Here is a 57,671-nt window from a genome sequence, read left to right as displayed (position 1 = left end):
TTGAATATGTAGATTTTGCTGGGACTAATGGTTCTCGTGAAGCCAACAGTTCATTTAGGCCATTTGAACTAGTTTTCGAAATTGATCTGTTTTTCGATGATGAAAACGATAGGGAACTTTTAGAAACAGAATTGCATCAACTATTTTTCCCTGGATATTCATATTATCTCAATCATGATTTGGCCCCAGGTAAAATGTTTCTCGTAAATCCTATTAGTTTCGAATTACAAGATGAAATCATTGCTTCAAATTATGCGAATTACAAAGTAACATTAAATGTATTTCGAGGATATGCCGAATCACTCGCAACTACGCTCACTGATTTTAGTTTGGGTGAGGAATGGCAATTCTCACAAGGTTTAGTTTCTGAGGATCACGAATACACTCATCAGACCAGTCGCTTTACGATTTTCAATGCCGGCGATTTCACGATTGATCCAAGAGAAAATTACCTGAAAATCAAAATTGAAGGAATGTCTGACGGCAATCTCACAGTGTTCAACGCAACCACTGGTGAGCGATTTATCTACCGTGGTTCACTCAATTCCGTTAGCGGCGAGACATTAACGCTTGATGGTGTCTATCCTCTAAAAAATGGTATTCACTGTGGGATTGATACAAATCACGGCTTAATCTCATTGGTTCCTGGCGAAAACAAAATCGAAATCTCCAACGCTTCACGTATCAAAACAGCGTGGGATTTCCGTTTTCTGTATAAGTAGGTGATGGAATGAACGATATCGTAATAGCAAATTTCGAGCAAACCAAAGAAGAGATCCTTGTCGGTGTTGACAGGGACTCTTTTTTTGAAAATTGGCAAGAAAACGAAACGTGGGAAGTCGGCTTTTTGGTGATGAAAACCAAAGACAATGCCCATTCGTTTGACTTAGTGGACTACGAAAGCTCTGTTTTTTGGAACGGGCAGGAATTTATCATCAAGCAAATGAAGGATTATGCAGTCGGCGCACAGCGATTTAAAGAAGTGGTTGCCACACACGTCTATTACACGATCCAAGATGGCTATCAATACGAGCAGATGACAGGGACTTTCTCTATCAATCAATGTCTATCGCATATCTTTGCGGCAGGCGCACGAGGTTTTAGCTATGAAGTTATCAATACAAACGGTGTCTTTAGCCGCATCGAACAGGAGAATTTCGGCGGTGGGAACTACTTGAAGCTGATCGATGAAGTGTTGTCGGATTATGATGCAGTGGTGATCCCTGATAACAAGCACTTAAGGTTTTATCCGCGGAGTTATTACGGAAATGAAACGCAGGAACAGATACGGTACAAGTTTAATACCGATGAAGTCCACTTTGAGATCGATACGTATAGCCTGAAAACGCAGATTCGCGGATTTGGAAAGAAGAAAGAAGACGATAGCTACTATTTTAGTCCAATCACATATACCTCGCCTGAATCTGCTAAATGGGGTGTACGTATCCAAGATCCTGTGAGCGATGATCGATTCACTGTCGCAAGCAGTATGAGTGCACGACTAAGGCGGGATATCCACGATTATCCGGACATTTCGGGAACGGTGAATATCAAATGGGCGATTGATCTAAATCGCGGGGACAAAGTAACGTTTGTCTACGAGCCACTCAATGTTTGTCAGATGATTCAAGTAGTCGGATTGAAAAAATACCCACTGATACCTAACAAACCGCCGGAAGTCACGTTATCGAATAATAAAAAAACAATGACAAATATTCTTGCAGGTCTGAAGAAGAAAGGAGTGTTATAGTTGGGCTTAATGAAATTAGTAAAAAACGCGATCAGCTCGGAGTGGAAGAAGACGTTTAATGACAATGTCGATTATTTAAATGGATTGGAAACACGAGTTGATCAAAAAAACAAAGCGACAAATAGTCGGATTGACAATTTAGTGCTGCAATCTGGGGGAGATAGTCCTAACGAGGTAGTGGATGCGCGGACGAATGCCAGTGGTGAAAAATATGCTACCTTGCGTGCGCGTTTAAATGCCGGTGAGCAGCTGACAGAACAAGAACTAGTTGAAGTTAACCGATTAATAACAGATCAGTCAGAACAAATTGGCCAATTAGAAAAAACGATTCAAGAACTTTATGACGGTAACGGTGGTGTCATTGATATCTACGTCTCTGCAGATCAAGGGAATGACACGACTGCTGACGGTACAGAGTCTAAACCGTTCAAAACGATTCAAGCGGCGATTAATAGTCTGCCATTGCTTTCTACCACAAAATTTTATATTTATGTCGAACCTGGTGTGTATTTAGAAGATGTCGTGATTTCCAATATCACAAGTGGCCAGCTTGAGATCGTAGCAACGAACCTTTCGGTAGTAGATGCTTCAGTCGGAGATACCGGCGTTTTTGTGAGGTCAGTTTTATTCATTGATTGTGGAATGTACTGTGCGGTCAGAGGATTCACGCAAACAGATGTAGCGAATTCACCGAAACGTTTTATTTATTTCCACGGTGCTATGTACGGCGCTGCAGATAGATGCCGCGCGGTTCAAAACACGAAAAATATCTATGGCTATACAGCGTTTGGATGGGAGCGATGTGTTTCTGGAAGTATCATCCGTTGCCACGTTTCAAACCAATATTATGCGCTCAAAGGCGCTTTTGGAACGGGCGTGAGAATTTCAGACGTCGTTTCAGGAACAGAAAACAATATAGTATATCGATCAGAAGGATCAATTATTTATCGTTCCGCCGGTGCTTCGATCAGCGGTACCACGATGGAATCTAAAACTTATGGTGGGCAGGTGTTTGTTTGATGAACGAAGATAACAAGATTTTTAAAACAAACGAATTTTCAATCGAGATCAGTCCAGTCGGGAAAGCTATTCAATCTAAAGACATTCAGTATTTCTCGTATGATGAGAATAGCGGCCTCCAGCTGATCCATATTTTAATGGATGGCAAGCCGCTTGATTTACCCAACGGAACAGAAATCCGACTTTCTGCCGTCAAACTGAATAACCAAAATCAAAAATTGATCTATACTCCTGAAATTGTTGATCCTCTGAAGGGAATCGTCTCTTTCGTTATTCCACGTGAATTTTTAGGATATCAGGGGCAGATTCGATGCGGGCTATATATCAATTTTTTAAACAATCAAACGATGCACGTTGGGTATTTCTACATCAACATGGGGGTATCCGATATTGACACAAACCTAACGGAATTCACCGAGGATTTTTGGCAAGGATGGAGCGAATTTGAAGCTGGTTCGACTGCGAAAATGCAAGAGTTAGAGCGACGAATTGACGAGCAAACCGAAATTTTTAATAACGCTGATGTTTATAATAAGGCTGAAATTGAAGATAAGCTAGAACCGTTTGCACTTCGGACGGATATCGACACATTGGAAACAAAAAAAGCGGATAAGACGGATGTTAATCAACTTGCAACAGATAAAGTGGACAAGACAGCTTTGGCACAGACGAACGCAAATATGGCGACGAATTTAGCTACAAAAGTTGATAAAGGTGGCAACGAACAAATCACTATGCCCATGTTATCTCAAGAAGTTAAGGTCGCGATGACCGGTGGAAGCGTGGCTGTTGTAGGTCCGAGCGGAGTAAATACGACCAATGTTGCCAATGGCGCAATTACCTCACCGAAGTTGTCCAACAGCTTTAACTATCGAACATTTCTCGCCAGTGGGGCGCTGTTAGACGTCTTAGATGTAAATGGATTCTACCTTTACAGCGCCACAAGCATTTCGGATTCTCCATTTTCGTCAGGTGCCGGTATCTTAGAAAATATTAAAACAGATGATTATATCATCCAAAATGTTACAGAATTTGCAACCGGTATTAAATATTTTCGCACGGTTCGGCAATCGGTTAGCCGTGTGACGGAATGGGTGTCTTCCGAGATCAAAAATAGCAGTATATCACGTTCGAAGCTAAGTTCCGATTTTGATTCAAAAGGAAATTTTCAAGATGTGGATCTAAACAGTTTGATTGACAGCGGCACATATCTATTAATTGGCAACACATCAAATGGCCCAGTAGGGTTTAATGGTAGCTTACTTTTGACGGTACAGAAAAACGGACAATGGATCCATCAGACTTTATCATTGCTGCAAAACCCTAGCCAAAAAGCTTATCGCTATCATTTCGACACGGGAAATCTTTGGGGCGAGTGGGAAATTGCAAGTAATAAACCGCTGTCAGGCAAAGTGGTAGTCAATTTCGGAGATTCCCTTTTCGGCAATACTCAAGGAGCTTCGAGTGTTTCAAATGTCATCTCTAATGTGACTGGTGCAGTAGTTTACAACTGCGGATTCGGCGGATGTCGAATGGCTGGAGGACAGGAAATTGAGGCTTGGCAATCGTTTAGCATGTTTAGACTTGCGGATGAGATTATCAAGGAAAATGACGATCCAACGAAATGGAATCTGCAAGATGCAGCGGTTAACAATGAAAAATGGAACAACAAGCCTACTTATTTTGACAACACGCTTAGTGTTTTGAAGGGAATTGATTTTAATTTAGTAGACTTTATCACCATCGCTTATGGCACGAATGACTACACAGGTGGAAACTTAATAGACGATGAATCAAATCCATTAAACACTGACACATTTTCAGGTGCCTTAAGATATTCGCTTGAAAAAATTATGGCTAAATATAAACAGCTTAAAATATTGATCTGTACACCAACCTATCGCCTTTGGTTTAATCCGGACGGATCAGTAGAATCTGACAGCGACACGAAGGATTATGCTGGTACAGGGTCTTTAACCGGATATGTTGAAAAAACAAAAGATATTGCAAAAGAATACAAAGTTCTTTGTATAGATAATTATTATGAACTTGGTATCAATAGATTTAATGCGCTAAATTTCTTTACAGTTCAAGACGGAACTCATCACAATTCTGTAGGAAGAAAAGTATTGGGAGAAAAAATAGGTGCTAACTTACTATCATTTTTTAGTTAGAAAGCAGGGTGGAAATTTAGTGAAAATCGAAAACTTATCTTCTAAAGTGTTTGACGAAAATAGAACAGAGGAAAGAAAGTTAATGAACCAATTTATTGATTTTCTTAAAGATGATATCATTGTCATAAAAACTGAAGGAGACAATGATGGAAATTTTAGGGATGAAAGAACAAAAGATAAAGATACTAGATACTCCGTTAGGAAATAAAATATCTATAAGCGCAGATTTTGAGTTGCCAGAAAAATTAAACATGGAAATACTAATAGCCATTAAACTAGTCGAGTTAGAAATGGAGTTTCAAGGAATCAATATTGAAAAAATAAAGGGAACGAACTTAATCATCCTCTCCTCAGGAATAATTGAATTAAAAATGAGTAGTATAGGGAATTACATTCGTTTCTCTGTCATTGATTACTCTAAACTAATAAACATTAGTAATGAGATCGCTAGAATTGCGGTGATAATCGAAGAGTTAGTCCATAATTTTTTGAATTATAGCGATGAAGAAAAAATTAAACTGATTGATATTAAAATTCTAAAGAGGTTGGATCAGAATGTTGAGATTGAGGATATATTTGATATGAGTACTATTCAGGATTCTGAAAAGATCAGCTATTTAGTACTTACACCCGAAAATTTTGATAAGTAGTGAATTAAGCATACTCAATCGAGTGTGCTTTTTATTTTGGAAAGTTGGTGAGATATGCCAAATGGAAGTGATGAAGAACTATGGCGGGAGGTCTTACAGCGACTGACAGCTATAGAAATGAACACGAAAGGTCTTGATGATGTAGCGAAAAAAGCCAATGAAGCATATGCATTAGCGAATACTAATAAAGACGATATTGCCGAGTTGAAATCAGATCAAAAAACAAATCGAGCGTGGTTAATGGGTATTTTAGCTACGGTAATTGGCTACGTGATCATGAATTACATTTTAAAATAGGAGGAAAGTAGTATGGATTTTAGTCAATATTTAGTGCCAGCTGTTATGGCTGGATGTTTAGTAGTAGGTTACTGTATCAAAAGTATTGAAAGCTTGCAGATCAATGATTACATTCCAACAATTTTAGCAGTCTTAGGGGCTTTAATTGCAGTTAGTCTAAATGGTTTTAGTGTCGAGGTAGCAATTGCTGGCGCTGTCAGTGGATTAGCTTCAACAGGTCTTCATCAAGCCTTCACGCGATTTTTAGAAGGGTTGAGTGGTAGTCAGCAAAAGGATGGTGACTAATATGCAGCTTTTTAACGGTTTTTTAAATGTTGTAATTTTGTCGCTTTTTGCCATAACGTTGATTGCGTTAATTATTGCCATTTACCAATGTCTAAAATCATTTCGTATTGAGCGATTGAAAAATGAGTTAGCTATCAAGCGTAGCTACGCAGAGATTTTTATTAGTTCGTTAAATGGTAAATTTGATCGTGAACTTGTTAAATCACAATTGATTGATGCATTTAAAAAAGAAAAAATTCCTTTTGAATTTGAAGAAATCGACAAATTGATTGAAGCTGCTAAGCAGGATTATTTGGGAGGTAATTAATTATGTCTGTGAATATGGAAACTGCAATTAAACATATGGAATCGCTCAAAGCAAAAGGTATCAGGTACTCCATGAATGGCAGCCGTACAGGTACTGATGGCACAGGAGATTGTTCTGGAACTGTCTATGCTTCACTTAGAAAAGGTGGCGCTACAGATGCAGGCTGGGTATTGAATACTGACAGTATGCACAGTTGGCTGGAAAAGAATGGCTTTAAATGTATTGCAACTAATAAAGAATGGACTGCAAAGCGTGGAGATATTGTAATCTTTGGACTAAAAGGCGCATCTGGCGGAGCAGCAGGCCACGTAGTTATTTTCATTAGCAATACACAGATCATTCATTGTACATGGAAGTCTGCTAGTGCAAACGGGGTTTATGTTGACAATGAAGCCACTACTTGTCCTTACAGCATGGGGTGGTATGTATACCGACAAAATGGTAGCACTTCACCATCAACACCTTCAGCTAAAAAAGTGAAAGTGCTAAATCATGCAACTAACTGGTCTCCTTCAAGTAAGAGTGCAAAAATTGCAAGCTTTGTAAAAGGCGGTACTTTTGAAGTTAAGCAGCAACGCCCTATTTCTTACTCTTACTCTAACCAAGAGTATTTAATTACTAATAAAGGCACAGTTTTAGGCTGGATTTTATCCCAAGATATTGAAGGCGGTTATGGCGCTAACAATGTAGGGTCTAAACCAAGTCTACCTGCTGGCTTCACAAAAGAAGAATTAACCTTTGTGAATGGTAATGCGCCTATCACTACTCGCAAAAATAAACCAAGTCTTTCTTCTCCTACAGCAGCAGCTCTGTTCCCAGGTCAATCAGTTAAATATCTTGGGTGGAAAGTAGCGGAAGGATACACATGGATTTACACAACTGATAAACGCTATATTCCTGTACGACCAGTTGGCAAGGCTGCATGGGGAACATTTAAATAGAATCAAACCCCGACTTCTTAATTGAGGTCGGGCTATTTTTTTGCTCTTTTTTTACATTCATAGTATATTTCGCTTTACTATAATAGTAAACCGTGCTATACTATATATATGTAGATGAGGGAAGCACAAAGAAAGGATTGATTAAAATGACCAAATCAGAAATTTTTAAATTAGCACACACTTGGACGAAGAAAGCTTTTGAAGACAATCGCGCAGAAGGTTCTTATTTAGCTCATTTTTCTAAATTCTTGCAACGTGCTTACCAAGTCGCAAAGCAAGCTGTCCCAGAAGATGCGGTTGCATTCGGATCAAGCAACACACAATTCAAGGGCGTGAAAATTTGGTTTGCTGCAAAAGAATACGGGGTTGGCCGCAAAGCTCAACGTGAAGCACAAGGCAAGTTAGCAGTTAAAATGATGAATGACGTTCAGGTGCGAAAGGAAACTGAAAAAGCTGTTTTATTAACATTTAACACAGCGTACGGCGAAAGCAAAAAATGGTTCCCTAAGAGCGTATTGGTAGCGTGAAAAGGAGGAGTAGAGAAATGATTGCTGTTGATAAAACTATTTATGTCACCCAATATTCAGAAGGTTCGTATGAGATAGTGTTAGTCAGAACGCCTAACGCTAAAAATATTTGGTATGAAATTATTATCGATGACGAAAGTCAAAATGGCATCTACGATTCTTTTAATGAAGCTTTTGAGTACATGATTAACAATTATTAGGTTAGGAGGAAAAATCATGATTTTGAATAAAGAATATGACTATTTAACAGCGTCAGGTAAGCATGAATCAATCAGTGGTAAGGTTAGTCCGTCTAATTTGAAGCGAGCAAACGTCTCAAATGAATTAATAAAAAAATACACTTTGGCTCATGACAGAGTTCAGACAATATCAGGACTAAAAAATTCACCAGGATATGCTACCGATAGTGGGAAGATCAAATTCGAATCTGATACCGTAGAAGCAAAGAAAGAATTGAAAGCTGCGCATAAATCCATTGAAGATTTTTTAGAGACACAGCAGATGTTAAATTTTGGCATTATTGACTTTCAAAAAGTTTTAAAACTACTAAACTCTGACATTTCGGCATATCAAATTGAAAAAAATACTGGTATCAGCCGTATGGCGATTGGAAATTTAAAAAACGGAACGTCAGATGTCTCAAAGATGATTGTTAAGAATGCTTATATGCTAAGTGAATATGCAAAATCGCTTGGAATGTAGGTGAGTTTATGCCGAAAAAATATAATTTAATTGATAAGAGATTTGGAAAGTTAGTCGTTAAGATGAAAGGTAATGTTACGAAGCAAGGGCAGATGTGGGAATGTGTCTGTGATTGTGGCAATGTAGCTATCTACAGGACATCAATGCTAATTTCTGGAGATGCCGTAAGTTGCGGATGCCTACGTCACGATCCAACTATGAAGCGTAACAAAGCAAGAGAAGCTCAAAAAGTAAACGGAGTGGAGTTATTCCGCTTTCAAAACGATAAAGCTATGCCGTTCAACTCAACTGGAGCTAAAGGAGTTTCGAAATATTTACTAAAAAATGGCGGAACTAAGTATGAAGCTAAGATAGTCATTAATGGTACTACATATCGTAAAAAAGGATTTGATACTATTGAAGATGCTAAAAATTATCGCAAACAGCTAGAAGAATTATACTTACCAAAAAAGAGCCAAAAATAAGGCTCTTTTTTAGTGCAACTAACTTTTAGCAATAGTTTCCAAAAACTTTAACTCGTTGACAAAATAGAGATAGTAGTCATTCGCAAATTTTCGAACGGCATCTGGCGGGTTGTCATGATTGATTTTTACAATCTGTTCGCAAGTGTCATATACTACTGAGCGTACATAGTGACCTTCTAATTTAACATAGCCAAATTCATTTTCAAAATACATAAAAATTCCCCCTTCACGATCAAATACGCAAAAGGGGAGGATAATTATTTTCTACTATTATATTTATCGTTTATAGGACTGTTTAATTGAATTCCTCCAATTCTAGCCAACTATTTTGGTTGTCACGCAATTCCCAACGCGCTTTCTTCGATAGTTCATCATTTTGTAGCAGCGTGATTTTGTTCTCAGACATTTTTGCATCTAGCCCGTCTAAGCCGCCAGCACTTCCGCCGCCAGCACTTCCGCCTCCATCATGGCCGCCAACTAATCCTGCACGAGCTACACTTCTGGCACCGTCTAATTTGCTTGTTGCATGAATAATTGCCGTAAAGCCATACTTTGCTCGAATCTTGTCAATAACTAAATCTAATCGTTCGTCTGCTATCTGCTGTTCAGGTTCTTCGAAAAGATTTAACTGCCGCTCTCTTGTGTAGATTAATTTAGAGTAGGTGACACCTATATGGCGAATTACCTGTCCTTTGTAGTATTTGCGGAAAATTGAAAGACAATACTGCACTAATTCCTTTGTGCTATCAGTAGCCGGAACTTTCATTTGATGCGAAAATCCTTTGCTAGATTCTGACATGGACGTTCCAACATATAAGTGCACACATTGTGCTAAACAGCCGTGCCTTCTAATGCGAGCAGCAACCTGTTCTGCCATTTCTTTTACCACAATTTCAATTTCATTTTGACGGATATAATCTTTTGGTAACACTTGACTGTTGCCATACGATTTTTCTTTTGGCTCTGGGGCGGGTTCCGATAGAATGGTGCGATCAATCCCATTCGCATGATAGTACAGTTGCGTCCCCATTACACCAAACTTTTTCTTTAGCTTGTAAACATCAGAGTGAGCGAGCTGGTAAATAGAATCAATTCCCATGTTATAAAGATTCCGCTTCATTCGGCTGCCTATTCCCCAAAAGTCAGTGATATCCTCAATAGTCCACACTTTAGAGGGAACATCTTGATAACGAATTTCCGCTACGAAATTATCATCGTGTTTTGAATAATTGTCGAGAGCCAGTTTAGCAAGAAGAGGATTGTCACCAATTCCGACTGATACGATTAATCCTAGTTTTTCTTTTACTTCTTTTTGAATGTGTCCTGCTAACCGTCTGCGTTTAATATATCGTGATTCCGATTTATCGGGATAAAACAAATTCAAAGAATGGGTAACATCTAAAATGGATTCATCGATCGAGTAAACAAGTAAATCTTCGTCTGCGACATACTCTCTAAAGATATCGTTTAATTTCATGTTCTCTTTAACATACAAATTCATACGCGGCGGAACTTTAATAAGGTCGGGGTGGTCAGGTAGATTATCTGCTCTTGTGACGTTCGATATACCAAGTTCTTTTTTAGCGATAGGAGACGAGGCTAGAATGAGGCCGTTCCCGGTATTATCCGCTTGGCTCATGACTACTAACATCGTAGACAGCGGATCTAATCCTCTTTGGCTGCATTCAACGGTGGCGTAAAATGATTTAACATCGATGAATAAGATATCCCTAGTTGGTTCTAACCGATAATCAAAATTCAATTCCATTTTCACCACACTCCTTCGCTTTAATTATACGAACGTATGTTTGTTTTTGTAAAGCGAACAGATTGTTAAGAATGAATTTTCAAGGGGCAAAAAAGGGGCAATAAAGGGGCAATAAAGGGGCAATAAGTCCGATATAGTCTAAAAATTATCGGACTGCCTACTGTTGTGTACCCCTAAAAATAGCCTGATTTTATCGGTTTTCGTGTTCAGCTGGATATGGTCAAATGGTGTCAATGTGAAAGACGCTGTAAAATAAAAAAAATGCCGTGATGAAAATCACGGCATTTTTTTGCTATTTGCTATTACTTAGTAGAGGCAAAGTAACGTTGTGGCAAGCGACGTAAAATAAAGATACCCAAAAGGCCGCAAGCTATAGCTTTGATGATGCCTGGTATGATAAAAGGAATAAAGCCGGTTTTTAATGCCGCTAAAAATTCCATGCCAGTGCCAAATTTTAGCCAAGCTGTGCCAAAAGCGAGTGTTACCATGGCACCTATGATATTAGCGATAACTGCCCACAAGTAATTTTTTTGAGTAGCTTCCAAAATAGCACCAGTTGCTAAACCATTGAAGATAAACCCGATTAAAAAACCCCCAGTTGGTCCAAAAAGTACACCAAAACCAGCGCTACCGCCAGCAAAGACAGGAATTCCGATTAGACCTAAGAGAAGATAGATAGTGATCGCCCATGTACCTGTTTTTGTTCCTAAAATAGTGACAGTTAATCCAATAATAAAAGTTTGTAAAGTCAATGGGATTAAACCTAAAGGAATTGTAACTTGGGATAAAATAGAGATGATTCCGGCAAAAATTGCTGCTAATAATTGTTCTCGTAAAGAAATACGCATTTTTTTCACTCACTTTCGTTAACTCCATTTACAAATGGTTAACAAAATTATATTTTGTGGTTAACTAAAAGTAAAGTATTTTTTTAAAAGTTAACGAAAAAAATTTGAAATCCTGTATGATAGAAAAGAAATGCAATTTGAAAATGAATTAAAGGAGCAATTATGAAGCAGTTAAAAAAACAAATGCTAATCCTATTTGGGATCGTAGCAGTGGCAATACTCTTAATTTCTTTTTATAAACCAGCGGGAAAATCAGATAGTGTCAAAGAAGATTTTGCCAACTCAAAACGCTACTCTAAAACAGAAATTCGTTTAGCAGCTACAGTGGTAAAAGATGGTTTTTCTCAAGTATTTAAAAATTGTCGCTTGGACACGTTGGCGTATAAAGAGGAATTACAAAAATATGCGCGCTTAAAAACTGAAAAAGAAATTGCGCCTAACACGGAGTATCTATTGCTAACGAGCACTTTATACGTGGGACCAGATGGTTATGAGAATTTGCGTCCCAATACTTTTTATCGAAATTGGTGTTGGTATTTAAAACGTGTGGATAAAGGGGAATGGCAAGTATATTATTTTGGTAATATGGAGTAAGACTAGTATCAATGGATTTGTATGGTTGCTTATACGTTATTTAGCAGTCGTTTGATGACGACTGCTTTTTTTAGCCAAATCATATAATTATTAAAAATAAAGAAAAAAACACTCAAACTCCTGATATACAGGAATTTGAGTGAAGTATGACGAAATTACATTAATTGGTTGTAGAATTCAACGACGAATGATTCGTCAACATCAGGTGTCATTTCTTCACGTTCTGGTAAACGAGTTAATGAACCTTCTAATTTTTCATCATCAAAGCTAACGAAAGCAGGGCGTCCGATAGTTGCTTCTAAAGCAGCACGGATTGCAACGTTGTTTTGAGATTTTTCGCGCACACCAATCACTTGTCCGACTTCAACGTGGTATGAAGGGATATCAACGCGTTTGCCGTCAACTGTAATATGGCCATGGTTAACTAATTGACGTGCTTGACGACGAGTAGTAGCCAAACCTAGGCGGTAAACAACATTATCCAAACGTTGTTCTAACAAGATCATGAAGTTAACACCAAGTTTACCTTCTTTGATCCGACCAGCTTTAACGAATAAGTTACGGAATTGACGTTCGTTCATGCCATACATATGACGTAGTTTTTGTTTTTCAGTTAATTGCAAGCCGTATTCAGATTTTTTACCGCGGCTATTAGGGCCGTGTTGACCTGGTGGGAAAGGACGACGAGCTAATTCTTTACCAGTGCCAGATAATGAGATACCTAAACGGCGTGATAATTTCCATGATGGTCCAGTATAACGTGACATTTAAAAATTCCTCCAATAAAATAAATTGTTTTTGGAGTAAAATAATCCGATGAAAAATTCATATTCGTACAGTTCATCCTTCAATCTTCACCTTTGCAGCCGCGGTTACGCAATTGAACTGGCATGCCAGCGATGGACTGGTGACGAGCTATTATTCTTCTGCTGCATTATTTTACACGAATTTTAGTATACGATGAAAAACTAGTTGTAGTCAAGGGAAACAATTAGTTTAGACAAAATAATTCTGCAGGTTGGAGAAGGATATAAGTAAAAAAACAATGTTTATTTATTCGGCAATACAGTATAAAAGGATGTTTGGAAGTGAAACGAAAAAAGACTATTTTTGATTGTTATTTTTTTGTTAGTAAAAAAGGGTTATTTTTTTCTTTAAAAACTAACGATATTTGAAGAAAAGAATTAGAGATAATAATTGTCCTGTAATTTTGTTGCGTGCTTTTTCAGAAATTTACCGAAATATCTTTACAAAATCAATTTGCCTCTATAAAATGAGTGGGTATTTATAATTATTCATTTAAGTAGAGGAGAAAAGAGATGAATCCTGTATCACCGTTATTTTCAAAAATTGACACATCGATTGAAAAGAAAGTTGATTTAATTCAAGGAAGTTACTTTCGATATGCGGTCCGTGCAATTTTAGCTTGTTTATTTTTAGGTTTAGGAACAGCTGTGGCATTTGCAATCGCAATGAAGGGCGAACATATTGTGCCTGGTTTAGGCAAAATGTTATATGCGTTCATGTTCAGTTGGTCACTTGTAATGATTTTGTATTTGAATGCCGAATTGGGAACTTCGAATATGTTGTACATGACTGTGGGTGTTTATCGTAAACGTTTGAATTTTGGATTAGCAACTAAAATTTTATTTTCTTGTATCTTATTTAACTTAATTGGTGGTTTAGTAGTTGGTTTTTTGATCGCTCAAACAGGACCATTTCAAGGTTTAGAGCCAGATAACTTCTTCTTTACTTCGATTACAGGTAAATTGGAAAAATCAACGATGCAAATTTTAATTGAAGCAATGTTTGCTAATATTGTGGTGAATACGGCAGTCTTAATCAGTATGCGTATGAAAGATGATGCTGGTAAAGTTGCAGCCATTATCTTTATTATTTTTATCTTTGCTTTTTTAGGCTATGAACACGTTATCGCTAATTTCCCAGCTTTTTCATTAGCGTATTTTGCTTCTGGTGGAGCAATTGAAGGCATGACAGCAGGGACAGTTTTCCATAATCTTATTTGTGCCCTAATTGGGAATTATATTGGCGGTGGCTTAGTGATGGGATTAGGCTTTGCTTGGTTAAATAATTCTAAATCTATTTATGTAGATTAATTTTTTACGATTGTAACAAAACGTTATAGGCGATAAATCTTTGTAAGGAGATTTGGTTTAGCTGAGTTTTGTTACAATCTTTTTTTGTACGCCAGCTGTTAGAGGAATGCGTTTATAGGTAGGTAATTGTACCTTGAAAAGTAGTTTTAAAAAATGATTTCTTGCTTGTTTTTCAAATTACTTTTACAATTGGTTTTGAGAAACAAGAAAACGCTATAATATTAACCTAGGGAGATTTTATGTCACGACTGACTTTTATATCTAATCCAAAAAAAGCAGTGCCAATGGCTAACTATATGAGAAATCAATTTTCTTTTTTAGGTATTCCAAAACCGCAACGGGCCGAAGCTGAAAAAGTGCTGCTAAAAGAAAGCCGTCAATGGTCAACTGTTAAGTTGCAAGAAGAAATTTTTTATTATTACCAGCAAAATGAACGAGAATATCAATATGTGGCAATTGATTTATTTAATAAGAATGTGTTGCGCTTAGAGCTGGTTGAACTAAAAAATTATTTACCATTGGTAGCGGCAAAAGAATGGTGGGACAGCATTGATTCATGGCGTAAAGGCTTTAACGACTATGTCAAAGCATATCCGGAGACATTGACCGAAGTTTTTAGTTGGTTTTACCAAGCAGAAGATTTCTGGTTTCGTAGAATTAGTATTAATCTACAGCTGCAAAGTAAAACGGCAACAGATTTACTTTTGCTTGAAAAAGCCATTTTAAACGATCGGCAGACAAATGAATTTTTCATTCAAAAAGCCATTGGTTGGTCATTGCGGGAATACAGCAAAACAGATCCATTGTATGTAACAGAGTTTATTGCAAAAAATAATTTAAGTCGCCTTGCTGTCAGAGAGGGCAGTAGACTGTTAAAGAAAGCGAGTAAAAAATGACGCGGAAATTAATTGCCTTTGATATTGACGGAACATTGTTAAATAGTCAAAAAGAAGCTTTACCAAATACAAAAAAAGCATTGGAAATATTACGTAATAACGGCCATTTGGTCATGGTAGCAACTGGTCGAAGCCGCTTTTTAGCCCAGCCGATTTTAAAAAAATTAAATTTTCAGAATTATGTGGTTTGCAATGGTTCAGCCGCTTTTTTAGATCATAAACAAGTATATAAACATTTATTAGATGAATCACAGTTAACTGATTTAATTGCAGAGTTGGATGAACTAAAGGTGGATACGGCATTTATTGGAATGGATGCAATGCGACGTCATAGTAATTTTAGTATTCCAATCATGGACGAAGCGATGCGCTCATTTGGCTCTCATGTGCCAGAATTTGATCCTGATTTTAAAAAGCAACAAGAAGTATATCAAGCTTTAGCTTTTTATGATGCAGGGTATGAAGGCTATTTTGATGAAAAATATCCTGCTTTACGCTTTATTCGGTGGCATGAAAAATGCGTGGATGTGATTCCTGAAAATGGTTCAAAAGCCGCAACAATCTTACATTTAGGCAAAACACTTGGTATTGAAAAAGAAGATATCATTACTTTTGGAGATGGTCAAAATGATAAAGAAATGTTGGCTGCAGCCGGAATTGGTGTGGCAATGGGAAATGCAAATGAAGATGTAAAAGATGTTGCTTCTATGGTAACGGTTTCAAATGATGAAGATGGCATTTTTAAAGCCTTGAAAGAATTAGCTTTAATTTAAAATAAGTTGGAGGTGTCAAAATGAAAATTGCTCTAATTGCGCATGATCGTAAAAAAGATTTAATGGTTCAAATGACAACAGCTTATAAAGATATTTTAGCGCAACATGAATTATTTGCGACCGGTACTACTGGTCAGAAAATCGCAGAGGCTACAGGTCTTTTGGTTCATCGTTATAAATCAGGGCCATTGGGCGGGGATCAACAAATCGGTGCGATGCTTGCAGCTGATGACTTGGATATGGTGATTTTTTTACGAGATCCTTTGGCCGCACAACCTCATGAACCCGACGTTACTGCTTTGATTCGGTTAAGTGACGTGTATGAAATTCCCTTAGCTACTAATATTGGAACTGCTGAAATTTTAATCCGTGGTTTAGCAATGGGATTAGCTGATTTTCGCGAAATTGTTCACGAGAATGACCAGCGTCCGCTGTCATTTTGATATTCTTTAGCGTACTTTTCCTCATGAGGCGAAGTACGCTTTTTTCTTTACCTAAAAAGCGTATCTCTATTTATTTGGCTGAGAACAGGAACACTTTTTTTTCCTTGGAAAAACCTCTATAATGAAACAAGACATTTAAGAGAAGAGGAAAATTTGTGCGGGTATTGTTTATTGGAGATGTTGTTGGTTCATTAGGTAGAGAAGCAGTGACAACGTATTTACCAAAATTAAAGAAAAAGTATCGTCCGCAAGTTACAATTGCGAATGGTGAAAATGCAGCTGGCGGTCGCGGTATTACTGGAAAAATTTACAAAAAGTTTTTACAAGATGGTGTGGATGTCGTAACACTTGGCAATCATACGTGGGATAATCGGGATATTTTTGAATTCATTACGGATGCTAAAAAAATGATCCGTCCGGCTAATTTCCCCCAAAAAGCACCAGGTGTAGGGATGGTTTTTGTTAAGGTGAATGAAATTGAATTGGCGGTTATTAATCTGCAAGCGCGCGCGTTTATGACAGCAATTGATGATCCGTTTACGAAAGCCGATGAATTAGTAGCGGCAGCACGCAAGCGAACTCCTTATATTTTTGTTGATTTTCATGGAGAAACAACGAGTGAAAAACAAGCAATGGGTTGGTATTTAGATGGTAAAGTTTCGGCTGTCGTAGGCACACACACTCATGTACAAACAAATGACGGTCGAATTTTACCAAAAGGAACCGCCTTTTTAAGTGATGTTGGTATGACAGGTCCTTATGATGGAATATTAGGAATGAAAAAAGAAAGTGTCATTGAACGCTTTATAACGGCCTTACCGCAACGCTTTGAAGTGGTCGAAGAAGGGCGTAGTATTTTATCGGCCTGCCTGCTTGATATTGATGAAAAAAATGGTCATGCAAAAAAAATTGAGACGATTCAAATTTCAGCCGATCGTCCCTTTTATGAATAGGAAGAAAAAATGGAAAACTTGGAACCAGAAGTAACTGCTGCCTTAAATGAATTAACGCAGGCGTTAGCAGAACATGAAATAGTAAAAGATTACCGAAGCGTTGCTGCAAAAGTGGCGCGAAATTCTCATTTAAAAGAACTAGAAGAAAAAATTAAAGAAGCGCAACAAGAAGCAGTCCAATTTGCCCATTATGGTAAACCAGAAGCAGAAAAAGCCGCAATTTTAGCTGCAAATGCGTATACCAGAGAATACGAAAATCATCCGTTGGTTATTTCTTATCGCGAAAAATTGGGGCTTGCAAATGACTTATTACATTTTATCACGGAAAATATCTCTCAAGATGTTAATCAAGCAGTGGAAAATCGTAATAAATCCAAAGAAGCAGAAGATTAATTTTTGAGTTTGGAACAACCAGATAGTGAATAACTACTGAAATAACTAAAGGAGGAGCTTTCATGCCTCAAAAAACCAAAAATACTCCCATGATGGAACAATATTTAAGCATTAAAGCAAACTATCAAGATGCTTTCTTATTTTACCGTCTAGGAGACTTTTATGAAATGTTTTATGACGATGCAATTAAAGCTGCTCAAATTCTAGAGTTGACTTTAACTAGCCGTAATCGGAATGCTGATGAGCCAATTCCCATGTGTGGGGTACCTTATCACGCAGCACAAGGGTATATTGATACATTAATTGAACAAGGCTATAAAGTAGCAATTTGCGAACAAGTAGAAGATCCTAAAACAGCTAAGGGTATGGTAAAACGAGAAGTTGTCCAATTGGTCACACCTGGAACCGTTATGGATGCAAAAGGTCTAGCAGCTAAAGACAATAACTTTTTAACAGCCTTGAGTTTTAATGGCGAGAATTATGGTTTTGCCTACGTAGATTTGAGCACGGGGGAATTAAAAGCTGCAACTTTACCAGACGAAGAAGCAGTTTTAAATGAAGCAAGTGCTCTTCAAACAAAAGAAATTGTTTTTACCAGTGAAATTGACGAGAAATTAAAAAAGACACTGCAAGAACGTTTAAATCTCGTTTTTTCCAGTCAAATGGAAATGACTGAGAACGCTGAATTTCAATTTTTAACGAGTGAACTTGGTGAAGCGGTGGAAAAAGAAGTTACCGGTAAATTATTGTGCTACTTAGCAGAAACACAAAAGCGTAGTTTAGCACATATCCAAAAAGCAGAAAGTTATCAACCTGATCATTATCTAAAAATGGATTACTATTCAAAATTTAATTTGGAATTGGCACAATCCATTCGAACAGGGAAAAAACACGGAACGCTGTTGTGGCTTTTAGATGAAACCAAAACCGCGATGGGCGGCCGCTTGTTAAAACAATGGTTAGATCGCCCGTTAATTCAACAAAAGCAAATACACACAAGACAAGAAATGGTACAGTCGTTATTAGATAGTTATTTTGAGCGGGCGGACTTACAAGAAGCCCTAACCAAAGTTTATGATTTAGAACGCTTAGCCGGACGGGTGGCGTTTGGAAATGTTAATGGGCGTGATTTACTCCAATTAAAAACATCTTTAATGCAAGTTCCGCAAATTCGTAATCTTTTAAGTGGAATTAATAAAGGCGCTTGGAATGACTTATTACTAGACTTAGAGCCGATGGATGATTTGGTTCGCTTAATCGAAGAAGCTATCGATGAAGAAGCTCCTTTAGCTATTACAGAAGGGAATATCATCAAAGATGGTTTTAATGAACAACTTGATCAATATCGCTTGGCTATGCGTAATGGTAAGCAATGGCTAGCGGAATTAGAGGCAAGCGAGCGAGAAGCTACTGGAATTAAAAATCTGAAAGTCGGTTTTAATCGCGTCTTTGGCTATTATATCGAAATTACTAAGGCAAACTTGGCTAATTTAGCAGAAGGACGTTATGAAAGAAAACAAACATTAGCTAATGCGGAACGTTTTATCACCCCGGAATTAAAAAAATTAGAAACGCAAATTTTAGAAGCTGAAGAAAAATCAGTGGATTTAGAATACCAACTCTTTTTAGCTGTACGAGAAGAAGTAAAAAAAGCTATCATGCGTTTGCAGAAATTAGCTAAAGCGATTAGTAGTGTAGATGTATTGCAAAGTTTTGCTACAATTGCTGAGCGCTATCAGTATGTGCGCCCCAATTTAAATACTAAACAAGAATTAACAATTAAAGAGGGGCGGCATCCTGTTGTGGAAAAAGTTTTAGGCCATCAAGAATATATTCCCAATTCTATCGTGATGGATCGTGAAACTTTGATTCTCTTGATTACTGGACCGAATATGTCAGGGAAGAGTACTTATATGCGACAGTTAGCATTGACTGTTATTATGGCGCAAATCGGAAGTTTTGTACCAGCAGAAAGCGCGAATCTTCCAATTTTTGATCGCATTTTTACCCGGATTGGTGCTAGTGATGATTTAATTGCCGGTCAAAGTACTTTCATGGTCGAAATGATGGAAGCCAACCAAGCCTTAAGACATGCGACGCCAAACAGTCTAGTTTTATTTGATGAATTAGGGCGAGGAACGGCAACATATGATGGTATGGCGTTAGCACAGGCTATTATTGAATACATTCATAAAGTCGTAAAAGCTAAGACCCTTTTTTCCACTCATTACCATGAATTAACCATTTTGGATGAAGCATTGCCCAAGTTACGAAATATTCATGTGGGAGCAGTGGAAAAAGAAGGAGAAGTCGTTTTCTTACACAAAATGATGGAGGGTGCTGCCGATAAGAGTTATGGGATTCATGTGGCTAAGATTGCAGGTTTGCCAACAGATTTATTGGAGCGAGCGGCAACAATTTTGCAACATTTGGAAAAACAAGAAACTACTGCAGTAAAACCTAAAGATCGCGTGTCAGAAGAGGTGGAACAAATTTCATTATTCCAAGAAGTTTCCACAGAAGAGCTAGGTGTCATTGACACATTGAAAAAATTGGATTTATTAGATACAACGCCACGAGAAGCGTTAAATATTTTATACGAGTTGCAAAAACGAATTTAGAAAAGGAGGCAGACGATGGGTAAAATTCAAGAGTTATCTGAACGTCTTGCCAATCAAATTGCTGCTGGTGAAGTGGTGGAGCGTCCTGCATCAGTAGTAAAAGAATTAGTTGAAAATGCGATTGACGCAGGATCTAGTCAAATTGATATTTTGGTAGAAGAAGCTGGGTTGAAAAAAATTCAAGTTACAGATAATGGTGAAGGAATTGCGGAAGATGACGTTGAAAATGCCTTTAAACGTCATGCAACAAGTAAAATTCATAGCCGAGATGATTTATTCCGTATTCGGACACTAGGATTTCGCGGTGAGGCTTTACCAAGTATTGCTTCGGTTTCTTATGTAACGGTAGAAACAGCAGTTCAAGGAATGAAACAGGGTTCTTTGTTACGTTTAGAAGGAGGAAAGGTGATTGAGCATACCCCTGCACCGTTGCGTCAAGGAACGAAAATTATAGTTGAAAATTTGTTCTTTAACACCCCTGCACGTTTGAAATATATCAAAACATTGCAAACCGAATTATCAAACATTGGTGATATTGTCAACCGCTTGGCATTAAGCCATCCAAACATTGCCTTTCGCCTTGTTCACGATGGAAACAAGATGCTTACTACTGCTGGTAATGGTGATTTAAAACAGACAATCGCCGGAATTTTTGGCGTGCAAACTGCGAAAAAATTGTTAGCTATTGAAGCAAAAGATTTAGACTTTACGGTGACGGGCTATATTTCTTTACCGGAAGTTACAAGAGCGAGTCGCAATTATATTTCAACGATAATTAATGGCCGCTATATTAAAAATTTTGCCTTAAACAAAGCGATTATTACCGGATATGGTTCAAAATTAATGGTAGGGCGTTTTCCCATTGCAGTTTTAGAAATTACTATGGATCCTCTATTGGTAGATGTGAATGTCCATCCCACAAAACAAGAAGTTCGACTTTCAAAAGAACCTGAATTAACCAAGCTAATCAGTAAAACAATTAATGAGCGCCTCCGTTTAGAGAACTTAATCCCCGATGCGGGTGAAAACTTAGGTTTTAAGAAAAAGATTTCGCGAACTGAACAAGAAAAAACAGAGCAGTTGCAAATGGAACTGCCCAATGCTGAAAAGAAAAATAACGGTTTAACATTTGATCCTAGCAGTGGTAAATTTATTTATATTCATCCACAATCTGTGGATAAACCTGTGGATGATTGTGGACAAATTAATGAAAATACGGATAAACCACACGAAAAGTTAGATACTGATGTAGAATTTTTAGATAATCAAGGGCGTCATGTGGCAGAAATTCAAGAAGAATTTCCTCATGCATCAAGTTATCCCCAACGAGTCAAAGATACTGCAGATTTTTCATCCCTTGTGGATAATGAAACGGTAGACAACACCACTTTGTCAGAAATAAATGAAGAATCAGAGAACTTAACGCCGACAGAAATAGCAGCAGAAACACAAAGCGAGTTGGATCATCCTGAATTTAATCTACAGGATTCTAAAAGTAATCAGGCCTTAAACAAAGCAATTTTAGCGTTAGAGGCTGAAAAACCAGTAGAACGTTTTCCACAATTGGAATATTTTGGACAGATGCATGGAACGTATCTTTTTGCCCAAAGTAGTGAAGGACTGTATATTATTGATCAACACGCGGCGCAAGAACGGATTAAATACGAATATTTTCGGGAAAAAATTGGAGATGTAGGAAGTAATTTACAAGAATTGCTAGTTCCGATTGTTTTGGATTATCCTAATAGTGATGCGATAAAATTGCGTGAGAAAAAGGAAATGCTTTTGGATGTCGGTATTCAATTAGAAGATTTTGGCGCAAATAGTTTCATTATTCGCGCACATCCCACGTGGTATCCTGCTGGTCAAGAAGAAAGTATTACGCGTGAAATGATCGATATGTTACTGACGACAGGAAATGTTAGTGTCAAAAAATTCCGAGAAGCAACTGCAATTATGATGAGCTGCAAGCGATCCATCAAAGCCAATCATCATCTCAATGAGTTGCAAGCTCGTGTATTGTTGCAAGATTTGTCTTTATGCGAAAACCCATTTAACTGTCCACATGGTCGCCCGGTTTTAATTCATTTCAATAATAGCGATATGGAAAAAATGTTTAAGCGTATTCAAGATCCACACCGATCACCTATGCGTGAATTGGAAGATTAAAATTTAACTTTTGAAAGGTAGCACGAAGATTGCATGGGTAGTTTTCGTGCTATTTTTTTAACCTTTTAAAAAAGCTGTTGACCCCAAACATCTCTTTTAAAAATACCACTTAAGGATGAAGCTTTTTCCATTTTTTTCTGGCATAATAAATAAAAGTCTTATTAAAGAAAGAGTGTTGCAAATGATTGTTGATTTTATTGTTTTAACAGTGTTGTTTGGTATTGGTATTATTGCTGTCAATGTTTTAATTGCAATTATGGAAAAAGAAATTTCCAAAAAAGGATTAGTTGGGCTAACTATTTTTGAATTACTTTTCATGGGTATTTTTTTATATGTTGGACTGCCCAGTAAAAACTTGAGTTCACTTTTGTGGTACAACTTGTGGGGAGCATTTGCTGCAATTTTGTTAGCTGGGGGGTATCTAACCCTTCTAAAAGCCGGAAGTAAAATACGACAGAAAACATTAAATGTGTCGGGGAAACGAGTAGGTGCTTCTTTTGATAAAAAAGTAGCACCGGTACGATTAGGAAAATTATTTGGTAGTGTAGTAGTTTTGATGGTGCTTTTATTTGTAGTCTCTAAGATTAGTGCCATTACTTCTATTGATGAAGTGTATTCTTCTATTCATGCTAAAACCGAAGAAAAGGCAGAGGTGTTAACTTCCACTAAAGAGACACCGATCGCAATTGCACCGGATATGGCAAAGCGGAAAATGCTGCAAAAATTCTCTGTCATTCCAAACTCCAATATGTTTACTTTAGACGGTATTACGGCTCAAACAATTAATGGAGAATATGTTTATGTAGCTACTGTAGAATATAACGGCTTTTTTAAATGGCTTAAGCTCGGAGAAATTCCGGGTTATTTTAAAATTAGTGCGACGGATATAAATGCACAGCCAGAATTTGTCAAAGAGTCTTTGACATATACTCCTTCGGCTTTTTTTAACCAAGATGCTGGTCGAAAAATTTACGCTGCATTTCCGGGATATGCTTCCTATGGCAAAATTAATTTGGAAATTGATGATAAGGGAATTCCTTACTATGTTCAAACGCTATACAAAGAATACGGTGTAACTGGGTTAATGCATTATGATAATTTCAAAACAGCAGTCCTGAATGCTCAAACAGGAGAAGTTAAACTATATGACAGTAAAAAAGCACCTGCTTTCGTGGATGCTCCTATTACTTCAGCGGCGGCTAATAGTATGAACGAATTTTTCGGACGCTATGGACAAGGTTGGTGGAACCAGTTTATTTTCGGAGCAAAAAAAGATGTCAAAGTTCCTACAGATAATGGAATTTACGCAGGCGGACAAATTACACCAATGCTTAGTAGCAAAGGACAGTTAAATTATTTCACCGACTTTACAAGTGGCGATGAAGACCAAGATTCTGCGTTAGGTTATTCTTTACTTGATGCTCGCAGTGGACAATTGACGTATTATCGTGATTTAGAAGTTGGTATTATGGATAGTGATGGTGCAATTTCTATAGCTTCAAAAATTTATCCAGAAAAGAAATGGGATGCGGAAATGCCGGTTCTTTATAATATTGATGGGGTTCCGACGTGGATTGTTTCTTTAATGGATACAAAAGGAATTTTCAAAAAATATGTCTATATTAATGCTGTGGATAACGATATTGTTGTCGATGCTGAAAATGCGCAAAGTGCTTTAGATGCTTATCGTATTGAATTGGCAACTAAAGGTAGCAATAACAGCAGTACAGATGCAGCTTCTCTAGCAGAAAAAAGCGGCATCGTTGAACGAGTTGTTGTATTGGCAAATGGTAGTAATACCGTTATATCCTTTTTATTAAAAGATGATAAAACGGTGTACAGTGTGAATTCTAACAACAGTCCTTATTCTATTTTCATTAAAGAAGGTGACAAAGTCACCTTCAAAGCTAACGTAACCGCCAATCAAGCTGCTGCTAGCATTCAAGATTTAACAGTAGCTGGTATTGGAGAAGATTAAAGAAAAACTGGCAAGAGATTTATTCTTTTGCCAGTTTTTTTCTGGGAACTATTTTTTAATACGAAGTAGATGAGGCACTTTTTATGAATACGTATCAGTTGAAAGTATGAAAGAGTAGTTTTACACTTGGCAAGTGGCATTACAAGTAAAGTTTCACTAGTTATGAAGGAAAATTAGGATAAAAGGCACTAAGGGAGGAATTTTTTTGGCTATTATTTTAGCATCACAATCACCAAGACGAAAAGAATTGTTAGCACGCTTGGTAGCAGATTTTAAGGTCGAACCGGCAGATATTGACGAGACAGTGAAACAAACGGACTTACCCGAAGAATATGTGGTTCACATGGCTAAAGAAAAGGCAAAGGTCGTTGCAGCTAAGCATCCCAATGATTTGGTAATTGCCAGTGACACAATTGTAGTCAATCATGGCAAAATTTTGGGTAAGCCACGGTCACGAACCGAAGCTTTTGAAATGTTAAAAAACATGAGTGGGGGGATGCATCATGTTTATACAGCGGTCGTGATGCGTAAAGATCATCAAGTCTTGCAAGAGTTGGTGCCTGCTAAAGTTTTATTTTTTGAATTAAGCGATGAAGAAATTAATCGGTATCTTGATACAGGAGAATATGCCGATAAGGCTGGCGCGTATGGTATTCAAGGTCAAGCAAGCCTGTTTGTAAAAAAAGTTGATGGCGATTATTATAGCATCGTTGGGTTTCCTGTGGGTGTGGTCAATCAAATGCTAAAAAAAATAAATTAAAAAATGCGCAGTAAAAAATGGTGTAAAGTGCAAAAACCAAACTAATTTTGCAAGCCATTCTTTGCTGCGTATTTTGTAAGCAAATAATTTCTGATTTTAAATAGATGGGCGTACTATTTCCTTAAGAGGTGAGCTTTATGGATAAAGAAGAATTGAAAAAGAAATTAACACCAGAAGAATATGCAGTGACACAAGAAAATGCTACGGAACGTCCCTTTACAGGGAAATATGATGATTTTTATGAAAAGGGAATTTATGTTGATGTTGTTAGTGGTGAAGCGCTTTTTGCTTCTACGGATAAATTTGATGCTGGTTGTGGTTGGCCTGCTTTTTCAAAACCAATTGAAAAACGCGGAGTTAAGGAAAAAGCAGATTTCTCCCACGGAATGCATCGAGTGGAAGTAAGAAGTAAAGATGCTAATTCACACTTAGGCCATGTTTTTAATGACGGACCAAAAGAGATGGGTGGCTTGCGTTATTGCATTAATTCAGCTGCGCTAAAATTTATTCCCAAAGCGGAAATGGAAGCAGCCGGATACAAGGAATATTTGCCCTTAGTAAAATAGTCAGCTTTTGTCCTGTTCCAAACTATGCTACAATAAGGGGAACGTATGTACAGGAAGGACAAAAAAATGTACGAGTATTTAATCGGCAAAGTTACAGGGATCACCCCAGCTTATATCGTGTTAGAAAATCAAGGCGTTGGTTATCAGATTGCGGTTGGAAATCCCTATCGCTTTCATGAGAATGAAGAAACAAAAGTATATGTGCAACAAGTAATCAGAGAAGACGCCCATGTTTTATATGGTTTTAAAAAATTAGCTGAAAAACAGCTGTTTTTACGTTTAATCAGTGTTTCAGGAATTGGTCCAAAATCCGCATTGGCTATTATGGCCGGGGAAGAACATACCGGTATGATTAATGCAATCGAGTCAGGGGATGTCACGTATCTGACTAAATTTCCTGGTGTGGGCAAAAAAACTGCCCAACAAATGATCCTGGATTTAAAAGGAAAATTGGGTGATTTATATGACCCACAAATGAATCTGGAACTTTTACCTTCTGTAAATGGAAAAGTCGCCCTCACAGAAGCAATGGAAGCTTTGACGGCTTTAGGTTATAATGCCAAAGAAGTCAAAAAAGTTGAAAAAACTTTGACAAATGAAGAAATGCAAACGACAGATGAATATTTACGTGCGGCATTAAAACTTGTAATGAAAAAATAGAGAGGAGGGGAATCTGTGACAGAAGAAAGATTGGTCTCACCAGAAAAAGAGACAGCCGAGCAATTGTTAGAAAAATCATTACGGCCACAATTTTTATCACAATATATTGGGCAAGATAAAGTAAAACATGAATTAGCAATTTATATTGCGGCTGCTAAAAATCGAGAAGAGTCTTTGGATCATGTTTTATTATATGGACCACCAGGACTTGGTAAGACAACTATGGCGATGGTGATCGCCAATGAAATGGCAGTTAATATTCGTACTACTAGTGGTCCGGCGATTGAAAAGCCGGGAGATCTTGTTGCAATTTTAAATGAACTAGAGCCAGGAGATGTTTTATTTATTGATGAAATTCATCGCTTGCCACGGGTAGCAGAAGAAATGTTATATTCGGCAATGGAAGATTTTTATGTCGATATTATGGTAGGCCAAGGTCCAACTGCTCATCCTGTTCATTTTCCCCTCCCGCCATTTACATTAGTGGGAGCTACGACACGGGCGGGGATGCTTTCAGCACCATTACGGGATCGTTTTGGCATTATTAGTCATTTGGAATATTACAAAGAAACAGATTTAAAAGAAATTGTCGTGCGTTCAGCTGATATTTTTGCCACGGATATTGTGGCAACGGGCGCCCATGAGATTGCCCGCCGATCTCGGGGCACACCACGAATTGCGAATCGTCTATTAAAGCGCGTACGGGACTTTGCCCAAGTAGAAGCAGATGGAATTATTGATGATAAAATCGCAGCACGTGCATTACGATTGCTGCAAGTAGATGAAGCAGGATTAGATTATGTGGATCAAAAGTTAATTAAGACTATGATTGAATTATATGGCGGCGGCCCAGTTGGGTTAAGTACCTTAGCTGTAAATATTGGGGAAGAGACCGAAACAGTAGAAGATATGTATGAACCTTTTTTAATTCAAAAAGGATTTTTAAAACGGACACCCCGGGGACGAATCGCTACTAGTTTGGCTTATGAACATTTTGGTTACCCTTATGAATAATGGAGTGTGTTGGCATGGCTGTTAATCAGACAAAAGTAAAAATTGCGACGGCATTAATCGAGCTGGTAAAAACAATGGATTATAATAAAATCAGCGTGCAAACAATTGCCCGTCATGCACAGATTAATCGCCAAACTTTTTATTATCATTTTGCCGATAAAGATGAGCTATTGCGATTTATCTATTATAGTGAGGCCTTAAACTTTTTAACGAGTGACGAATTGTCTTTAGATAATTGGGAAGAACAGGTTTTGCAGATGTTGCGCGCAATTTATCAACGAGGTGACTTCTACCGAAAAACCGTAGCAGATCGTAAGGAAATTCTAATTCGTGCGTTTTCCCAAATAGTCGGTCGTCTTTTTCGCAAACTATTTGAAGAATTTGATACCGAAAACTATTTATCAGAGTCAGATAAAGATTTTTATGGTCATTTTTTTGCCTATGGTTGTAGCGGTGTCTTACTAGCTTGGATTGAAGCAGATTATCCAGAATCTCCTTTAGAAATTGCGACACAAATGTTTCGGCTGGCAAAAGATGTAGAGCTTTATTCATATCGTCTATACCAACAAGATGAGCAATAGGAGGAAAAGAGATGGCGCGTATTTTATTTGTTTGCTTAGGGAATATTTGTCGCTCTCCAATGGCAGAAGGACTCTTTCGACAATATGCGGATACAAGAAATAGTACCATTGAAGTTGATTCTGCTGCAACTAGTCGTTGGGAAGTGGGAAATCCACCTCATCCAGGTACACAAAAGATTTTGAAAAAAGCGGGTGTTGATTTTTCTCAGATGTTTTCTCGTCAATTAGAAAGTAATGATTTTTACTATTTTGATTACATTGTGGGAATGGACAAAGAGAATATAGCAGATATTTTAGCTATTGCACCTAAAGATAGAACAGCCAAAGTTGCTTCGTTTATGTCAATTGTACCTGGCAAAGAAGATCTTTTTATTCCGGATCCTTACTATACAGGGGATTTTAATGAAACAGAAAAGCTAGTGAGAATGGGATTAGCACCATGGTTTGAAATGATGACTAAAGGGTAGCTCGTCAAAAGAACTTGTCTTTTTACTGCAATTTGATAAAATATGCTTACTTATCGTAAAGGGGTGGCAGGAATGAAAGAAAAAATGAATGTAAAAAAATTCGGCAATTTCGTGGCCAATACCTCGAATGCCTTATTAAAAGGATTTTTAAGCGACAGCATGGACGAAGAATTACAGCTGAAGATTTCTGTGGAGATGGCGGAAACGTTAGTTTTGGCGGCTGAAAAGGAAAGTTTAGTGGTTTTACAATTGGATCTAGCCAAAAATAGTGTCAAGTATGAAACCGTTTATGGTTGGATTTTAAACAAACAATTAAATCCCAACCATTTGGTGATTAAACCGCGTAACAATGAACAACAAATGCGAATGATTCCATTAGAGTCAATTCGTAAAGTTAGCATTTTAGATAAAGAAGGTCAAAGAACGAGTATTACCCGTTAAGAATAGTGGCGCAAGATACACCGATAACCAGCTACGCAACGATGGCTTGCGTGGTTTTTTATTTGCAAAAAATTGACAATAAATAAAAAAGAGCCCGTCGCTAGGGAGGCGACGGGCAAGGAGTTAAAAATGAAAAAGTGTTAGTTAGGGTTGTTTGTTGGTACATTTATATACTACAAAGTATTTATGAATTTTTTGTGAACCAGAGGCGCATAAGTTGGTAAATATCTTTAAAAAAGTATTAAGCTAAGTAAAAAATTTATAAGAAATTACAAACTCAGATTATAAGCACGAAATGTATCCCCATGTTTTAAATCACCATACTGATAACCGCGTTTAAACCAATCCATGCGTTGCTCAGAAGTACCATGAGTGAAACTGTCTGGGACGACATAGCCCTGCGCTTCTTGTTGCAGGGTATCATCACCAATTTGATTGGCTGCATTAAGAGCTTCATCGATGTCCCCAACTTCTAAAATAGGTTGTCCTTGATAAGTTTTATTCTCTAAGTAACGAGCAAAGCACCCAGCAAAGTAATCGGCTTGTAATTCTAAGGCGACACTGTAGCGGTTGTATTGTTTGTCAGAAAGACGACTGCGAAGACGCTCCATTTGTTCAGAAGTTCCAAGCTCGTATTGGACGTGATGACCAACTTCATGGGCAATAACATATGCCATAGCAAAATCACCCGTTGCACCAAAACGTTGGGATAATTCTTCTTGAAAACTTAAGTCTAGATATACTTTCTGATCTCCTGGGCAATAAAAGGGACCAATAGCTGAAGAGGCTTGACCACAAGCAGAGCGCACACTTCCACTATATAAAACCAATGTTGGATTTTGATAATCTTGTTGATAAGTAGCGTATTCCTTTTTTTGGAATTCTGAATTCCAGTAATCTTCTAAATGCCCAAAAACTACGCTTGCAAATTCTTTTTGATCATCTGTTCCTGTGGGTTGTTGTGCCGTAATTGGGCTTGTATCAGTTCCTAAAAGCGACCCTAAATCGATATTACCACCGGAAAAGAATAAAGAAAATAAGACGATTAAAAGTAGGCCAATACCGCCACCACCAACGACGCCTCCAGATAGGCCACTGGAATTACTTCTGCGATCTTCGACGTTTTTACTCTGTCGACCACCTTTAAAACGCATTACATCTCCTCCTTGCTTTTACGTCTATTTATTTTTTTCATTAAAGATTTTACGTAGGCGTTTATACAAGATAATATATTGTTCATCATCTAAACCATGTTCCCATAAGAAGACATTTAATTCAGGGTATTGATTTTTTACTAATAAAGAAGAGCTGATAATCAAGTCATACTGATCTCGTTTTTGACTATTGTATGTTTCGGCATTAACAAATTGTAAGTCAGACATAAACTGATAAACGCTTTTAACTAATAAGTAATTGTGCTCCAAAGCGACCCCTACTTCCACTTTATTGGCGCGTGCAGTGGTATCGTAAAGTGGCATTAAGACTTGGGTAAAGCCATTAACTAGACTACTAATCGTCGCATTATTCACAAAACTATTATAAGGATTTTCTTCACTTATCTGTGCAAAGAAAGTCTGAATTTTGGCTTGCATTTCTCGAATTGGTGATTCAAAAACTTGTTTTGGTCCCAATAGTCGTTGAATAGTTGGGAAACGATACTTAATGACATAGTAACCAAACGTAATGTTTAATAGGTTTCCTAATACCATTGGTTGGTCCAAAACTGTAGGGTTGTTTGAAAACAAGTCTGTCTTAGCAAAGTCTAGGAATTTTGTTACTAAGCTATAGACTGGATTTGGCTTTTCGCTAAAGTCCTTAATCGTTTGGGTTAACGTTGGGTCATCTTCTAGCGTATAAAATGGAATAAAATGTGCTAAGAAGAATATAAAGCTTGATTCTGCCTTATTTTGGCGTGATGTCAATTGATTATCCACCAAAGGATTTAAACGAGAGAAATCGTAATAATCATTGTTTTTCATTAGGCAGTCATAAGCTTTATCATATTTAACAAAATTACCTTTTTCAATTCGTAGTAAGAAGATTGCAGCAAAGTATTTCAATTCCCACCGACCTAAATAAGTCCGAGATAATGGGAAGTATTCCCCAAAGGCTGCCACAAGTTCTTCAGCTTTTTCTTCAGATACACTAAAAGGCCAAGCAATACCCCGAGAACCCAGCCAAATTAAATTGAATAGCGCTAAACGTACAAGACGTTCATCACCTACCATGCCAGCTTCGGTGTATGTAAAGCGTAGATTAAAAGCCTTCAAGAATTTTTTTAACTTCTCAATTTTACGCGATACAGTCGAGCGGCTTGAGAAGTAACGGTCGCAAAAATCCTCGATTGTTGGATTTTTTTCATTCATAAAATATAAGATAAATTGAAATGGTACAGAACCTTGCAGTAAGTAATAGCGATACTCATCGATAGTAGCAGTTAGGTTTAAACAATTAATTTTGCCAGCTCCAATCAAGAAGCTTTCGTGCTCAGGGTGAATCTTGTGAATATCTTTATCAATTTCCGTTAGATCAATGACAGTTTGCTGGTAGTTTAAATCCATTTCTTGAGCCAGCTCTGCAATTGGATAATTCTGACGTCCGATAAACATCATTTTGCGGAACAGTTTAAATTTCAATAAGGTTGATGAATCCATCATCAGCTCTTCATATACCATAAATATCCCTCCATATTTTGACTCCTTTTTTTCATTGTATCGTTTTTTTGTCAGACTGTCAGTTATAAGCACATGCAAAAGCGCCTGCTTCTCTAAAGAAGACAGGCGCTTTTGCTCGTTTATTTTATATTTTGTGATTTAAAGAAATTGCTAAGTGTTTTTCACAGGTGTTTTTTTGATTACAGTCCAAATTAAGCCGGCACTAAAACCAATGACAGCGGGTAAAATCCAACCCATTCCTAGTTTGAAAAACGGAAGGTAAGCTGCTGCAAAATGTAATAGACTTTGAACAGGTGCTAAGTTTTTCAAAATTGCTGGTGCAGCATTCAAGCCGTCAATGACAGCAGCAAATAAAGTAAAATAAGTTGTGAGGCGATAAACACTAGCTCTTTGTTTAAATAAAGGGCCAAGTAAAGCTAATAAAATTAAAGTAATAGCCAAAGGATAAGTGAACATCAACACAGGTGTTGAAAATTCAATAATCTTTGTTAGACCAATATTGGCAAATAAACAGGCCAATAGACTGGCACCAGTGACAAAGGTAGTATATTTTTGTTGTGGAAACAGGGTAACAAATGTTTCTGAAAAAGCAGTGATTAAACCAATTGCGGTTTTTAAACAGGCAATGATGACAATAAAAGCTAGCAAAATGCTACCGCCAGTTCCAAGGTAGTGGCGAGCGATTTCAGCCAAGGCAATGCCTCCATTTGCAGAAATTGCAAATTTGCCTAAGCTCATGGTTCCCATTAAAGCCAGTAAAGTATAAATAATTCCCATTAAAAGGATGCTGACAAAGCCAGATTTGACTGTGTCAATGGCAATAGTACTTGGTTTTTTTACTCCCATATCTTTTAACGTAGTAACAATAATAATTCCAAAAGCCAAGGAAGCCAAAGCATCCAACGTATTGTATCCTTCTGTAAAACCAGTTAAAAAGGCATGGTTTGTATAGTCTGCGTGTATGGGGGCAGCCCCAATTGCACCTATTGGATTTAGAAAAGCTAATAAAATTAAAATACCCAATAGTAACAAAAATAATGGATTTAGAAATTTACCAACGTAATTTAGTAGTTTTGTTGGTTTACGCGACAAAGCCCACGCCGCTACAAAAAATAAAATACTGAAACCTGCTAATGCTAGTGTAATTTGTTCTTTCGCTAAAAAAGGAGCTAAGCCAATTTCAAAAGAAGTTGTCGCTAAACGCGGCAAAGCAAAAAATGGTCCAATAACTAAATACAATAAAATAGTAAAAATTTTTGCATAGGTTTTATTGATGCGACAAGCCAAATCATATAATCCACTACTACGCGATAAGCCAATCGCCAAGACACCTAAAAAGGGTAGGCCAATACCTGTAACTAAAAAACCTAAATTAGCACTAAAAACATTACCACCAGCTAATTGTCCCATGTGCACTGGGAAAATCAAATTTCCAGCGCCAAAGAATAAACCGAATAACATTGATCCAACAAACAAATAATCTTTAAATTGTAGTTTCTTTTCCATTCTCCCACCTCAAAATCTTGTCTTCTAAAAATAATGGCCAAATACTCTGATAAATAAAATCTTTACTCGTATAAAAAAGTAAGTAGATAAACTATGTATCAGTTTATAAGTGTTACAAAAATAACAGAAAAAAGATTGATTTTCAAGAGTTTTCTGAAAGTTTAAATATAAACAGATGGTGAAAGGGATAAAAAGGTTTATAATGGCTCAAAACGGCAGGTGTGCTAAAATAAGGCGAGGTGAAATATGTGACAAAAGGACGATTAACGGCTTTTACTGATGGTGTTGTAGCAATTGTCATCACCATTTTAGTGTTGGAAATTCGATTCCCCAAAGAACCAACATTAACATCGTTGTTGGCAATGCGAGATGTTTTAATTGCCTATACCATCAGTTTTATCTTTGTTGCGGTTATTTGGGTAACACACCACCGTGTGATGAAGATGACAGAAAAAGTGGATGATCAAGTGATTTGGGCCAATATTTTTTGGCTGTTTTGGCTAACTTTGTGTCCTGCTGTAACGCAGTGGGTTGGTAGCAATCCGGGGATGTTTTGGCCGGCTTTGGCCTATGTTGTGGTGTACACGATGTGGAGTTTTTCTTTTGGTATTTTGACCAAACAAGTTCTAAAGGCAAATGAAAATCCTACCCATGGCACGCAGCTACTCCGTCATGATCATCGCAGTGGGTTATCCATGGTTATTAATTTGCTATTAATTGTAGCGGTATTCTGGCATCCTACTATTGGGCTGTTTGGGCGTTTTATTGTTTCGGCGATTTGGATTCCGTCTTATGAAACAGCGGCCAAGATACAAGCTCGATTAAAGGTGTAGTGTATAAAAAAGCGTTGGTATAATGAAAGCTAAACTTTCTTAGTACCAACGCTTTTTTTGTTTGAAATCCTACATATGCAAATGGACTTATTTGCGTTCGAATTTGAAATGATAGATTAACCATAAGATAATAAACCATACAGGGGTTACTAGCGCTGGCACGCGTGTTTCTTTGGATAAAAGTAAAACAACAGCTACAAACAACAGAAAAGCAAAAATCAAAACATTACTGTAAGGATAAAATGGCATTTTGAAACTGTGACTTTGTTTTCCTAAAATACTTTTACGATATTTCATATGTGTATAAACTAAGATGCCCCAAATAAATAAGAAACACGTTGTCGCAACACTTGTAACAATGGTAAAGACTTCACTTGGCATCAAATAATTCAAAATTACAGCGATAAAAACGACCAATGCAGAAAAGAAAATTGCATTACCGGGTACTTGATGTTTGGTCAGTTTTTCAAAAGACTTTGGTGCACTACCTTCTTGGGCAAGTGAACGTAACATACGTCCTGTGCTGTAAATAGCACTGTTACAAGCAGATGCTGCTGCCGATAAGACCACGACGTTAATGACTGTGGCCGCAGCGGTAATACCAATATCAGAAAAGACTTCAACGAAAGGACTTTCACTAGAATTTAGACTATTCCAAGGATAGATAGCCATAATGACAAATAATGCACCCAGATAAAATAAAATGATACGCAGCGGAATATTATTAATTGCTTTTGGTAAAACTTTTTTTGGATTCTTTGTTTCACCAGCTACAAGTCCGACTAATTCGATTCCAGCAAAAGCAAAAGTCACCATTTGAAAAGAGAGAACAAAGCCAGATATACCTTTTGGAAACCAGCCGCCGTGATTCCAGACATTACTTACTTTAACAGCACCAGCACCTGTTTGATAATGCGTGGTAATCATATAAGCTCCAACAATAATAAGCGCAATAATTGCTACAACTTTAATTAAAGCAAACCAAAATTCTAATTCACCAAATAATGAAACAGCAATCATGTTTAAGGTGACAAGCAAAACTAGGGCAATAATTTCTGGTAGCCACTGGGGAATTTGCGGAAACCAATATCGTACATAAAGTCCAGTGGCGGTTAAATCTGCCATTGCAATTGAAATCCAACAAAACCAATAAGTCCAACCGGTTAAAAAGGCCCATTTTTTTCCTAAATATTCTGCGATAAAATCTAAAAAAGAATGTTTATCTGTATTGGATAAAAGTAATTCTCCTAAAGAACGCATAATCAAAAAACAAATACATCCGGTGATGAGATAAGCCAGCAAAATGGAAGGGCCCGCTAATTGGATTGACTTGCCAGCACCTAAAAAAAGTCCCGTTCCAATTGCCCCCCCGATTGAGATTAATTGGACGTGGCGATTTTTTAAACTACGATTTAATTCTTGTGGTTCCATGAATCATTCATCCTTTGTAGTGAGTTGTACACTCACGTGAGTTTTTAAATATCTGAAAGTATCTTCTCCATTTTAGGGTAATTTTCAGAAAATTTCAATGATGGTTTTTAGTAGAAATGTAACTTTTTAAAATGCACCCCAATGTGTCTGCGTTTTAAGATGTTATTTGTTTTGTTAACAAAAATACCGGTCATATTAGTGGGTTAAAACCCAATAAAATACGACCGGAAGTATTAATTAATCTTTTTTATCATTTAAAACGCGATGTAAGAATTTTTTAGTTCGTTCTTCTTTCGGATTACCAAAGATGTCTTCTGGTGAACCTTGTTCGGCAATAACACCTTTGTCCATGAAGATAACACGATCAGATACCTCACGGGCGAAATCCATTTCGTGTGTGACAACAACCATAGTCAGACCGGTATGAGCCAAAGCTTTCATGGTTTTTAAAACTTCTCCCACCATCTCCGGATCCAATGCAGAAGTTGGTTCATCAAACAACATAACGTCAGGATTCATTGATAATGCACGCGCAATCGCTACCCGTTGTTTTTGCCCTCCGGATAATTGAGCGGGTTTAGCATCAATGTAGCGGTCCATGCCAACTTTTTCCAAGTTTGCTAAAGCCACTTTTTTTGCTTCAGACCGGTTTCGTTTTAATACGGTTGTTTGTCCAGTCATACAATTTTCCAAAACATTCATGTTATTGAACAGGTTAAATGATTGGAAAACCATGCCTAGATGGGTACGATATTTTGTTAAGCTATAGCCAGGGGATAAAACATTTTCCCCTTTATAATAAATTTCACCGCTGGTCGGTTTTTCTAGCAAATTGATGCAGCGTAGTAAAGTTGACTTACCTGAACCAGATGAACCAATAATAGAAACAACTTCTCCTTTGGCTACAGAAAAATCGATGTCTTTTAAAACCTCATTTTCCCCAAAGCTTTTTTTCAGATGCTGAATATTAATAATTTTTTCTGCCATGTTCTTTCCTCCTAAGCCTATGCCTATTGTTCCTCTGATTCTAATTCAGCTTCGTCAGCTTTGATGTAAGATTGTGGACCATCCATTTGTTTTTCAATAAAACGTAAAATGCGAGAAACACTGTAGGTCATAATCAAATACATAATACCGACAATCGTAAAGACTGGGAAGAACTTGTAATTAGTTCCAGCAGCTGATGTTCCTTGGAAGAATAAGTCTGCAACGGAGATGACACTCAACACAGCTGTATCTTTAATATTAATGACAAATTCATTACCAGTAGCTGGTAAAATGTTTCGGATTACTTGCGGCAATACAACTTTTGTCATCGTTTGTCCATGGGTCATTCCAATTGCTTGGGCGGCTTCAAATTGACCAGGATCAACTGCAAAAATACCACCACGAACAATTTCAGACATATAAGCTCCTGTGTTAATAGAAACAATGATGAAAGCAGCTAACGTCCGATTTAAATCAATTTGGAAAACTTGTGCTAAACCGTAGTAAATGACCATTGCTTGAACCATCATTGGTGTACCACGGAAAACTTCAATATAAACAGAAAGTAACCAATTGAAGAATTTTTGGAAGATGAATACAGCTTTGTTTTCAGCCTGTGGCAATGAACGAACAACGCCGATTAATAAACCAAGACTCGTTCCTAAAATCGTGCTGACAATGGCAATCAATAAAGTTAAGCCCGCCCCGCGTAAAAATAGACCGCCATATTGACCCCAAATTGTTTTTATATCATGGAAAAAGCCTGATTCTGCTTCTTTATCATCGCTTGTTTCATTTGCAGCAGGTTGTTCTTTAATGGCAGTATCCATTAATTTTGTGCGTTCGTCTTCAGAAATACCCGCTAAAATTTCATTAACCTTCACTACATCAGGATCACCTTTACGCATCCCGACAGCAACTTGGACATCTTCTGGATTGGTTTTGAAACCTTTATCTTTGTCAAATTCCACCATGGCATAATTTTTATCCACTGAAGTAGCTGTTACACCTTCTGGGCGTTCAGAAACATAGCCATCAATGACACCAGAAGAAAGTGCTGCGCGCATAGCTGAAAAATCTTTTTGGGCTTGTTCTTTTTGAACACCGGGAATTTGATTAATGACTGTATAGTGAAATGTATTTAATTGAGCTGTAAGTTTAGCTCCTTTAAAGTCAGCTAAGTCTTTTGCTTTTGCATATTTACTATCTTTTCGAGTGACAATAACGAGATGTGATTCATAATAAGGATTGGTAAAGTCGATTTCTTTTTTACGTTCGGCAGTAGGGGACATGCCAGCAATAACGGCATCAATTTTACCAGATTGTAAAGCAACTGGAAGTCCATCCCAAGAAGTTTTAACAATTACTAATTTCTTACCTAATCCTGCGGCAACTTTTTTTGCAATTTGAACATCATAGCCGCCTGCCCAAGCTTGGCTTTCACCTTGAATTGGGACAGCACCATTTGCATCGGTGGTTTGTGTCCAGTTAAAGGGGGCATAACCTGCTTCCATGCCGACACGTAAAGTATCAGCTGGCGTTTTACTGTCAGCTAAAGCTGGTGTCGCGGTAAAAGCGACAGTGAAAAAACTGAAAATAATGGTAAGTAGTGCAGTTACTGAGATTTTTTTGTTCATGTTCTGCTCCTTAAAAAGTATTTGACAATACCAACGAATTAAGTGGGACCACTTAAGACACGAGAGAAATGGATGGAGCTGTCGCCAGCGAAAATAAAAACAGCCGAAATCAGTTCGTATGAAAAGAAATCGGCTGTTGACAAAGAGCATAATTCGTCGACAAACCTCTCACAAAACATAGCGCAACTTAGCTAACAGCTAAGACAGTCCGCCGGGTTTTTCCCGCACGTCCCAACAAATCGGTGAGCAAACACACGATTCATTTCGGCATCATACCCTAGGCCTGCTTCTTAGTATTTGCTTACTCGACAGGATTAATGAATGATGCGACCTCTACCTCGGTGACGGAGGTATCTCGTATTCAGTTGATAGTACAAGAGAATTTTACGTCAATTTAATAAGGCTGTCAAACTTTTTTACATTAAAATGAAATATTATGCAGTATTTTCATTTTGATGAAGTCTCTTTAATTTTTGCGGACACCCCGCTATAATAGCAATTCAATAGGAATTGTCTGGGATAATAGAAGGGCTTGTTAGTTTTTAGCAATGTTTTTTTTTAGATTTATTTCAGCAAAGATTCATGAAAATCTATGTATAAAGTATACGAATCATACAAAAAATACTGCTTTTAAGAATAGCTATAAACAAGATGTTAATTCATGTTTATCTATTCAAAAGCAGCATTTTTTTTATTAAATTAAGCGATACTTTCTTTGGGTTCGCGACCTAAAATAGCTTGGATAACGGTTAAGACAAGTAATACGCCGATGATAATGTAAATCAAGCTTGAGTATTGAGTGATGCCCCAACCCCATGTGCGATAAATTGCCAAGACGATTGCTTGTACAATGGCAGCAAGGACGTTAAAGAAAGCAAATGCCCATAAATTGCCGTTTTCTTTGCGGGCCAAATAAAAAATAGAAAAGAAAATGCTTAACGCCGCCCATGCAACACAAACTAAGATTACGCCCCAATAAATAATGAATGGTACCAATGGATTCACCTCGCTTTTACATAAACGCAACTTACTTGTTACGTTTTTCCCAATGTATTGTATCACGTTTACATGGTGCTGTCATGGATTGAATTCATTTTCATTTATCCTGCCGATTTTGGCAAAATACAAAGATGATTAATAAAGACATTAATTGACGATTAATCGCGTTTAGGCTACTTTTAAAAAGACAGAGTTATCAGAATAGGGAGGGAATAGTATGTGGTTTGTAGCAGCGCTAATAACTATCTTGGCTTGGGGGACGGCGGATCTTTTTTATAAGAAAGGGAATGATCCCAATGATAGTCATAGTGCGATGAAGACTACTATTATGGTAGGGATCGTTATGGGTCTTCACGTTCTATTTTATTATGTCATTTATGAAGGTATTCGGTATGATTGGCACAATTTGATATTGTATTTACCAGTGTCAGCGATGTATATCTTGTCAATGGCCATTGGCTATTTTGGTTTACGCTATATTGAAGTTTCTATTTCTTCTCCTATTAGTAATTCCTCTGGAGCTGTGACTGCGGTATTAGGTTTTTTAATTATGGGTAATAGTGTCAGTTGGTTACAGTTTGTGGCTATTTTTATAATCTTAATTGGCATTTTACTCTTATCGATTTTTGAAAAGGAACAAGACGATGCAGAACTTAAAGCCGAAGGAATTAAAATTGATAAAAAATATCGTGTGGGAGCAATTGCAATTTTGTTTCCTATTTTATATATGATTATTGACGGAATGGGCACATTTCTTGATAGCTATTATTTGGAATATCGTAAGTTGATGCCTGAAGATCAAGCCAATATGAGTTATGAATTAACTTTTTTTATTGTTGCCTTAATTTTATGGGGGTATCTGGAATGGGTGAAAAAAGAACCTGTCTTTGTTTTACAGGAAAAAGATAAAGGTTTAGCAGCAATTTTTGAAACCTTAGGACAATTTTTTTATGTCGGTGCTGTCTCAACGAAAGAGGCAATTATTGTTGCACCACTAATTTCAGCATATGCCATTGTATCAGTTATTTTAGGACGTATTTTTCTAAAGGAAAAATTAAAAGCCAAACACTATTTCGTCATTGCTGCTATCATGATTGGCATTATGATTCTAGGTTTTTATGATGCATAATGAAAAGACTTGTAAAGTAGTAATAGCAACTAGTCAATTGACTAGTTAGTTTTTACCCGTGTTTAGTAATTAAATAAGAAAAGTTGGTTATCATTTGTGTACGCAAGAAGTAAGATTCTTTGAGAGTGATTTGGTGAAACCAGCTTTTTTATTTAAACATTCTTCTGTGATGCGAACTAATCTATTAAGAATGTGTTTCTAACGTATAATAGGTGATGAGGTGGTACAAATGACAACAATAGCAAATGCAGTACAAATGATTAATACAGCAAAAAAAATTACTTTTTTGACGGGTGCGGGTGTTTCGACACCGTCGGGGATTCCAGATTATCGCTCTTTAAAAGGAGTGTACCAGGGGATTGACCAGCCAGAATATTTATTGAGTCACGATTGTCTTGTGCGGGAGCCAAAAAAATTTTATCGATTTGTTAAACAGCTCTATCATCCGCAAGCAAGGCCTAATATTATTCATCAAAAAATTGCAGCTTTAGCTGAAAAAAAGCCGGTGTGGGTTGTTTCCCAAAATATTGATGGTCTACATGATAAAGCGAAAACGCCTCGTGTTGTAAATTTTCATGGCAATTTATATGATGTCTATTGTTGTAAATGTCATCAAAAGGTTCTGTGGGAAAACTATTTAATTCGTGATACCCACGAAAATTGTGGCGGACACTTACGACCAAATATTGTCTTATACGGCGAAGGATTTAAAGAGGATGTAATTAACCAGGCCATTCATGCAGTTAAAGCTGCAGATTTAATAGTAATTATCGGCACTAGTTTTCAAGTAGCACCATTTAACCAACTGCTGAACTATCGTGATAGTGCAGCAAAAGTTATGGCAATCAATCAAACGGCTCTTGCTATTCAGGAACCGTTTACCATGATACAATGTGCGGCAGAAGATTTGTTTAATGAAATTAATATTTAGGAGGATATTCATGGCGAGTGAAAAAGAAAAAATGATTGCAGGTGAATTATATTTTTCAGAAGATCCTGAATTAGTGAGTGAACGTAAATTTGCCAGAGAACAGATGTATTTGATTAATAGCGAAGCAGACGCAGCAATTCGTAGTCAGCTATTAAAAGAAACGTTTGGCCATGTGGCAGGAAATATTTATATGGAACCCACTATTCAATTTGATTATGGCTACAATATTTCGGTAGGGAAAAATTTTTATGCTAACTTTAATTGTGTTTTATTAGATGTCTGTCCGATTACAATTGGAGACAATTGCATGATTGCGCCAAACGTCCAGCTTCTTACGGCAACGCATCCTTTAAACCCTGTTAAACGCAATAGTGGATTAGAAAGTGGCAAACCAATTACAATTGGTAATAATGCATGGTTAGGTGCAGGAGCAATTATTTTACCAGGGATCACTTTAGGAAATAATGTAGTAGTAGCTGCAGGTAGTGTGGTCACTAAATCTTATCCAGATAATGTGGTTGTAGCTGGAAATCCAGCGCGGGTGATTAAAGAGCTTGTAGATGATAGTGAAGAAAATCCATTGGAAAAAGCTCGTAAAGAAATCAATCACATTGATCAAGAGTTGGTGAAGCTGCTTGAAAAACGAATGGCAGCAGTTAGTCAAATTGCTGCTTTCAAAAAAGAGCAGAACCAACCAGTCTTGGATTCAAAACGAGAAAAAGCTGTTTTACAAAAAGTTGCCGAAACAATCAACAAGGTAGAATACAAGGAGACGATTACATCAACTTTTGCCGATATTATGAAACATTCGCGTAACTATCAACAGAAAAAATTGACAGAAGGTGATTAATGAGATGGAAGGAAAAAAACGGCGCGAAGAAATTGCGGAGCAGTTAAAAACGACACAAAAGCCAATTAGTGCAACAAAGTTTGCCCAGCAATTTTCTGTCAGTCGCCAAATTATTGTGGGGGATATCGCTTTAATGCGAGCTGCCGGATTGGAAATAAAAGCTACTGCTCGTGGCTATTTACTGCAAGAAAAACGGCAAGGCAAGTTAAGTAAGATTGCCGTGCAGCACGGTGCAAATCAAACAAACGAAGAATTAAATCTGATTGTGGAAAATGGTGGCGAGATAGTCGATGTCATTGTTGAACATGACATTTATGGTGAATTAACGGGTAACTTACAAATAAAGACACCAGGAGATATCGCTGCATTTATGAAAAAATACCAACAATCAAAGGTTAGTTTACTTTCAGCGCTAACCAATGGGATTCATTTGCACACCATTGCTTATGAAAAAGATGAAGACTTAGTTGCTATTAAAGCTGCTTTAGCACAAGCAAAAATTTTATATCAAGAATAATTAAAAAAATCCAGGCAGTAAAAAAGCAGAGAAAACGCTACTTACGAGAGCTTTCTCTGCTTTTTTACTGCCTAATTAATACTTTTTACTCAATTACCAATACGCCTTCTTTTAGCGAGAATGGATTTTCTTCGTTAATGTGATCATAGAACATAACCCCATTCAGATGATCGATTTCATGTTGCACTACAATTGCTTCGTAGTTTTTAAGACGACGTTTATGTTTAACTCCGTTTTCGTCATAGTAAGATACAGTAACACGAGCGTGACGAACAACATAGCCAGGTACTTCACGATCAACAGATAAACAGCCCTCGCCTTCACCTAAACAAGCATCTTGGACAGAATGACTCAAGATTTTCGGATTGAACATAACCGTACTAATAACAGGTGTATCATTTTCAGGATCGTTACTAGGTACGTGTACTGCGATTAGGCGTTTTGAAATATTTAATTGTGGTGCTGCTAATCCAACGCCACCACGGAGATGCATTTCTTCTGCCTTAATGGGATCTTGGCTGTTTTTTAGAAACTCTAACATTTCTTCCCCTAGTTTTTTTTCTTCTGTAGTTGGGGGCATAGGTACTTCTTTGGCAACTTCCCGTAAAGTGGGATTTCCTTCTCTAATGATGTCATCCATCGTAATCATGATTATTCACCTCAAAGTTAATTTTCCTAGAAGTAAGTTTACCACAGAATGCTTTTTGATGGGACTTTGAAATTTTCTTATTAAATTTTTACAAACTTCAAGAAATTATATTTCAAAAAAATAATAAAAATAACGAAAAAAGGTTGCGAAAAAATAAATCATATTGTATACTCCAAAGTGTAAGCGATTACTAATCGTTTTTTCATAAAAGATGGAGGGATTTCATTGTTTGGCTTTTCAATTTTTTTAAATGAGACACTGTCCCAACAGCAAAAAAAATATGTTACGCAAATGGCACAAGCTGGATTCAAAGGTGTGTTTACTTCCTTGCATATTCCTGAAGATGATGCAACAAAATATAAAGAGCGCCTATGCCAGTTAGGGAGTTGGTGTCAGGAATTGAAGCTAGATTTAATGGTAGATATTTCGGGCAATGCGTTGGTTAAAGCTGGTTTTCAAATGGAAAATGTAGCTAAGCTGACAGAGTTTGGTGTGACGGGTTTACGTATGGATTACCATATTAGCAATCAACAAATCGCCAGTTTTAGTCACCAACTGAAGATAGCGTTAAATGCTAGTACAGTTACACAAGCAGATATTGATGATTTAAAAACTGCACAAGCTAATTTCTCTAATTTAGAAGCTTGGCACAATTATTATCCGCGTCCAGAAACGGGCTTAGCACAAGAATGGTTTTTAGAAAAGAATCGCTGGCTAAAAGCTAATGGTTTTACAATTCAAGCATTTGTACCAGGAGATGATAATGTAAGAGGCCCGCTTTATGAAGGGCTACCTACATTAGAAAAAGATCGTTACCGACATCCTTTGGCTTGCGCTTTATGGCAAAAAGAAGCAGCGGTTGATTTCATTTATATTGGTGACGGAGGTCTAAAAGAGCGAACAAAAAAACAATTTGAAGGTTTTATAAATAACAACGAAATTTTATTGCATGTTCATGATTGTGGAACCGAATATTTTTCTTATATTTTAGGGGAACATACCAATCGACTTGATGAAGCACAAGCAGTTATTCGTAGCGCCGACGCAAGATTTCGGGAAATTCCACACATTGTAGCAAAAAATACAGTACCCCGCACATTGGGTAGTGTAACAGTAGACAATGAAAAGTATTTGCGCTATGCAGGTGAAATTCAGATTTGTCAACAAGAGCTACCAGCCAATGACAAGATTAATGTAGTGGCTGAAGTTATGCCAGAAGAAAAAGATTTAGTTCGTCACATTAAAGGTGGCATGAAATTTAAACTAGAACAGATGGAGGAAGAAGATGAGTAAGATTAATTTGGAAAACCTAACAACAGAGCGCCGTAATGAAGCAACTTTTGGATTAGATGAAATGTCTGTTAAAGAAGCTTGTCAAAAAATGAATCAAGAAGATCAAAAGGTTGCCCTTGCAGTTGAAAAAGAATTGGACAGCATTGAAAAAGTAGTCGAAGCAACGATTGCAGCCTTCAAAAAAGGAGGACGTCTAATTTATATGGGCGCTGGTACTTCAGGACGCTTAGGCGTCTTAGATGCCGCAGAATGTGTTCCGACTTTTGGTGTTGAACCAGAAATGGTGGTAGGTCTTATTGCTGGTGGAGACAAAGCAATGACTGTGGCTGTTGAAGGAGCTGAAGATTCAGCAGAACTTGGTGCCAATGACTTACACGAGTTGAAATTAAGTGAAAACGATATGGTTGTGGGGATCGCAGCAAGCGGACGGACACCTTATGTTATTGGTGGTTTAGATTATGCACGTCAAGTTGGAGCAGCTACCGGTACAATATCATGTAATAAAGATGCAGAAATTTCTAAACATGCGCAATTTCCAATTGAAGTTGATTGTGGTCCTGAGTTTTTAACAGGTTCAACGCGCCTAAAATCTGGAACAGCGCAAAAATTAATTTTAAATATGATTTCCACGATTTCAATGATTGGTATCGGAAAAGTATATAACAACTTGATGGTCGATGTAAAAGCAACTAATGAAAAACTAGTTGAACGCTCAAAACGTATTATCATGCAGGCAACTGACGTAGACTACGAAACAGCAGCTCGCTTCTTTACAGCAGCTGACGAAAATGTTAAATTAGCCATCGTTATGATTTTGACAGATAGTGATAAAAAAGCTGCAGCCGAAAAATTAGTGGCAGCAGATGGTTTTGTAAAACAAACTTTGAACTAATGGCAGACCGGGGCTGTAATAAGTTATTACAGCTCCTTAATAAGTAGATTTCAAATAATTCATGATTTCAAGGAGGAAAGTTAGAATGGCAAAAGAAGAATTAAGTTTGGAACAATTGGCAAAAGAGATTTACAAAGGCGCCGGTGGCATGAACAATGTTGAAAGCGTAACCCATTGCATGACACGCGTAAGAATGTCGGTTCGTGATCGCGATGAAGTCAATGAAGCACAATTAAAAGCGATTCCAGGTGTATTGGGTGTTGTAGATGATGAACAGTTACAAGTAATTATTGGTCCTGGCAAAGTAAATAAAGTTGCAAAGGAAATGGCGAGTCAAGCAGGTGTTTCTTTGGGAGAAGAGATTAAGGCTACGACAAGTGGTAAAGATGCTCTTAATCAAAAAGCAGCAGAAATGAAAGCAGCACAAAAAGCCAAACAAAAACAATCACCGTTTAAAGCACTTTTAAAAGATATTTCAAATATTTTCGTTCCAATGATTCCAGCTTTTGTTGGCGCTGGTTTAGTTGCGGGGATTGCCTCTGTCTTAGCTAACATGGTAACTGCTGGTCGTTTAGACGCAGCAACCTGGCAACAATATATTGATGTCATGAATATTTTGAAAAACGGGATGTTCTCTTTTCTAGTCATTTATACAGGTGTGAATGCAGCACAAGTTTTTGGTGCTACACCAACGCTTGGTGGGGTAATCGGTGGTGTCGTAACATTAACTGGGATGAATCCAGAAGCACCAATTACCAATCTTTTCAATGGGCAACCTTTAGCGCCACAACAAGGTGGTATTTTAGGTGTTATTTTTGCAGTATGGTTACTTTCAAAAGTTGAGAAAAAATTACATGATATTGTACCAGAAGCAATTGACATTATTGTAACACCAACCATTTCGTTACTTGTTATCGGTTTAGCTGAAATTTTCTTAATTATGCCGTTAGCCGGTTTTGTTTCAAACGGATTAGTTGGCGGAATTAACTGGATTTTAAACGTTGGTGGTGCCTTCTCTGGTTTTGTATTAGGAGCAAGTTTCTTGCCAATGGTTATGTTTGGTTTACACCAAATTTTAACACCAATTCATATTCAAATGATTGAAGCGACAGGTAGCACACAATTACTACCAATCTTAGCAATGGCTGGTGCGGGTCAAGTTGGGGCTGCTTTAGCATTGTGGATTCGTTTACGTAAAGATAAAGAATTAACAGAAATGATCAAAGGTGCATTGCCAGTTGGTATTTTGGGAATTGGTGAACCATTAATTTACGGAGTAACACTACCATTAGGGAAACCATTTATTACGGCTTGTATCGGTGGTGGTGTTGGTGGCGCGGTAATTGGTGCTTTAGGTAACGTTGGTGCAACAGCAATTGGTCCTTCTGGGGCAGCTTTAATTCCATTAATTGCCAACGGCCATTGGTTAGGTTATGTATTGGGCTTATTGGCAGGTTATGCTGGCGGATTTGTGGCAACTTACTTCTTTGGTATTCCAAAAGAAAAATTAGCTGCTGAAAAAATGGCAGAAGAAAAAACAACGACAAACTCCCCTGTACAAACAACAGCACCTGCTAGCGAAGTAGCAGCAACAACTGAATTCTTTGCTGTGGCAAATGGCGAAGTAAAACCTGTTTCAGAATCTACAGATGCAGTTTTCTCACAAAAGATGATGGGTGAAGGTTACTTTGTTGTACCAAAAGAAGGTACAATTTATGCACCAGTAACGGGGACAATTTCATCAGTATTTCCAACTAAACACGCAGTGGGGATTACAACGGATAATGGTTTAGAGGTTTTACTGCACATGGGTGTTAACACGGTTGAATTAGAAGGTAAACCATTTGATTTGAAAGTAGCGGAAGGTCAAAAAGTAACACCAGACACTATTGTCGCAGACGTTGACTTAGCAGCAATTAAAGCAGCTGGTAAAGGCACAGATATGTTAGTCTTAGTGACAAACATGGACAAAGTTAAAAACGATATTTTAGAAAAAGTCGGAAATACCGAAGCGAAAACACCGGTTATGAAAGTAGAAGTATAAATAAAAGGCTTCATTTATATAGTAATAAAAAGGAAAAGTGAAATTCACTTTTCCTTTTTTTGTAGAAAAGCCTAGTTTATTTTTATCTATCCGAAAAGTTTTTTTGTAGCGCGCAGGAGTTTGAATTTGTAGCAATGAAAGTTTCATATTTTAAAATACTTGTAGAATTTGGCGAATCGTGGGAAAGTGATAGTTAGAAAACTGGTTCATGAGTAAATATAAATTGGGACTACTAAAAATTTTGATGAAAAGGTAAGGAGGAGAGAATGTGGCTGGAAAAAAATTAAGCATCCCTCGATATCAACAGATTGCTGTTGAAATTGCAGAACGAATTGTTGAAAACCGGTATAAAGAGGGGGAAAAAATCCACGCTCGTTCCACTTTAGCGAGTAATTTTAATGTTTCGCCTGAAACAGCCAGAAAAGCAATTAACGTTTTAGTTGATCTTGGCATTATGGATGTAAGGCATGGTAGTGGTGCCTATGTTTCTTCGCGGGAAAAAGCGCAGAGTTTCCTAGAGCAATATAAAGATGTTAGTTCGATTCAAGAGATAAAAAATGACATTTTGGACAGTGTTGAAAGACAACAACAAGAGCTGGAAAATTTTTCCGGTCTACTGGACACATTAGTAAACCAAACTAGACGCATTCAACAGACTGCGCCATTTTTGCCTTATGAAATTCAGTTGGATGAAACGGCAAATCATTTAAATGAATCTATTAAAGATCTGAATATCTGGCAAGAAACTGGGGCAACAGTAGTAGCCTTACAGCACGAAGATCGTTTGCTGTTATCTCCAGGGCCATATGCAAAATTTGAAGTCGGCGAAACAGTTTTTTTTGTAGGCGATGAATTAGTGTTTCAACGGATGAAGAACTTTTTTTATCCCGAAAAAGATAAATATTAAGAAAACCTTAAGATAAAAATGACTACTGTTATAACCAGGAAAACGAATTCACGTTTTTTCCTGGTTATTCTTTTTTGACTAAGTGACCACATGGTGATAATCTAGTGTGGTCAGTTTTTTGAGCGGGAAATTTTTCAAACTTCTAATTTCCCATCCTATCAATAGAAATGTAGCAATTAGTTTCTTGATTAGGCAAGCTGTTTTTACTATTTAAAAGCAGCAAAAATAAATAGGGGGTAACAAAATGAGTAAAGTGAAAGTAGAACACTTAACAAAAATTTTTGGTAAAAAGCAACAACAAGCTCTTGCCATGATGAAAGAACATAAAAGTAAAACTGAAATTTTAGAAAAAACCGGTGCAACAGTCGGTGTTTACGATGCAAATTTTGAAGTAAATGAAGGGGAGATTTTCGTAATTATGGGCCTTTCAGGGTCTGGTAAGTCGACGCTAATTCGTTTATTAAATCGTTTAATTGATCCGACTGATGGCGAAATTTACATTGATGGTGAAGATATTGCAAAGATGAACAAAGAATCTTTACAAGAAGTTCGACGCAATAAAATCAATATGGTATTTCAAAGTTTTGCTTTATTTCCACATCGCACAATTTTGGAAAATACGGAGTTGGGCTTAGAGATTCGTGGTGTTGCTAAAGACGAACGCCGCAAAAAAGCAGAACAAGCTTTAGAAAATTCTAGTTTAATTGCCTTTAAGGATCAATATCCAGAGCAACTTTCTGGTGGGATGCAACAACGGGTAGGTTTGGCTCGAGCGCTTGCGAACAATCCTGAAATTTTATTGATGGATGAAGCCTTTTCGGCATTAGATCCATTAATTCGGCGAGAAATGCAAGATGAATTATTAGACTTACAGGAAAATGTAAAAAAAACCATTATCTTTATTACCCATGATTTAAATGAAGCCTTGCGAATTGGTGATCGGATCGCATTGATGAAAGATGGGCAAATCATGCAGATTGGTACTGGCGAAGAAATTTTAACAAATCCAGCCAACCAATATGTTCGTGATTTTGTCGAAGATGTTGATCGCTCAAAAGTGCTAACTGCGCAAAATATCATGGAACCAGCAATTACCATGAATATTGAAGCAGATGGGCCAAATGTGGCATTAAATCGGATGCGCAAAGAAGGCGTTAGTATGTTGTTAGCTGTTGATCGCAAGCGTAAGTTAAAGGGGAGTTTAACAGCTTTAAAAGCTTTAGAAGCGCGCAAGGAACAGTTGCCACTAAAAGAAGTTATTGATAAAAATGTCAAGAAAATTCCTCAAGATATGTTAGTAACTGATATTTTTGATGTGATTAAAGATGCAGAAGCACCTTTAGCTGTAGTTGATGACAAAGATAAATTACTCGGTGTGGTCATTCGCGGTAGCGTGATTGAAGCATTAGCTCAAACAGGAGACAAGGAGGTGGAATTTGTTGGATAATTTATTACAACAAGCAATTCCAGTAGCAAAATGGGTGGAGAATTTTACAGATTGGTTGACAAAAACGTTTGCGGGGCTGTTTAGTTTCGTCCAAAGCATTGGTCAAATAATTATGGATACCATCACGAATACTTTACTATTTATTCCACCATTACTATTTATCGTATTATTAGCTGTTGCTGCCTTTTTCTTATCAAAGAAAAAGCCGGGACTGACAATTTTAACATTCTTTGGTCTACTCTTTATTTATAACCAAGGTTTGTGGAATGATTTGATGAATACGGTCACGTTGGTGTTGCTTGCCAGTCTTGTTTCAATTGTTATTGGGATTCCATTAGGGATTTTAATGGCTAAAAGTGAAAAAGCCAATACGATTGTTTCACCGATTTTAGACTTCATGCAAACAATGCCAGCCTTTGTTTACTTGATTCCGGCCGTTGCTTTCTTTGGTATTGGTATGGTACCAGGAGTTTTTGCTTCCGTTATTTTTGCCCTGCCACCAACTGTTCGTATGACGAATCTAGGAATTCGTCAAATTCCTAGTGAATTGGTCGAAGCTTCAGATTCTTTTGGTGGTACAGGTAAACAAAAGCTATTTAAATTAGAATTGCCTTTAGCTAAAGGTACAATTATGGCAGGGATTAACCAAACGATGATGTTAGCACTGTCTATGGTTGTGACAGCATCAATGATTGGGGCGCCTGGACTTGGGCGCGGTGTTTTATCAGCCTTGCAACAAGCACAAGTCGGGAATGGTTTTGTTAATGGTTTGGCTTTAGTTATCTTAGCAATCATCATTGACCGTTTTACTCAAAAATTAAACGCACCAAAAAAGGAACGGAATAAAAATCTTGCTCCCGCTGCTAAGAAAAAACAAAGATGGATTACTGGTGGCGTTGCAGTAGTAGTAATTGCTTTGATTTTTGGTTCGACTTTTGCTGGTAGCCATGCTTCTGATAAAGGGACAATCCACTTGTCTTATGTTGAATGGGATACAGAAGTAGCCTCTACTAATGTGGTCGCAGAAGTCCTAAAAGAAGAAGGTTATGATGTGAAGTTGACACCTTTGGATATGACGGTCATGTGGCAATCTGTTGCAAATGGCGAAACGGATGGTATGGTGGCAGCTTGGTTACCTCATACACACCAAGCACAATATGCTAAATACAAAAATCAAATTGAAAATTTAGGTGAGAATCTAAAAGGTGCTAAACTTGGTATTGTGGTTCCAAGTTATATGGATGTTAACTCCCTTGAAGATTTAAGTAATCAAGCGAATCAACAAATTGTCGGTATTGAACCTGGGGCAGGTGTAATGAAAGCAGCAGATAAAACGCAGGCTGCTTATCCAAACTTAAAAGATTGGACAGTAGAGTCGTCTTCATCTGGTGCTATGACAGTTGCACTAGGCAAAGCCATTAAAAATAAAGAACCGATTGTTATTACAGGTTGGTCACCGCATTGGATGTTTGCCAAATATGATTTGAAATATCTTGCTGATCCAAAAGGGACGATGGGAGGAGCCGAAACAATTAACACAATGGTTCGTCAAGGCCTAAAAGAAGATCAGCCAGAAGCATACCAAATTTTAGACAACTTCCATTGGGAACAAAAAGATATGGAAGAGGTTATGTTAGCTGTTCATGATGGAAAAGAACCCGCTCAAGCTGCGAAAGAATGGGTCAAAAGTAATCCAGATAAAGTAAATGAATGGGTTAAATAAATAAAAAAAATCCGTGCTCCTTTTGCTACATGTTGCAGAAGGGAGTGCGGATTTTCTTGGCTTAAAATAAGGAGGTATATAGCCTTTTGTACGATGTTAGAAGCTTAAAAGTGTCTTTCTCGGAAATCTTTGATGATTTGTCGCGATTGATAAATTTTTTCAGCATTTTCCTGATTGCGACTGATATAAGAATAAAATAAGATATCTACCGCTAAAAATTGGGCAATTAAAGAATTGGTGGCAGCACTACGTTGGTCAGCCTCTTGTGGCCGTGAAACTTGTAAGGACACATCGGCTAATTTAGAAAGTCGATTATTACCAAAACGAGTTAAGGTAATAATTGGAATCTTTAATTCTTTTGCAATTTCAGCAAAGTAGACAATTTCTGGTGTTTCTCCAGAGTTTGAAATTAACCATAAAACGGCATTTTTTTTGGTGTTAATAAGTTGGGGGAGTAAGGCGTTGTAATTGGTTTCTAAAGAAACACTTTTGCCAATTCGGTCCCATTTTTGTTTGATGTCTTCTGCAACTAAATGAGAAGCGCCTACACCGGCTACAAAAATCCGCTCTTTGGACTCCAATAATTTCAAAGCTGCGATTAATTTTTCATCGCTTAAAATTTGTGTTGTTTCGTGGAGTGTGAGTTGAGCATTTTGCGATAGTTTTTCTTTTAAAGATGCGATGGGTTCATTTTTTTTCACATCGGAATATTCTTGATTAGTTCCAGTTTGTTGACTTTCAGCTGAAATCTGGATTTTGAAATCTGTTAAACTAGAAGCACCAACTTTTTTTGCAAAGCGAACAACAGTAGGGGCGCTAGTTTTTGAACCTTTGGCAATTTGTTCGGCCGTCATGGTAGGTATTTTATCAATGTTCTTTTTTATGTAACGAAAAATCCGTAGTTCGGCTTTGGATAATTCGTTTTCCATTCCTTGAATTCGATTGATTAGTGCCATTGCAATCACCTCATGCACATTATAACAGAAATGATATCTCGAAGGTGACAAAACAAAGGAGAAAGGTAAGGTTTTATCGTTGGTTGAATTTCTGAGATTTATGTAATAATCTACGTATCAACGTTAACGAGAAAAGTCGAAAATTAGTAAGAGTTACGTCGTTCACTCTGCTAATTTTCGACTTTTATTTTGGATAATGAAATTTTTTCCAATGGATAAGCAAACAGTTGGATTAGAAAGTTTTTGCTGCAGTTTCTACTTCATTTGTTGCTTTGGCCATAATTTCATCAACTTTTGTGGGATCAAAATCTAAGCCTTCAGCGAAAACTTCACTGAAGTCACTAATCCCAATAAAATTCAATAGTTGGCGGGTATATTGAGCAGCAAAGTCTTGACCATTATAAAAACCGCCACTTGCTTGAATATGCAATGCCTTTTTACCGGTCACTAAGCCTACTGGCCCTTCCGCTGTATATTTAAATGTTTTGCCGGCAACGCAAATTGTATCAAACCAGGCTTTCAAACGACTTGGAATGCTTAAGTTCCACAATGGGTTGGCTATCACGATTTTATCAGCTTTTTCAAACTGTTCAGTCAAGCCGTTGAAAGCGGCCAATTTAGTTTGTTGTGTAGGTGTCAGATCGCTAAATTGTGCATCGTGCATTAAAGCGTGCCAGCCAGAAGTAATGTCACCATCAATTTCAGGAAAATCAACGGCATAAGGATTGATTATGATGATTTCATCTTTTGGATTACTTTCTTTATACGTAGTTAAAAAGCTTTCTAATAATTGCATGGCATGAGAATCTTTGGCATCAAGGGGATGCCCTTTAACAGCAAGTAAAATAGACATTTTTTCCTCCAATTTTTAAATTTCTTATTTGATGCCGTCAATATCAAGTAGCATCAGTTTTTGTTAATCTAGGAATGCATATAAAAAACGCATGTTGTGATTATAACGGTTACATTTCTTGATTTTCAATTTATTTGCTTGCAAAGCAGGATAATTTAAATTTGAAACGATTGAACTTGCTTTTTCTCTTTTAATCAAGTAAAGTATACCTGTGTGCATTGCATACCGCCTGTCACTTGGTTTGGCGAGTCACCAACGCTTTACTCAGTCACAGGGAGAATAATAATGTGAGGTGAAAAAACATGGCAATTTCAAAAGAACGTAAAAACGAAATCATGACAAAATTTGCACGCCACGAAGGCGACACTGGTTCTCCAGAAGTGCAAATCGCTGTGTTGACTGAAGAGATCAACCACTTGAATGAACACGCACGCGTCCACAAAAAAGACCACCATTCTTATCGTGGTTTGATGAAAAAAGTTGGTCATCGTCGTAACTTGTTAGCTTACTTACGTAAAACTGACGTTCAACGTTATCGCGAATTGATCCAAGCTTTAGGATTGCGTCGTTAGTCGTTATCGTCTTAAAAGTGAGGTTCAGCTTGAATCTCACTTTTTTGCTATAAAAAACTAAACAAAAGCTGGGGTAGTGGTAAGGCTAACTACTAACCAAATGAAAATTTTGAAAGAATATTTTTCAAAATTTTCATTTGTTTAGTAGCAGCCCACTATCTACAGAAGATAGGAGAAATTATGACAAAGCAAGTATTCAAAACAACTTGGGGCGGACGTGTTTTACAAGTTGAAGTCGGTCAATTAGCCAAACAAGCCAATGGTGCAGTTTTAGTACGCTATGGCGACACAGTGGTATTAAGTGCTGCTGTTGCTTCAAAAGAAGCAAAAGACACAGACTTTTTCCCATTGACTATTAATTATGAAGAAAAAATGTATGCCGTTGGTAAAATCCCTGGTGGTTTTATTAAACGTGAAGGTCGTCCTTCTACGGATGCAACATTGACAGCGCGTTTAATTGACCGTCCAATTCGTCCGATGTTTGCAGAAGGTTTTCGTAATGAAGTGCAAGTAACCAATATTGTAATGAGTGTGGAACAAGATTGTTCACCTGCAATGGCTGCTATGTTAGGCTCATCTTTAGCATTGTCTATTTCAGATATTCCATTTGATGGACCAATTGCCGGTGTTGAAGTTGGTCGTGTTAATGGAGAATATGTGTTAAATCCAACTGTTGATCAAGCGGAAAAAACAGATATTGAATTAAGCGTAGCAGGAACAAAACAAGCGATTAACATGGTTGAATCTGGTGCTAAAGAAGTCTCAGAAGATGATATGTTAGGCGCGTTGCTATTTGGTTTTGACGCAATTAAAGAATTGGTTGCCTTCCAAGAAGAAATTGTTGCAGCTGTTGGCAAAGAAAAAATGGAAGTTAAACTTTTACAAGTTGATCCAGAATTAAAACAAGATATTTATGAAAACTACTACAGCGTGATGAAAACAGCTGTTATGACAGAAGAAAAACTAGCTCGTGAGGATGAAATTGAGAAAGTAAAAGAAACTGTTAAAGAAGTTTATGCAGAAAAATTTGCCAATGTTGAAACCGAAGACTTGGTTCAAATTACAAAAGAAATCAAGCAAGTAGCAGAAGATTTGGAAAAAGACGTAGTACGAGAACTAATCACAATTGATAAGATTCGTCCAGATGGTCGTAAGTTAGATGAAATTCGTCAACTTTCCTCAGAAGTTGGTTTACTGCCACGGGTTCATGGTTCTGGTCTATTTACACGGGGACAAACACAAGCTTTATCTGCTTGTACTTTAGCACCACTAGGCGAACATCAAATTATTGATGGTCTTGGTGTAGAAGAGTCTAAACGTTTCATTCATCATTATAATTTCCCACAGTTTTCAGTTGGTTCAACTGGTCGGGCAGGCTCTCCTGGTCGTCGTGAAATTGGTCATGGGGCTTTAGGCGAACGGGCCTTAGCACAAGTAATTCCAAGTGAAACAGATTTTCCTTATACTATTCGTTTAGTTGCTGAAGTTTTAGAATCTAATGGTTCTTCTTCACAAGCCAGTATCTGTGCTGGAACATTGGCATTAATGGATGCCGGCGTACCGATTAAAGCACCTGTTGCTGGCATTGCGATGGGCTTAGTTTCCGACGGTGAAAATTATACAATCTTGACAGATATTCAAGGTTTAGAAGATCACTTAGGCGATATGGACTTTAAAGTTGCGGGCACAAAAGATGGTATTACGGCGCTACAAATGGATATTAAAATTCAAGGTATTACGGAACAAATTTTACGCGAAGCATTAGCACAAGCGAAAAAAGCCCGTTTTGAAATCTTGGAAGAATTAACTTCAACCTTGGCACAACCTCGCGAAGAGTTGAGTCCGTATGCACCGAAGATTGAAATGATTCAAATCGATCCAGAAAAAATCAAAGTGGTTATTGGTAAAGGCGGCGATACCATTAACGGTATCATTGAAGAAACAGGCGTTAAGATTGATATTGATCAAGAAGGTAAAGTTTCAATTGCCTCAGCTGATGCACAAATGATACAAAAAGCCATTAAGATTATTGAAGAGTTAACGAAAGAAGTAAAAGTTGGTGAAGTTTACTTGGGTAAAGTCGTTCGAATTGAAAAATTCGGTGCCTTCGTTAACTTAATCAAAGGGAAAGATGGTTTGGTTCATATTTCGCAACTTGCAAACGAACGGGTAAACAACGTAGAAGATGTTGTGAAATTAGGAGACGAAGTTTTAGTTAAAGTAACCGAAATTGATCGTCAAGGACGTATTAATTTATCCCGTAAAGCTTTATTGAAAGACGATAAAAAAGAAGAAACTAAATAATAAAACAGGTCTGAGACAAAAGGAATACTTTCCTTTTGTCTCAGCTTTTTTTGTTGAAAAAAACCACTTTCGCTAGAAAGTGGTAAGAAATTTAACTTTTTTTATTTTTTGCCTTTACAAGTAACATCATAGGACGCCGTAATTCATCTTTCATTCCCGGCTCACAAAGCATATCTTTTGGTGGCATAGGTTCTACCACATCCAAAAGGATAAAATTGTTTTTCAACAAAGTTTGCAAATACGTTGTTAGCGTGCGATGATACTTCACAACTTTTTCCTCTAAAAAATTCGTTTCACGTAAGCCTTCGGTAAAATAATTGTCAAGGGGATAATGTAACTTATTTCCCTGAACATCATAGTACCAATCTTCTGATCCTTCTGCGGTGAAAGCAGGATGTTCCACTGAAAAAAGCAAAATTCCCTCAGGTTTTAAATATTTTTTGATATTGGCAATTAAACTAGCAAAGTCAGCGACATAATGAATTGCTAAAGAGCTAATGACAATATCAAAAGAATCTGCCAGAAATGAAACTGTTGCAATATCATCTTGTACATAGTGGATAGGGTACGCTTTTGTTTTTTGTCTGGCTACTGTCAACATTTTCTGTGATAAATCAACGCCAGTTATATTCTTTGCACCGTGTTCAGCGGCATAAAGACAGTGCCACCCATAGCCGCAGCCAAGATCCAAAACTGATTTGCCATTAAAATTAGGCAATAATTTTTGGAATGTTTGCCACTCGCCTGCACCGGCTAATCCTTTTTGGCTACGGGACATTTGGCTATATTTATAGAAAAAATTCTCGTTATCATAGATGTTTTTCATTATTTTTTCCTCCATGTCATTTTGGCTTAAATGTCATGGAGTTAGGCTCTTTTGTGGGCAATCATGTTCTTCACCTGCTTTCTTTTCTTATTTTAGCACGTACGCTTAGAAAGAAATATTTTGGCGATAACTTTTTTTTACTTGTACGAATAATAGGCTGGCAAGCAATAAAGTGAAAAATTCACTTAAAGGTAAACTGCTCCAGACACCGATTATACCGAAGTTTTTCCCTAGTAAAACTACTAACGGAAGAATTAGTACATAGCCCCGCAATACGGCCACTGTGAAGGATTGTTTTGCATAACCAACTGCGGAAAAGAAAATACTAAAAACAATATTAAGGCAGGCACCTAACAAGGCTAAAAAGTAAATTTGTATTCCGTTGGTTGCAAGTTGTGTTAAAACGATATTATTTTCTCTGTTGAACAATCCCACAATTGGAAATTTAAAAATAGTGACTATTAGATATAGTAATAAGGCTAAAGACAGACTAACTTTGAAACCGTAACGTAAATAACTAAAAACTTTTGCTCTTTCTTTTTTTGCTGCTG

Annotated in this window: 60 protein-coding genes and 1 riboswitch (2 of these 61 running past the window's edge); of the genes, 44 read left to right on the top strand and 16 right to left on the bottom strand. The window is 37.3% G+C overall.

All coding sequences use genetic code 11. The features are described 5' to 3' along the window. From EsVE80_RS11035 to EsVE80_RS10970, 14 genes are all read left to right on the top strand, one after another. Positions 1-722: the 3' portion of a phage tail domain-containing protein gene (locus EsVE80_RS11035; RefSeq protein ID WP_173103763.1), read on the top strand. The gene continues 106 nt to the left of window position 1, outside the view; only the last 722 of its 828 coding nucleotides appear in the window; its start codon lies beyond the left edge, outside the window; its stop codon occupies positions 720-722. 8 nt (positions 723-730) lie between these two features. Continuing rightward, positions 731-1,750 carry a phage tail protein gene (locus EsVE80_RS11030; protein ID WP_173103762.1) on the top strand — a complete coding sequence of 340 codons (1,020 nt, stop codon included), beginning with the start codon at positions 731-733 and terminating at the stop codon, positions 1,748-1,750. 9 nt (positions 1,751-1,759) lie between these two features. Next, positions 1,760-2,770, top strand: a complete 1,011-nt coding sequence (locus EsVE80_RS11025; RefSeq protein WP_232061337.1) for a hypothetical protein — start codon at positions 1,760-1,762, stop codon at positions 2,768-2,770. Beyond that, positions 2,770-4,944 (top strand): BppU family phage baseplate upper protein, encoded by a 2,175-nt coding sequence (locus tag EsVE80_RS11020; protein ID WP_173103760.1) that lies wholly within the window; start codon positions 2,770-2,772, stop codon positions 4,942-4,944. The genes EsVE80_RS11025 and EsVE80_RS11020 overlap by 1 nt, the downstream gene beginning before the upstream one ends. A gap of 19 nt (positions 4,945-4,963) precedes the next feature. Then, the gene (locus EsVE80_RS11015) at positions 4,964-5,152 is read left to right on the top strand and encodes a hypothetical protein (RefSeq protein WP_156137044.1); all 189 of its coding nucleotides are present in this window, start codon (positions 4,964-4,966) and stop codon (positions 5,150-5,152) included. Continuing rightward, on the top strand, positions 5,088-5,594 hold the full coding sequence (locus EsVE80_RS11010) for a hypothetical protein (protein WP_232061192.1): 507 nt from the start codon (positions 5,088-5,090) through the stop codon (positions 5,592-5,594). Before EsVE80_RS11015 ends, EsVE80_RS11010 begins: the two co-directional genes overlap by 65 nt. A 54-nt stretch (positions 5,595-5,648) precedes the next feature. Beyond that, positions 5,649-5,891: a hypothetical protein gene (locus EsVE80_RS11005; protein ID WP_173103758.1), complete on the top strand. Its 243-nt coding sequence runs from the start codon at positions 5,649-5,651 to the stop codon at positions 5,889-5,891. Between the two features lie 12 nt (positions 5,892-5,903). Beyond that, the gene (locus EsVE80_RS11000; RefSeq protein WP_173103757.1) at positions 5,904-6,176 is read left to right on the top strand and encodes a phage holin family protein; all 273 of its coding nucleotides are present in this window, start codon (positions 5,904-5,906) and stop codon (positions 6,174-6,176) included. Between the two features lies 1 nt (position 6,177). Beyond that, positions 6,178-6,483 (top strand): hypothetical protein, encoded by a 306-nt coding sequence (locus EsVE80_RS10995; protein WP_173103756.1) that lies wholly within the window; start codon positions 6,178-6,180, stop codon positions 6,481-6,483. 2 nt (positions 6,484-6,485) lie between these two features. Beyond that, positions 6,486-7,424 (top strand): peptidoglycan amidohydrolase family protein, encoded by a 939-nt coding sequence (locus EsVE80_RS10990; protein ID WP_173103755.1) that lies wholly within the window; start codon positions 6,486-6,488, stop codon positions 7,422-7,424. A 146-nt stretch (positions 7,425-7,570) separates the two neighbouring features. After that, positions 7,571-7,951: a hypothetical protein gene (locus EsVE80_RS10985; protein ID WP_173103754.1), complete on the top strand. Its 381-nt coding sequence runs from the start codon at positions 7,571-7,573 to the stop codon at positions 7,949-7,951. 17 nt (positions 7,952-7,968) lie between these two features. Next, positions 7,969-8,151, top strand: coding sequence for a hypothetical protein (locus tag EsVE80_RS10980; RefSeq protein ID WP_173103753.1), 183 nt, complete (start codon positions 7,969-7,971; stop codon positions 8,149-8,151). Positions 8,152-8,167: 16 nt separating this feature from the next. Beyond that, on the top strand, positions 8,168-8,653 hold the full coding sequence (locus tag EsVE80_RS10975; RefSeq protein ID WP_173103752.1) for a hypothetical protein: 486 nt from the start codon (positions 8,168-8,170) through the stop codon (positions 8,651-8,653). Between the two features lie 8 nt (positions 8,654-8,661). Continuing rightward, positions 8,662-9,117: a hypothetical protein gene (locus EsVE80_RS10970; RefSeq protein ID WP_232061190.1), complete on the top strand. Its 456-nt coding sequence runs from the start codon at positions 8,662-8,664 to the stop codon at positions 9,115-9,117. An 18-nt stretch (positions 9,118-9,135) separates the two neighbouring features. Here the strand turns inward: EsVE80_RS10970 and EsVE80_RS10965 are convergent, their stop codons facing one another. The 3 genes from EsVE80_RS10965 to EsVE80_RS10955 form a co-directional block, all read right to left on the bottom strand. Further along, on the bottom strand, positions 9,136-9,330 hold the full coding sequence (locus tag EsVE80_RS10965; protein ID WP_173103751.1) for a hypothetical protein: 195 nt from the start codon (positions 9,328-9,330) through the stop codon (positions 9,136-9,138). 82 nt (positions 9,331-9,412) lie between these two features. Then, a complete protein-coding gene (locus EsVE80_RS10960) occupies positions 9,413-10,885 on the bottom strand; it encodes a Y-family DNA polymerase (RefSeq protein WP_173103750.1) in 1,473 nt (490 codons plus the stop codon). A gap of 302 nt (positions 10,886-11,187) precedes the next feature. Continuing rightward, positions 11,188-11,733, bottom strand: a complete 546-nt coding sequence (locus EsVE80_RS10955; protein ID WP_173103749.1) for a biotin transporter BioY — start codon at positions 11,731-11,733, stop codon at positions 11,188-11,190. 162 nt (positions 11,734-11,895) lie between these two features. On the opposite strand from EsVE80_RS10955, the gene EsVE80_RS10950 reads away from it, so the two are divergent. Further along, positions 11,896-12,327 (top strand): hypothetical protein, encoded by a 432-nt coding sequence (locus tag EsVE80_RS10950; protein ID WP_173103748.1) that lies wholly within the window; start codon positions 11,896-11,898, stop codon positions 12,325-12,327. A 155-nt stretch (positions 12,328-12,482) separates the two neighbouring features. Here EsVE80_RS10950 and rpsD read toward each other — a convergent pair whose 3' ends face one another. Then, positions 12,483-13,094 carry a 30S ribosomal protein S4 gene (gene rpsD, locus EsVE80_RS10945; RefSeq protein WP_016173655.1) on the bottom strand — a complete coding sequence of 204 codons (612 nt, stop codon included), beginning with the start codon at positions 13,092-13,094 and terminating at the stop codon, positions 12,483-12,485. Positions 13,095-13,646: 552 nt separating this feature from the next. Here rpsD and EsVE80_RS10940 point away from each other — a divergent pair. The 16 genes from EsVE80_RS10940 (at position 13,647) to EsVE80_RS10865 (ending at position 29,159) form a co-directional block, all read left to right on the top strand. Continuing rightward, positions 13,647-14,444, top strand: coding sequence for a formate/nitrite transporter family protein (locus tag EsVE80_RS10940; protein ID WP_173103747.1), 798 nt, complete (start codon positions 13,647-13,649; stop codon positions 14,442-14,444). Between the two features lie 239 nt (positions 14,445-14,683). Next, positions 14,684-15,340: a DNA alkylation repair protein gene (locus tag EsVE80_RS10935; protein ID WP_173103746.1), complete on the top strand. Its 657-nt coding sequence runs from the start codon at positions 14,684-14,686 to the stop codon at positions 15,338-15,340. After that, positions 15,337-16,113, top strand: a complete 777-nt coding sequence (locus tag EsVE80_RS10930; protein WP_173103745.1) for an HAD family hydrolase — start codon at positions 15,337-15,339, stop codon at positions 16,111-16,113. The genes EsVE80_RS10935 and EsVE80_RS10930 overlap by 4 nt, the downstream gene beginning before the upstream one ends. 20 nt (positions 16,114-16,133) lie before the next feature. Next, on the top strand, positions 16,134-16,556 hold the full coding sequence (mgsA, locus tag EsVE80_RS10925) for a methylglyoxal synthase (RefSeq protein WP_173103744.1): 423 nt from the start codon (positions 16,134-16,136) through the stop codon (positions 16,554-16,556). A gap of 155 nt (positions 16,557-16,711) precedes the next feature. After that, positions 16,712-17,509 carry a TIGR00282 family metallophosphoesterase gene (locus EsVE80_RS10920; RefSeq protein ID WP_173103743.1) on the top strand — a complete coding sequence of 266 codons (798 nt, stop codon included), beginning with the start codon at positions 16,712-16,714 and terminating at the stop codon, positions 17,507-17,509. 9 nt (positions 17,510-17,518) lie between these two features. Continuing rightward, a complete protein-coding gene (locus EsVE80_RS10915) occupies positions 17,519-17,902 on the top strand; it encodes a YlbF family regulator (RefSeq protein WP_173103742.1) in 384 nt (127 codons plus the stop codon). A 62-nt stretch (positions 17,903-17,964) separates the two neighbouring features. Beyond that, complete coding sequence (gene mutS / locus EsVE80_RS10910) at positions 17,965-20,523, top strand: DNA mismatch repair protein MutS (RefSeq protein ID WP_173103741.1); 2,559 nt, start codon at positions 17,965-17,967, stop codon at positions 20,521-20,523. A 15-nt stretch (positions 20,524-20,538) separates the two neighbouring features. Further along, entirely contained in the window at positions 20,539-22,692 is a 2,154-nt protein-coding gene (gene mutL, locus EsVE80_RS10905) for a DNA mismatch repair endonuclease MutL (protein WP_173103740.1), read from the top strand. A 181-nt stretch (positions 22,693-22,873) separates the two neighbouring features. Then, on the top strand, positions 22,874-24,670 hold the full coding sequence (locus EsVE80_RS10900) for a DNA-binding protein (protein WP_173103739.1): 1,797 nt from the start codon (positions 22,874-22,876) through the stop codon (positions 24,668-24,670). 205 nt (positions 24,671-24,875) lie between these two features. Beyond that, on the top strand, positions 24,876-25,430 hold the full coding sequence (locus EsVE80_RS10895; RefSeq protein WP_173103738.1) for a Maf family protein: 555 nt from the start codon (positions 24,876-24,878) through the stop codon (positions 25,428-25,430). A gap of 137 nt (positions 25,431-25,567) precedes the next feature. Beyond that, a complete protein-coding gene (msrB, locus tag EsVE80_RS10890) occupies positions 25,568-25,996 on the top strand; it encodes a peptide-methionine (R)-S-oxide reductase MsrB (protein WP_173103737.1) in 429 nt (142 codons plus the stop codon). 66 nt (positions 25,997-26,062) lie between these two features. Beyond that, complete coding sequence (ruvA, locus tag EsVE80_RS10885) at positions 26,063-26,656, top strand: Holliday junction branch migration protein RuvA (RefSeq protein ID WP_173103736.1); 594 nt, start codon at positions 26,063-26,065, stop codon at positions 26,654-26,656. A 15-nt stretch (positions 26,657-26,671) separates the two neighbouring features. After that, positions 26,672-27,670 carry a Holliday junction branch migration DNA helicase RuvB gene (ruvB, locus tag EsVE80_RS10880; protein WP_173103735.1) on the top strand — a complete coding sequence of 333 codons (999 nt, stop codon included), beginning with the start codon at positions 26,672-26,674 and terminating at the stop codon, positions 27,668-27,670. Positions 27,671-27,684: 14 nt separating this feature from the next. Continuing rightward, on the top strand, positions 27,685-28,251 hold the full coding sequence (locus EsVE80_RS10875) for a TetR/AcrR family transcriptional regulator (protein WP_173103734.1): 567 nt from the start codon (positions 27,685-27,687) through the stop codon (positions 28,249-28,251). An 11-nt stretch (positions 28,252-28,262) separates the two neighbouring features. Then, positions 28,263-28,718 (top strand): low molecular weight protein-tyrosine-phosphatase, encoded by a 456-nt coding sequence (locus EsVE80_RS10870; RefSeq protein WP_173103733.1) that lies wholly within the window; start codon positions 28,263-28,265, stop codon positions 28,716-28,718. 72 nt (positions 28,719-28,790) lie between these two features. Beyond that, the gene (locus EsVE80_RS10865) at positions 28,791-29,159 is read left to right on the top strand and encodes a hypothetical protein (RefSeq protein WP_173103732.1); all 369 of its coding nucleotides are present in this window, start codon (positions 28,791-28,793) and stop codon (positions 29,157-29,159) included. A gap of 269 nt (positions 29,160-29,428) precedes the next feature. Here EsVE80_RS10865 and ypfJ read toward each other — a convergent pair whose 3' ends face one another. The 3 genes from ypfJ to brnQ all read right to left on the bottom strand — a co-directional run bounded on the left by ypfJ (position 29,429) and on the right by brnQ (position 33,340). Continuing rightward, positions 29,429-30,313 (bottom strand): KPN_02809 family neutral zinc metallopeptidase, encoded by an 885-nt coding sequence (ypfJ, locus tag EsVE80_RS10860; protein ID WP_173103731.1) that lies wholly within the window; start codon positions 30,311-30,313, stop codon positions 29,429-29,431. Between the two features lie 24 nt (positions 30,314-30,337). Next, the gene (locus tag EsVE80_RS10855; protein ID WP_173103730.1) at positions 30,338-31,834 is read right to left on the bottom strand and encodes a helix-turn-helix domain-containing protein; all 1,497 of its coding nucleotides are present in this window, start codon (positions 31,832-31,834) and stop codon (positions 30,338-30,340) included. 150 nt (positions 31,835-31,984) lie between these two features. After that, positions 31,985-33,340, bottom strand: coding sequence for a branched-chain amino acid transport system II carrier protein (brnQ, locus tag EsVE80_RS10850; RefSeq protein WP_173103729.1), 1,356 nt, complete (start codon positions 33,338-33,340; stop codon positions 31,985-31,987). 248 nt (positions 33,341-33,588) lie between these two features. Between brnQ and EsVE80_RS10845 the strand changes: the two genes are divergently transcribed. Then, on the top strand, positions 33,589-34,173 hold the full coding sequence (locus tag EsVE80_RS10845) for a TMEM175 family protein (RefSeq protein WP_173103728.1): 585 nt from the start codon (positions 33,589-33,591) through the stop codon (positions 34,171-34,173). A gap of 87 nt (positions 34,174-34,260) precedes the next feature. Here EsVE80_RS10845 and EsVE80_RS10840 read toward each other — a convergent pair whose 3' ends face one another. From EsVE80_RS10840 to EsVE80_RS10825, 4 genes are all read right to left on the bottom strand, one after another. Continuing rightward, the gene (locus tag EsVE80_RS10840; RefSeq protein WP_173103727.1) at positions 34,261-35,604 is read right to left on the bottom strand and encodes an amino acid permease; all 1,344 of its coding nucleotides are present in this window, start codon (positions 35,602-35,604) and stop codon (positions 34,261-34,263) included. 237 nt (positions 35,605-35,841) lie between these two features. Further along, the gene (locus EsVE80_RS10835) at positions 35,842-36,591 is read right to left on the bottom strand and encodes an amino acid ABC transporter ATP-binding protein (protein WP_173103726.1); all 750 of its coding nucleotides are present in this window, start codon (positions 36,589-36,591) and stop codon (positions 35,842-35,844) included. Between the two features lie 23 nt (positions 36,592-36,614). Further along, on the bottom strand, positions 36,615-38,228 hold the full coding sequence (locus EsVE80_RS10830) for an ABC transporter permease subunit (protein ID WP_173103725.1): 1,614 nt from the start codon (positions 38,226-38,228) through the stop codon (positions 36,615-36,617). Between the two features lie 170 nt (positions 38,229-38,398). Beyond that, a riboswitch (Lysine riboswitch) is annotated at positions 38,399-38,572 on the bottom strand. A gap of 355 nt (positions 38,573-38,927) precedes the next feature. After that, entirely contained in the window at positions 38,928-39,224 is a 297-nt protein-coding gene (locus tag EsVE80_RS10825) for a hypothetical protein (protein ID WP_071864310.1), read from the bottom strand. Between the two features lie 220 nt (positions 39,225-39,444). On the opposite strand from EsVE80_RS10825, the gene EsVE80_RS10820 reads away from it, so the two are divergent. From EsVE80_RS10820 to EsVE80_RS10805, 4 genes are all read left to right on the top strand, one after another. After that, the gene (locus tag EsVE80_RS10820; RefSeq protein WP_173103724.1) at positions 39,445-40,356 is read left to right on the top strand and encodes an EamA family transporter; all 912 of its coding nucleotides are present in this window, start codon (positions 39,445-39,447) and stop codon (positions 40,354-40,356) included. 229 nt (positions 40,357-40,585) lie between these two features. Beyond that, positions 40,586-41,287 carry an NAD-dependent protein deacylase gene (locus EsVE80_RS10815; protein WP_173103723.1) on the top strand — a complete coding sequence of 234 codons (702 nt, stop codon included), beginning with the start codon at positions 40,586-40,588 and terminating at the stop codon, positions 41,285-41,287. Positions 41,288-41,297: 10 nt separating this feature from the next. Continuing rightward, the gene (locus EsVE80_RS10810; protein WP_173103722.1) at positions 41,298-42,137 is read left to right on the top strand and encodes a chorismate mutase; all 840 of its coding nucleotides are present in this window, start codon (positions 41,298-41,300) and stop codon (positions 42,135-42,137) included. Positions 42,138-42,141: 4 nt separating this feature from the next. Next, complete coding sequence (locus EsVE80_RS10805; protein WP_173103721.1) at positions 42,142-42,654, top strand: transcription repressor NadR; 513 nt, start codon at positions 42,142-42,144, stop codon at positions 42,652-42,654. An 85-nt stretch (positions 42,655-42,739) separates the two neighbouring features. On the opposite strand, the gene def is transcribed toward EsVE80_RS10805, so the two are convergent. Next, positions 42,740-43,303, bottom strand: a complete 564-nt coding sequence (gene def, locus EsVE80_RS10800) for a peptide deformylase (RefSeq protein WP_173103720.1) — start codon at positions 43,301-43,303, stop codon at positions 42,740-42,742. A gap of 225 nt (positions 43,304-43,528) precedes the next feature. Here def and EsVE80_RS10795 point away from each other — a divergent pair, with 225 nt between their 5' ends. The 6 genes from EsVE80_RS10795 to EsVE80_RS10770 all read left to right on the top strand — a co-directional run bounded on the left by EsVE80_RS10795 (position 43,529) and on the right by EsVE80_RS10770 (position 51,609). Further along, positions 43,529-44,596 (top strand): DUF871 domain-containing protein, encoded by a 1,068-nt coding sequence (locus EsVE80_RS10795; RefSeq protein ID WP_173103719.1) that lies wholly within the window; start codon positions 43,529-43,531, stop codon positions 44,594-44,596. Next, positions 44,589-45,488: an N-acetylmuramic acid 6-phosphate etherase gene (gene murQ, locus EsVE80_RS10790; RefSeq protein WP_173103718.1), complete on the top strand. Its 900-nt coding sequence runs from the start codon at positions 44,589-44,591 to the stop codon at positions 45,486-45,488. Before EsVE80_RS10795 ends, murQ begins: the two co-directional genes overlap by 8 nt. Positions 45,489-45,573: 85 nt before the next feature. Then, positions 45,574-47,532 (top strand): glucose PTS transporter subunit IIA, encoded by a 1,959-nt coding sequence (locus tag EsVE80_RS10785; RefSeq protein WP_173103717.1) that lies wholly within the window; start codon positions 45,574-45,576, stop codon positions 47,530-47,532. 268 nt (positions 47,533-47,800) lie between these two features. Beyond that, the gene (locus EsVE80_RS10780) at positions 47,801-48,439 is read left to right on the top strand and encodes a GntR family transcriptional regulator (protein WP_173103716.1); all 639 of its coding nucleotides are present in this window, start codon (positions 47,801-47,803) and stop codon (positions 48,437-48,439) included. A gap of 244 nt (positions 48,440-48,683) precedes the next feature. Next, a complete protein-coding gene (locus tag EsVE80_RS10775) occupies positions 48,684-49,886 on the top strand; it encodes a quaternary amine ABC transporter ATP-binding protein (protein WP_173103715.1) in 1,203 nt (400 codons plus the stop codon). Beyond that, positions 49,879-51,609 (top strand): ABC transporter permease/substrate binding protein, encoded by a 1,731-nt coding sequence (locus EsVE80_RS10770; protein WP_173103714.1) that lies wholly within the window; start codon positions 49,879-49,881, stop codon positions 51,607-51,609. Before EsVE80_RS10775 ends, EsVE80_RS10770 begins: the two co-directional genes overlap by 8 nt. 104 nt (positions 51,610-51,713) lie before the next feature. On the opposite strand, the gene EsVE80_RS10765 is transcribed toward EsVE80_RS10770, so the two are convergent. Together EsVE80_RS10765 and EsVE80_RS10760 are read right to left on the bottom strand one after the other, a co-directional pair. After that, positions 51,714-52,565: a MurR/RpiR family transcriptional regulator gene (locus EsVE80_RS10765; RefSeq protein ID WP_173103713.1), complete on the bottom strand. Its 852-nt coding sequence runs from the start codon at positions 52,563-52,565 to the stop codon at positions 51,714-51,716. A gap of 232 nt (positions 52,566-52,797) precedes the next feature. Then, positions 52,798-53,418: an FMN-dependent NADH-azoreductase gene (locus tag EsVE80_RS10760; RefSeq protein WP_173103712.1), complete on the bottom strand. Its 621-nt coding sequence runs from the start codon at positions 53,416-53,418 to the stop codon at positions 52,798-52,800. A gap of 302 nt (positions 53,419-53,720) precedes the next feature. Here EsVE80_RS10760 and rpsO point away from each other — a divergent pair, with 302 nt between their 5' ends. Together rpsO and pnp are read left to right on the top strand one after the other, a co-directional pair. Then, positions 53,721-53,990: a 30S ribosomal protein S15 gene (rpsO, locus tag EsVE80_RS10755; protein ID WP_016173693.1), complete on the top strand. Its 270-nt coding sequence runs from the start codon at positions 53,721-53,723 to the stop codon at positions 53,988-53,990. A gap of 180 nt (positions 53,991-54,170) precedes the next feature. After that, positions 54,171-56,294 carry a polyribonucleotide nucleotidyltransferase gene (pnp, locus tag EsVE80_RS10750; protein ID WP_173103711.1) on the top strand — a complete coding sequence of 708 codons (2,124 nt, stop codon included), beginning with the start codon at positions 54,171-54,173 and terminating at the stop codon, positions 56,292-56,294. A gap of 91 nt (positions 56,295-56,385) precedes the next feature. On the opposite strand, the gene EsVE80_RS10745 is transcribed toward pnp, so the two are convergent. Both EsVE80_RS10745 and EsVE80_RS10740 read right to left on the bottom strand, forming a co-directional pair. Continuing rightward, on the bottom strand, positions 56,386-57,123 hold the full coding sequence (locus tag EsVE80_RS10745; RefSeq protein ID WP_173104193.1) for a class I SAM-dependent methyltransferase: 738 nt from the start codon (positions 57,121-57,123) through the stop codon (positions 56,386-56,388). Positions 57,124-57,225: 102 nt separating this feature from the next. Continuing rightward, positions 57,226-57,671, bottom strand: partial view of an MATE family efflux transporter gene (locus tag EsVE80_RS10740; protein ID WP_173103710.1) — the end only. Its footprint extends 847 nt past the window's final position; 446 of the gene's 1,293 nt are visible here — the last part of the coding sequence; its start codon lies off the right edge, out of view; the stop codon is at positions 57,226-57,228.

This window comes from Enterococcus saigonensis, from assembly GCF_011397115.1.
Taxonomy (GTDB): domain Bacteria; phylum Bacillota; class Bacilli; order Lactobacillales; family Enterococcaceae; genus Enterococcus_C; species Enterococcus_C saigonensis.
The sequence above is the reverse complement of the archived record's forward strand: the minus strand, read 5'-3'. Positions and strand labels throughout refer to the sequence as shown.

Excerpts from the sequence above, each read along its gene's own strand:
- EsVE80_RS11030 (WP_173103762.1), top strand. The coding sequence starts at position 731 with ATGAACGATATCGTAATAGCAAATTTCGAGCAAACCAAAGAAGAGATC.
- EsVE80_RS11025 (WP_232061337.1), top strand. The coding sequence starts at position 1,760 with ATGAAATTAGTAAAAAACGCGATCAGCTCGGAGTGGAAGAAGACGTTT.
- EsVE80_RS11020 (WP_173103760.1), top strand. The coding sequence starts at position 2,770 with ATGAACGAAGATAACAAGATTTTTAAAACAAACGAATTTTCAATCGAG.
- EsVE80_RS11010 (WP_232061192.1), top strand. The coding sequence starts at position 5,088 with ATGATGGAAATTTTAGGGATGAAAGAACAAAAGATAAAGATACTAGAT.
- EsVE80_RS11005 (WP_173103758.1), top strand. The coding sequence starts at position 5,649 with ATGCCAAATGGAAGTGATGAAGAACTATGGCGGGAGGTCTTACAGCGA.
- EsVE80_RS11000 (WP_173103757.1), top strand. The coding sequence starts at position 5,904 with ATGGATTTTAGTCAATATTTAGTGCCAGCTGTTATGGCTGGATGTTTA.
- EsVE80_RS10995 (WP_173103756.1), top strand. The coding sequence starts at position 6,178 with ATGCAGCTTTTTAACGGTTTTTTAAATGTTGTAATTTTGTCGCTTTTT.
- EsVE80_RS10990 (WP_173103755.1), top strand. The coding sequence starts at position 6,486 with ATGTCTGTGAATATGGAAACTGCAATTAAACATATGGAATCGCTCAAA.
- EsVE80_RS10985 (WP_173103754.1), top strand. The coding sequence starts at position 7,571 with ATGACCAAATCAGAAATTTTTAAATTAGCACACACTTGGACGAAGAAA.
- EsVE80_RS10980 (WP_173103753.1), top strand. The coding sequence starts at position 7,969 with ATGATTGCTGTTGATAAAACTATTTATGTCACCCAATATTCAGAAGGT.
- EsVE80_RS10975 (WP_173103752.1), top strand. The coding sequence starts at position 8,168 with ATGATTTTGAATAAAGAATATGACTATTTAACAGCGTCAGGTAAGCAT.
- EsVE80_RS10970 (WP_232061190.1), top strand. The coding sequence starts at position 8,662 with ATGCCGAAAAAATATAATTTAATTGATAAGAGATTTGGAAAGTTAGTC.
- EsVE80_RS10965 (WP_173103751.1), bottom strand. The coding sequence starts at position 9,330 with ATGTATTTTGAAAATGAATTTGGCTATGTTAAATTAGAAGGTCACTAT.
- EsVE80_RS10960 (WP_173103750.1), bottom strand. The coding sequence starts at position 10,885 with ATGGAATTGAATTTTGATTATCGGTTAGAACCAACTAGGGATATCTTA.
- EsVE80_RS10955 (WP_173103749.1), bottom strand. The coding sequence starts at position 11,733 with ATGCGTATTTCTTTACGAGAACAATTATTAGCAGCAATTTTTGCCGGA.
- EsVE80_RS10950 (WP_173103748.1), top strand. The coding sequence starts at position 11,896 with ATGAAGCAGTTAAAAAAACAAATGCTAATCCTATTTGGGATCGTAGCA.
- rpsD (WP_016173655.1), bottom strand. The coding sequence starts at position 13,094 with ATGTCACGTTATACTGGACCATCATGGAAATTATCACGCCGTTTAGGT.
- EsVE80_RS10940 (WP_173103747.1), top strand. The coding sequence starts at position 13,647 with ATGAATCCTGTATCACCGTTATTTTCAAAAATTGACACATCGATTGAA.
- EsVE80_RS10935 (WP_173103746.1), top strand. The coding sequence starts at position 14,684 with ATGTCACGACTGACTTTTATATCTAATCCAAAAAAAGCAGTGCCAATG.
- EsVE80_RS10930 (WP_173103745.1), top strand. The coding sequence starts at position 15,337 with ATGACGCGGAAATTAATTGCCTTTGATATTGACGGAACATTGTTAAAT.
- mgsA (WP_173103744.1), top strand. The coding sequence starts at position 16,134 with ATGAAAATTGCTCTAATTGCGCATGATCGTAAAAAAGATTTAATGGTT.
- EsVE80_RS10915 (WP_173103742.1), top strand. The coding sequence starts at position 17,519 with ATGGAAAACTTGGAACCAGAAGTAACTGCTGCCTTAAATGAATTAACG.
- mutS (WP_173103741.1), top strand. The coding sequence starts at position 17,965 with ATGCCTCAAAAAACCAAAAATACTCCCATGATGGAACAATATTTAAGC.
- mutL (WP_173103740.1), top strand. The coding sequence starts at position 20,539 with ATGGGTAAAATTCAAGAGTTATCTGAACGTCTTGCCAATCAAATTGCT.
- EsVE80_RS10900 (WP_173103739.1), top strand. The coding sequence starts at position 22,874 with ATGATTGTTGATTTTATTGTTTTAACAGTGTTGTTTGGTATTGGTATT.
- msrB (WP_173103737.1), top strand. The coding sequence starts at position 25,568 with ATGGATAAAGAAGAATTGAAAAAGAAATTAACACCAGAAGAATATGCA.
- ruvA (WP_173103736.1), top strand. The coding sequence starts at position 26,063 with ATGTACGAGTATTTAATCGGCAAAGTTACAGGGATCACCCCAGCTTAT.
- EsVE80_RS10875 (WP_173103734.1), top strand. The coding sequence starts at position 27,685 with ATGGCTGTTAATCAGACAAAAGTAAAAATTGCGACGGCATTAATCGAG.
- EsVE80_RS10870 (WP_173103733.1), top strand. The coding sequence starts at position 28,263 with ATGGCGCGTATTTTATTTGTTTGCTTAGGGAATATTTGTCGCTCTCCA.
- EsVE80_RS10865 (WP_173103732.1), top strand. The coding sequence starts at position 28,791 with ATGAAAGAAAAAATGAATGTAAAAAAATTCGGCAATTTCGTGGCCAAT.
- ypfJ (WP_173103731.1), bottom strand. The coding sequence starts at position 30,313 with ATGCGTTTTAAAGGTGGTCGACAGAGTAAAAACGTCGAAGATCGCAGA.
- EsVE80_RS10855 (WP_173103730.1), bottom strand. The coding sequence starts at position 31,834 with ATGGTATATGAAGAGCTGATGATGGATTCATCAACCTTATTGAAATTT.
- brnQ (WP_173103729.1), bottom strand. The coding sequence starts at position 33,340 with ATGGAAAAGAAACTACAATTTAAAGATTATTTGTTTGTTGGATCAATG.
- EsVE80_RS10840 (WP_173103727.1), bottom strand. The coding sequence starts at position 35,604 with ATGGAACCACAAGAATTAAATCGTAGTTTAAAAAATCGCCACGTCCAA.
- EsVE80_RS10835 (WP_173103726.1), bottom strand. The coding sequence starts at position 36,591 with ATGGCAGAAAAAATTATTAATATTCAGCATCTGAAAAAAAGCTTTGGG.
- EsVE80_RS10830 (WP_173103725.1), bottom strand. The coding sequence starts at position 38,228 with ATGAACAAAAAAATCTCAGTAACTGCACTACTTACCATTATTTTCAGT.
- EsVE80_RS10820 (WP_173103724.1), top strand. The coding sequence starts at position 39,445 with ATGTGGTTTGTAGCAGCGCTAATAACTATCTTGGCTTGGGGGACGGCG.
- EsVE80_RS10815 (WP_173103723.1), top strand. The coding sequence starts at position 40,586 with ATGACAACAATAGCAAATGCAGTACAAATGATTAATACAGCAAAAAAA.
- EsVE80_RS10810 (WP_173103722.1), top strand. The coding sequence starts at position 41,298 with ATGGCGAGTGAAAAAGAAAAAATGATTGCAGGTGAATTATATTTTTCA.
- EsVE80_RS10805 (WP_173103721.1), top strand. The coding sequence starts at position 42,142 with ATGGAAGGAAAAAAACGGCGCGAAGAAATTGCGGAGCAGTTAAAAACG.
- def (WP_173103720.1), bottom strand. The coding sequence starts at position 43,303 with ATGATTACGATGGATGACATCATTAGAGAAGGAAATCCCACTTTACGG.
- murQ (WP_173103718.1), top strand. The coding sequence starts at position 44,589 with ATGAGTAAGATTAATTTGGAAAACCTAACAACAGAGCGCCGTAATGAA.
- EsVE80_RS10785 (WP_173103717.1), top strand. The coding sequence starts at position 45,574 with ATGGCAAAAGAAGAATTAAGTTTGGAACAATTGGCAAAAGAGATTTAC.
- EsVE80_RS10775 (WP_173103715.1), top strand. The coding sequence starts at position 48,684 with ATGAGTAAAGTGAAAGTAGAACACTTAACAAAAATTTTTGGTAAAAAG.
- EsVE80_RS10765 (WP_173103713.1), bottom strand. The coding sequence starts at position 52,565 with ATGGCACTAATCAATCGAATTCAAGGAATGGAAAACGAATTATCCAAA.
- EsVE80_RS10760 (WP_173103712.1), bottom strand. The coding sequence starts at position 53,418 with ATGTCTATTTTACTTGCTGTTAAAGGGCATCCCCTTGATGCCAAAGAT.
- rpsO (WP_016173693.1), top strand. The coding sequence starts at position 53,721 with ATGGCAATTTCAAAAGAACGTAAAAACGAAATCATGACAAAATTTGCA.
- pnp (WP_173103711.1), top strand. The coding sequence starts at position 54,171 with ATGACAAAGCAAGTATTCAAAACAACTTGGGGCGGACGTGTTTTACAA.